Annotated in this window: 54 protein-coding genes, 4 tRNA genes and 1 other annotated feature (1 of these 59 running past the window's edge); of the genes, 45 read left to right on the forward strand and 13 right to left on the reverse strand. The window is 48.4% G+C overall.

Features of this window, described 5'->3' with window-relative positions; all coding sequences use genetic code 11:
* The 18 genes from J5069_RS21875 to J5069_RS21960 all read left to right on the forward strand — a co-directional run.
* On the forward strand, window positions 1-64 hold the final stretch of the coding sequence (locus J5069_RS21875) for an EscU/YscU/HrcU family type III secretion system export apparatus switch protein (protein ID WP_264645820.1). The gene continues 992 nt to the left of window position 1, outside the view; only the last 64 of its 1,056 coding nucleotides appear in the window; its start codon lies off the left edge, out of view; its stop codon occupies window positions 62-64.
* A 100-nt stretch (window positions 65-164) separates the two neighbouring features.
* Window positions 165-683 (forward strand): SycD/LcrH family type III secretion system chaperone, encoded by a 519-nt coding sequence (locus J5069_RS21880; protein ID WP_264645821.1) that lies wholly within the window; start codon window positions 165-167, stop codon window positions 681-683.
* A 19-nt stretch (window positions 684-702) separates the two neighbouring features.
* On the forward strand, window positions 703-2,667 hold the full coding sequence (sctE, locus tag J5069_RS21885; protein ID WP_264645822.1) for a type III secretion system translocon subunit SctE: 1,965 nt from the start codon (window positions 703-705) through the stop codon (window positions 2,665-2,667).
* Between the two features lie 11 nt (window positions 2,668-2,678).
* Complete coding sequence (locus J5069_RS21890) at window positions 2,679-3,797, forward strand: hypothetical protein (RefSeq protein ID WP_264645823.1); 1,119 nt, start codon at window positions 2,679-2,681, stop codon at window positions 3,795-3,797.
* A gap of 64 nt (window positions 3,798-3,861) precedes the next feature.
* On the forward strand, window positions 3,862-4,929 hold the full coding sequence (locus J5069_RS21895) for an IpaD/SipD/SspD family type III secretion system needle tip protein (RefSeq protein WP_264645824.1): 1,068 nt from the start codon (window positions 3,862-3,864) through the stop codon (window positions 4,927-4,929).
* A 13-nt stretch (window positions 4,930-4,942) separates the two neighbouring features.
* Window positions 4,943-7,633 (forward strand): hypothetical protein, encoded by a 2,691-nt coding sequence (locus J5069_RS21900; RefSeq protein WP_264645825.1) that lies wholly within the window; start codon window positions 4,943-4,945, stop codon window positions 7,631-7,633.
* Window positions 7,634-7,734: 101 nt separating this feature from the next.
* Window positions 7,735-7,974 carry a phosphopantetheine-binding protein gene (locus tag J5069_RS21905; RefSeq protein ID WP_264645826.1) on the forward strand — a complete coding sequence of 80 codons (240 nt, stop codon included), beginning with the start codon at window positions 7,735-7,737 and terminating at the stop codon, window positions 7,972-7,974.
* A gap of 306 nt (window positions 7,975-8,280) precedes the next feature.
* A complete protein-coding gene (locus J5069_RS21910; protein WP_264645827.1) occupies window positions 8,281-9,483 on the forward strand; it encodes a PrgH/EprH family type III secretion apparatus protein in 1,203 nt (400 codons plus the stop codon).
* Between the two features lie 13 nt (window positions 9,484-9,496).
* Window positions 9,497-9,763, forward strand: coding sequence for a type III secretion system needle complex protein (locus J5069_RS21915; protein WP_264645828.1), 267 nt, complete (start codon window positions 9,497-9,499; stop codon window positions 9,761-9,763).
* 21 nt (window positions 9,764-9,784) lie between these two features.
* Window positions 9,785-10,087: a type III secretion system inner rod subunit SctI gene (gene sctI, locus J5069_RS21920; RefSeq protein WP_264645829.1), complete on the forward strand. Its 303-nt coding sequence runs from the start codon at window positions 9,785-9,787 to the stop codon at window positions 10,085-10,087.
* Between the two features lie 2 nt (window positions 10,088-10,089).
* Entirely contained in the window at window positions 10,090-10,899 is an 810-nt protein-coding gene (locus J5069_RS21925; RefSeq protein ID WP_264645830.1) for an EscJ/YscJ/HrcJ family type III secretion inner membrane ring protein, read from the forward strand.
* Window positions 10,900-10,916: 17 nt separating this feature from the next.
* Window positions 10,917-11,486, forward strand: coding sequence for a hypothetical protein (locus J5069_RS21930; protein WP_264645831.1), 570 nt, complete (start codon window positions 10,917-10,919; stop codon window positions 11,484-11,486).
* Complete coding sequence (locus J5069_RS21935; RefSeq protein ID WP_264645832.1) at window positions 11,470-12,201, forward strand: hypothetical protein; 732 nt, start codon at window positions 11,470-11,472, stop codon at window positions 12,199-12,201. The genes J5069_RS21930 and J5069_RS21935 overlap by 17 nt, the downstream gene beginning before the upstream one ends.
* Window positions 12,188-12,388, forward strand: coding sequence for a hypothetical protein (locus J5069_RS21940; RefSeq protein ID WP_264645833.1), 201 nt, complete (start codon window positions 12,188-12,190; stop codon window positions 12,386-12,388). The genes J5069_RS21935 and J5069_RS21940 overlap by 14 nt, the downstream gene beginning before the upstream one ends.
* Entirely contained in the window at window positions 12,369-12,956 is a 588-nt protein-coding gene (locus J5069_RS21945; RefSeq protein ID WP_264645834.1) for a hypothetical protein, read from the forward strand. The genes J5069_RS21940 and J5069_RS21945 overlap by 20 nt, the downstream gene beginning before the upstream one ends.
* Window positions 12,957-13,304: 348 nt before the next feature.
* Window positions 13,305-14,891: a winged helix-turn-helix domain-containing protein gene (locus J5069_RS21950; RefSeq protein ID WP_264645835.1), complete on the forward strand. Its 1,587-nt coding sequence runs from the start codon at window positions 13,305-13,307 to the stop codon at window positions 14,889-14,891.
* Window positions 14,892-15,226: 335 nt separating this feature from the next.
* Window positions 15,227-15,487 carry a hypothetical protein gene (locus J5069_RS21955; protein ID WP_264645836.1) on the forward strand — a complete coding sequence of 87 codons (261 nt, stop codon included), beginning with the start codon at window positions 15,227-15,229 and terminating at the stop codon, window positions 15,485-15,487.
* Window positions 15,488-15,766: 279 nt separating this feature from the next.
* Window positions 15,767-17,440: a methyl-accepting chemotaxis protein gene (locus J5069_RS21960; protein ID WP_319801695.1), complete on the forward strand. Its 1,674-nt coding sequence runs from the start codon at window positions 15,767-15,769 to the stop codon at window positions 17,438-17,440.
* A 68-nt stretch (window positions 17,441-17,508) separates the two neighbouring features.
* Here the strand turns inward: J5069_RS21960 and J5069_RS21965 are convergent, their stop codons facing one another.
* The gene (locus tag J5069_RS21965; protein WP_264645837.1) at window positions 17,509-18,762 is read right to left on the reverse strand and encodes an EAL and HDOD domain-containing protein; all 1,254 of its coding nucleotides are present in this window, start codon (window positions 18,760-18,762) and stop codon (window positions 17,509-17,511) included.
* Window positions 18,763-19,087: 325 nt separating this feature from the next.
* Complete coding sequence (locus J5069_RS21970; protein WP_264645838.1) at window positions 19,088-20,716, reverse strand: methyl-accepting chemotaxis protein; 1,629 nt, start codon at window positions 20,714-20,716, stop codon at window positions 19,088-19,090.
* A gap of 544 nt (window positions 20,717-21,260) precedes the next feature.
* On the opposite strand from J5069_RS21970, the gene J5069_RS21975 reads away from it, so the two are divergent.
* Window positions 21,261-22,283, forward strand: coding sequence for a sugar kinase (locus tag J5069_RS21975; protein ID WP_264645839.1), 1,023 nt, complete (start codon window positions 21,261-21,263; stop codon window positions 22,281-22,283).
* A 110-nt stretch (window positions 22,284-22,393) separates the two neighbouring features.
* The gene (locus tag J5069_RS21980; protein ID WP_264628635.1) at window positions 22,394-22,927 is read left to right on the forward strand and encodes an isochorismatase family protein; all 534 of its coding nucleotides are present in this window, start codon (window positions 22,394-22,396) and stop codon (window positions 22,925-22,927) included.
* Window position 22,928: 1 nt separating this feature from the next.
* Here J5069_RS21980 and grxB read toward each other — a convergent pair whose 3' ends face one another.
* The 4 genes from grxB to J5069_RS22000 form a co-directional block, all read right to left on the reverse strand.
* Window positions 22,929-23,564: a glutaredoxin 2 gene (gene grxB, locus J5069_RS21985; protein WP_264645840.1), complete on the reverse strand. Its 636-nt coding sequence runs from the start codon at window positions 23,562-23,564 to the stop codon at window positions 22,929-22,931.
* 266 nt (window positions 23,565-23,830) lie between these two features.
* Window positions 23,831-24,511, reverse strand: a complete 681-nt coding sequence (locus J5069_RS21990; RefSeq protein ID WP_264645841.1) for a MarC family NAAT transporter — start codon at window positions 24,509-24,511, stop codon at window positions 23,831-23,833.
* A 71-nt stretch (window positions 24,512-24,582) separates the two neighbouring features.
* Complete coding sequence (locus J5069_RS21995) at window positions 24,583-25,077, reverse strand: SRPBCC family protein (RefSeq protein ID WP_222157893.1); 495 nt, start codon at window positions 25,075-25,077, stop codon at window positions 24,583-24,585.
* Between the two features lie 105 nt (window positions 25,078-25,182).
* On the reverse strand, window positions 25,183-25,683 hold the full coding sequence (locus J5069_RS22000) for a GNAT family N-acetyltransferase (protein ID WP_264645842.1): 501 nt from the start codon (window positions 25,681-25,683) through the stop codon (window positions 25,183-25,185).
* A 354-nt stretch (window positions 25,684-26,037) separates the two neighbouring features.
* On the opposite strand from J5069_RS22000, the gene J5069_RS22005 reads away from it, so the two are divergent.
* The 14 genes from J5069_RS22005 to luxS all read left to right on the forward strand — a co-directional run bounded on the left by J5069_RS22005 (window position 26,038) and on the right by luxS (window position 36,316).
* Window positions 26,038-26,373: a hypothetical protein gene (locus J5069_RS22005; RefSeq protein WP_264645843.1), complete on the forward strand. Its 336-nt coding sequence runs from the start codon at window positions 26,038-26,040 to the stop codon at window positions 26,371-26,373.
* Between the two features lie 193 nt (window positions 26,374-26,566).
* A complete protein-coding gene (pncC, locus tag J5069_RS22010; protein WP_264645844.1) occupies window positions 26,567-27,058 on the forward strand; it encodes a nicotinamide-nucleotide amidase in 492 nt (163 codons plus the stop codon).
* A gap of 136 nt (window positions 27,059-27,194) precedes the next feature.
* On the forward strand, window positions 27,195-28,274 hold the full coding sequence (recA, locus tag J5069_RS22015; RefSeq protein ID WP_264645845.1) for a recombinase RecA: 1,080 nt from the start codon (window positions 27,195-27,197) through the stop codon (window positions 28,272-28,274).
* Window positions 28,275-28,353: 79 nt separating this feature from the next.
* Window positions 28,354-28,821, forward strand: coding sequence for a regulatory protein RecX (locus J5069_RS22020; RefSeq protein WP_264645846.1), 468 nt, complete (start codon window positions 28,354-28,356; stop codon window positions 28,819-28,821).
* A 138-nt stretch (window positions 28,822-28,959) separates the two neighbouring features.
* A complete protein-coding gene (gene alaS, locus J5069_RS22025; protein WP_264645847.1) occupies window positions 28,960-31,587 on the forward strand; it encodes an alanine--tRNA ligase in 2,628 nt (875 codons plus the stop codon).
* A gap of 324 nt (window positions 31,588-31,911) precedes the next feature.
* Entirely contained in the window at window positions 31,912-32,097 is a 186-nt protein-coding gene (gene csrA, locus J5069_RS22030) for a carbon storage regulator CsrA (RefSeq protein WP_005972168.1), read from the forward strand.
* 301 nt (window positions 32,098-32,398) lie between these two features.
* Window positions 32,399-32,491: transfer RNA gene (locus J5069_RS22035), tRNA-Ser, on the forward strand.
* Window positions 32,492-32,499: 8 nt separating this feature from the next.
* Window positions 32,500-32,576 (forward strand) — tRNA-Arg (locus tag J5069_RS22040).
* 4 nt (window positions 32,577-32,580) lie between these two features.
* A tRNA-Arg gene (locus tag J5069_RS22045) sits at window positions 32,581-32,657 on the forward strand.
* A gap of 66 nt (window positions 32,658-32,723) precedes the next feature.
* A tRNA-Arg gene (locus J5069_RS22050) sits at window positions 32,724-32,800 on the forward strand.
* Between the two features lie 196 nt (window positions 32,801-32,996).
* Entirely contained in the window at window positions 32,997-33,563 is a 567-nt protein-coding gene (yqaB, locus tag J5069_RS22055; protein ID WP_264645848.1) for a fructose-1-phosphate/6-phosphogluconate phosphatase, read from the forward strand.
* Window positions 33,560-33,988, forward strand: a complete 429-nt coding sequence (locus tag J5069_RS22060; protein ID WP_264645849.1) for a YqaA family protein — start codon at window positions 33,560-33,562, stop codon at window positions 33,986-33,988. The genes yqaB and J5069_RS22060 overlap by 4 nt, the downstream gene beginning before the upstream one ends.
* A gap of 79 nt (window positions 33,989-34,067) precedes the next feature.
* Window positions 34,068-35,627, forward strand: coding sequence for a glutamate--cysteine ligase (gshA, locus tag J5069_RS22065; RefSeq protein WP_264645850.1), 1,560 nt, complete (start codon window positions 34,068-34,070; stop codon window positions 35,625-35,627).
* A gap of 173 nt (window positions 35,628-35,800) precedes the next feature.
* Entirely contained in the window at window positions 35,801-36,316 is a 516-nt protein-coding gene (gene luxS, locus J5069_RS22070; protein WP_264645851.1) for an S-ribosylhomocysteine lyase, read from the forward strand.
* A 65-nt stretch (window positions 36,317-36,381) separates the two neighbouring features.
* Here luxS and J5069_RS22075 read toward each other — a convergent pair whose 3' ends face one another.
* Entirely contained in the window at window positions 36,382-37,176 is a 795-nt protein-coding gene (locus tag J5069_RS22075) for an inner membrane protein YpjD (RefSeq protein ID WP_264645874.1), read from the reverse strand.
* A 181-nt stretch (window positions 37,177-37,357) separates the two neighbouring features.
* Here J5069_RS22075 and ffh point away from each other — a divergent pair, with 181 nt between their 5' ends.
* The 6 genes from ffh (at window position 37,358) to J5069_RS22105 (ending at window position 42,126) form a co-directional block, all read left to right on the forward strand.
* Entirely contained in the window at window positions 37,358-38,719 is a 1,362-nt protein-coding gene (ffh, locus tag J5069_RS22080; protein WP_264645852.1) for a signal recognition particle protein, read from the forward strand.
* Window positions 38,720-38,866: 147 nt separating this feature from the next.
* Entirely contained in the window at window positions 38,867-39,115 is a 249-nt protein-coding gene (rpsP, locus tag J5069_RS22085) for a 30S ribosomal protein S16 (protein ID WP_264626132.1), read from the forward strand.
* Between the two features lie 18 nt (window positions 39,116-39,133).
* A complete protein-coding gene (gene rimM / locus J5069_RS22090) occupies window positions 39,134-39,682 on the forward strand; it encodes a ribosome maturation factor RimM (RefSeq protein ID WP_264645853.1) in 549 nt (182 codons plus the stop codon).
* 38 nt (window positions 39,683-39,720) lie between these two features.
* Window positions 39,721-40,476, forward strand: coding sequence for a tRNA (guanosine(37)-N1)-methyltransferase TrmD (trmD, locus tag J5069_RS22095; protein ID WP_264645854.1), 756 nt, complete (start codon window positions 39,721-39,723; stop codon window positions 40,474-40,476).
* Between the two features lie 59 nt (window positions 40,477-40,535).
* Window positions 40,536-40,883 (forward strand): 50S ribosomal protein L19, encoded by a 348-nt coding sequence (gene rplS / locus J5069_RS22100; protein WP_222157879.1) that lies wholly within the window; start codon window positions 40,536-40,538, stop codon window positions 40,881-40,883.
* 208 nt (window positions 40,884-41,091) lie between these two features.
* Complete coding sequence (locus tag J5069_RS22105) at window positions 41,092-42,126, forward strand: hypothetical protein (RefSeq protein ID WP_264645855.1); 1,035 nt, start codon at window positions 41,092-41,094, stop codon at window positions 42,124-42,126.
* Between the two features lie 28 nt (window positions 42,127-42,154).
* Here the strand turns inward: J5069_RS22105 and J5069_RS22110 are convergent, their stop codons facing one another.
* A complete protein-coding gene (locus tag J5069_RS22110) occupies window positions 42,155-42,502 on the reverse strand; it encodes a DUF2799 domain-containing protein (protein ID WP_264645856.1) in 348 nt (115 codons plus the stop codon).
* A 36-nt stretch (window positions 42,503-42,538) separates the two neighbouring features.
* Window positions 42,539-43,255, reverse strand: coding sequence for a two-component system response regulator BtsR (gene btsR / locus J5069_RS22115; RefSeq protein ID WP_264645857.1), 717 nt, complete (start codon window positions 43,253-43,255; stop codon window positions 42,539-42,541).
* A gap of 220 nt (window positions 43,256-43,475) precedes the next feature.
* Between btsR and J5069_RS22120 the strand changes: the two genes are divergently transcribed.
* Together J5069_RS22120 and tyrA are read left to right on the forward strand one after the other, a co-directional pair.
* Window positions 43,476-44,549, forward strand: coding sequence for a 3-deoxy-7-phosphoheptulonate synthase (locus tag J5069_RS22120; RefSeq protein WP_264645858.1), 1,074 nt, complete (start codon window positions 43,476-43,478; stop codon window positions 44,547-44,549).
* Window positions 44,550-44,555: 6 nt separating this feature from the next.
* The gene (gene tyrA, locus J5069_RS22125; RefSeq protein ID WP_264645859.1) at window positions 44,556-45,677 is read left to right on the forward strand and encodes a bifunctional chorismate mutase/prephenate dehydrogenase; all 1,122 of its coding nucleotides are present in this window, start codon (window positions 44,556-44,558) and stop codon (window positions 45,675-45,677) included.
* 45 nt (window positions 45,678-45,722) lie between these two features.
* On the opposite strand, the gene pheA is transcribed toward tyrA, so the two are convergent.
* The 4 genes from pheA to bamD all read right to left on the reverse strand — a co-directional run bounded on the left by pheA (window position 45,723) and on the right by bamD (window position 48,609).
* Window positions 45,723-46,880, reverse strand: coding sequence for a bifunctional chorismate mutase/prephenate dehydratase (gene pheA / locus J5069_RS22130; protein ID WP_264645860.1), 1,158 nt, complete (start codon window positions 46,878-46,880; stop codon window positions 45,723-45,725).
* A gap of 53 nt (window positions 46,881-46,933) precedes the next feature.
* Window positions 46,934-47,057: a sequence feature (Phe leader region), on the reverse strand.
* On the reverse strand, window positions 47,009-47,056 hold the full coding sequence (gene pheL, locus J5069_RS22135; RefSeq protein ID WP_196907589.1) for a pheA operon leader peptide PheL: 48 nt from the start codon (window positions 47,054-47,056) through the stop codon (window positions 47,009-47,011). It overlaps the preceding feature by 48 nt.
* A 160-nt stretch (window positions 47,058-47,217) precedes the next feature.
* Window positions 47,218-47,550 carry a ribosome-associated translation inhibitor RaiA gene (gene raiA / locus J5069_RS22140; RefSeq protein ID WP_264626123.1) on the reverse strand — a complete coding sequence of 111 codons (333 nt, stop codon included), beginning with the start codon at window positions 47,548-47,550 and terminating at the stop codon, window positions 47,218-47,220.
* Between the two features lie 324 nt (window positions 47,551-47,874).
* Entirely contained in the window at window positions 47,875-48,609 is a 735-nt protein-coding gene (gene bamD / locus J5069_RS22145; RefSeq protein WP_264645861.1) for an outer membrane protein assembly factor BamD, read from the reverse strand.
* Window positions 48,610-48,742: 133 nt separating this feature from the next.
* Between bamD and rluD the strand changes: the two genes are divergently transcribed.
* The 3 genes from rluD to clpB all read left to right on the forward strand — a co-directional run bounded on the left by rluD (window position 48,743) and on the right by clpB (window position 53,180).
* A complete protein-coding gene (gene rluD / locus J5069_RS22150; protein ID WP_264645862.1) occupies window positions 48,743-49,720 on the forward strand; it encodes a 23S rRNA pseudouridine(1911/1915/1917) synthase RluD in 978 nt (325 codons plus the stop codon).
* Between the two features lie 10 nt (window positions 49,721-49,730).
* Window positions 49,731-50,465: a purine nucleoside phosphorylase YfiH gene (gene yfiH, locus J5069_RS22155; protein WP_264645863.1), complete on the forward strand. Its 735-nt coding sequence runs from the start codon at window positions 49,731-49,733 to the stop codon at window positions 50,463-50,465.
* Between the two features lie 135 nt (window positions 50,466-50,600).
* Window positions 50,601-53,180, forward strand: a complete 2,580-nt coding sequence (gene clpB / locus J5069_RS22160) for an ATP-dependent chaperone ClpB (RefSeq protein ID WP_264645864.1) — start codon at window positions 50,601-50,603, stop codon at window positions 53,178-53,180.
* The last annotated feature ends 280 nt before the right edge of the window (window positions 53,181-53,460 follow it).

Consider the following 53,460-nt stretch of genomic DNA (forward strand, 5'->3'; position numbering starts at 1 on the left):
TATCCTTGTGTGGTTGCAACAAGTTGAAAATGCTTGGAAAAATGAAGATGCATCACCACCGTAAACACACGGTGAATGAGCGTTCTTTATGTGAATATCAAATAAACGCATGGTTTAATAACGGTCATCAGCAGTAAGCGATGACCCTACTGAGGAGAGTAAAAATGGAACAAAATACCGGTGTTATCACGGAGCAGGAAGCAGCGCTATTAATGACGGCAACATTGGAACATGGGGCGACATTAAAAGAAATTCATGGCATTACTGATGACATGATGGAAAATGTTTATGCGTATGCTTATCAGGCGTATAAAAATGGCCAGTTAGATGAAGCGGAGAATTTGTTCCATTTCCTTTGCCTCTACGATCTTAAAAACCCAGACTACTTTATTGGGCTGGGGGCCGTTAACCAGGTAAAGAAAAATTACAGCAAAGCGTGTGATTTTTATTCACTGGCCTATGTCATGGCTGACAGTGATTTCAATCCTGTCTTTTATTCTGGGCAGTGTCAACTGCTCATGGGGAATGTCGTTAAAGCATTACAGTGCTTTGATATTATTTGCTCACGCTGTGAAGATTCATCTTTAGTTGCCAAAGCTAAAACGTATATGAGTACTATTCGGCAAAACATGGGAGAGGGTGAAGCGTTAAATAATGCTAAGCCCTCTGAGGAAACAGTTTAATTTCATAGGCCTTAAATAAATGGATGTCTCCAAAACAGGTAAAGCGATAAATCTTGCGAATTTGCCATCCACCACTGGAAAAGTAAGCGAAGCAATTTCAACGAAGACACATATTTCTCAGGTAAAGGGAAAGGCTCTTGATCAATTGGCCCAACAGCGTGCCAGAGAAATTATTGCTGACGATGTTTCGGCACAAACTGCATCGTTAACGTCGGAGAGTGTCGAGTTACCCACGATCCGCCAATCGACACCGTTAACCAGCAAAGCACAAATGTTGTTTTTAATGGCGCAATATCAGGAGATCGCCAGCGGGATGGACGCCACCCAGCGTGCCAATGCCCTGGCAGTGTTTTTGACTCAGTCTGAAGCGCGTATGGATAAAGCTCGTGAGCTGTCAGCACATCTGGATGCGTTACATGAGACCTACGATGGTCTTGAGGCGGAGTTTTCCCAGGCGCAACAGGGGGTTGACGGTGCAAGTGATGACGTGGCTCAAGCGCAACGCAAGCTTGATGAGGCGCAGAGCTCACTGGCTGAGTTGCTAGAACAATTAGGGGTGACAGACCCTGATGATCCATCACTGGCAGACAATCCTGACGTAACGCAGGCGAAAAAGGAGGTGGCTGATGCGCAAAAAGCGCTAGGCCTTGCTCAAACAACGTTATCCGATGCGCGCCTGATTGCCGAGCAAAAGCGTGCCGCGATGCAGAGCGTCTTGAATGACATTAATGCCAGCACGGCAGAAATGAATAACAAGTACGGCGATGTAGATATGACGTCTAAAGGTGGCGTCGTATCCAGCAATGCCGTGACGCAATCAGAGAAGGCGCTGACTAAAACGGCTGTCATGATCATGCTGATCACCGAGTTTATTATGCAAATGGAAGAGGCCTCAGCAGAAAAACTGAAAAATGACCTTGAACTGAACCGTATTCAAACCAAAGCACGTCAGGCAGAAATGCAGCGTAAATCTGATGAATACGAAGAGCAGGTCCGAAAAGCGGAAGAAGCGCAAAAAATGGCCAGCTGTATTGGAAAAGTTTTAGGTGGCCTGGCGATCGCATTGGGGGCAATTACAACTGTATTTGGTGGTGGTGGCATTGCGTTGATGGCTGTAGGTATCGGCTTGATGGTCGCTGACCCGATTGTTGCTGCTATAACCGGTAAATCATTAACAGAAATGGTGATGAATCCCCTCATGGAGCATGTTTTTATGCCTCTTATGAATATCCTGGGTGATATTGTCACACAAATTTTTGATAAAACACCACTCGGCTTGCTGCTAAATGCTATCGATAAAGCAACGGGTGCCAACATGATGGATACCATCCATATGGTGGTCACTGCCGCAGTAACTATTGCTGCCATTGTTGCTATTTCTTTGGTGGCTAAAACCGCGGCCAAATTTATGATTGAAAAAATGTCGCAAGCAATGACCTCTGCCATTATGCAGTCAATCAAGCAGGCGATAACGCAGGTCATTAATAAAATCATGCCGCAACTTGTTAATAACTCTATGCGACAGGGGAGTGCGGCATTGAGTCGAAGTATGCAATCTGTAACAAACCAGGTTGGAAGAGTGACACGGGAAATCAATAAAAAACTGGATCACATTTCAGATAAAGTAAATGCCAATGTTATGAAGGTATTGAAATTAAGCGATCCGGAAGATGCGAAACGCTTAGGTAACATTGCATTGAAACGATTGGAAATGTTGCAAAACGGCGTTCATACGGCGATGCCTGTGGTTCAAAGTGGAATGAGCATTAATATTTCAAATATCCGGCTTCAGGCCACCAAGGCCATTGCTGATTTTAATTTGGCCGCAATGGATGTCACCATTTTGCGCGATCTCATCAGTAAAATTCTTGCTAATCATGAAGAAGATAGCAAAGCATCTCAATCGATAAATATGACTTTATCTGACATGTTAAGCAGTAAAGCCAACACTGGGAAGAGTGTTGTAAGAAATATCAGAGCCTAATAGGAGGCGTTATGGCAGTATCTATTTCAAACCCCAATAATACCAGTTTCCAGCCGCGGTCGAGTGCTCTTCCTGATGAGATGCATCGCAAAGGTATGGATAATACCAGTTTCATCGAGAAAGCGAGTTCCAGGCCTTTAGGTGCCACTGACATCAATCAAAATAGAGCGATGTTAGTGCAGCAAGCCTCCAGTCACCTTGTCGGCATTGATATTCGAATTCCTGACATCACCAAGCCGGTTTCTGATACGGATGCTAATTTGTTAAACAAACAAATTGCTTTGTATTCTCAAAATGGCGCTTTGATGCCTGCACAGAATGAAAAAATCGCTGTAATACCGGAGAAAGAAATAGCGAGTGGGCCAGAAAAAATCATGGCTGCGACAAAGTTTCTCGGTGGTTACATTAGTACGCGTTTTGAACCCATCATCGACTTGGCAAAAACGGCAGTATTGTTCAAGCATGCTGAACGTGACATGAAAACCAGTATGTTGGAGAAAAGCCAGAAAAGTCTCGAGCGCTCCGTTGAGCACAGCATGCAGGCTGCTCAAGAGCAGCTTAAAAAAGATCTTACCAGTAGCTTTGTGACCGGTGGTATGGCGTTGACTGGCGGAATCAAGTCTTACAAAGGACAAAGCCAGGCGATTAAAGGGTATGAGATCCAGGGCGCCAAAATTACTCAGCACAAGAACCTGGGTAATAAACTGGATGCTCAAGCAACGCTTTCACGCGGGAAGGATATGAACGATCCGATGTGGGCGCAAGATATGACCCGCTTGAAGCAATCTGCCACTCGTGAACACGTGTTGGCGCAGAAGCAGGAGTTTCAACTCCAATCCACCCTAAGCGCCTCACAGCAACAAGTTGCTATTGGGCAAGGGCTACAGGGCGGAGCAATGGCGATGGGAACCATCGCCTCTTCCCAGATGATATTGAGCCAGGCTGAGCAGAATGGCCTACAGCAATTGCGGCAATTTGATAAAGATGTCTTTATGCAGCAGAGCCAAAGAAACGATGAGAGTGCTCAGGATGCTGAAAAGCTGAAATCTGCATTGTTGGCCACGCTTGAAAATATCGCGAGAGGCATCAGCGACACTGCCAGTGTTGTTGCCAATAATACCAAAATGTAATTGCTAAACATTAATAACGCTATAAAACCGCCTGTTGATACAGGCGGTTTATTCTGAGGTAAATATGGAAATATTATCTACAACACGGCCATCATTTCGGGTTGAAAATTATTCACGCGAACAATCTGCCAATAATAGTTTGGTGCAGGAACCCATTGCTGATGCTATGAGTATATCACCCCGCAGTGATGGTGCGCATCGCATTCTTCTCGGCCCTTTTTCCTTTATCATGGCTGATGGAGGAAAGCTCGAAGGTTTTTTAAAAACGTTAAATACTAGTGGCCTTCTTGATGAAATGAAAACTATCCAGGCTCGGAGAGAGCTTCTCGTTCATGATGTGCAAAAAAGAATGCATGTTCTTGATGATATGTTTTCGCAGAATCCTGAATTGAAGAGTAAGGCCCTATCGCCTGCTGCAAAAGAACTGGTCTACTCGGAGTTGGACAAAAAAAGAAATGCCTATGCAGCCCTGATTTCTAGCTTCTCGAATACTGGTTTGTTCAGCACCTTATCAAGCAAAGAGATTAATGATTTACTCTCTACTGCTATTGGGGAAATGTCTGAAAGTTATTTAGATGTTTTTCAACAAGCTGTTGAGAAAAATGCTCAGTTTTATAAAGATTTTTCTGATTTTATGTCCACGTTGCCACAATTCATTTCCGCGGATGGGGATAAAACTATCCTGGATGGAAAAAAATTCAGAGAAAGTCTTGAAGAATTGATGGGCAAATATCCTGTTCCAGGTATGTCAACGACATTGTTTCCTGTTCAAACGGGGTCTACGGTTCAAGGGGCTAGCTATAAGGAGTGTGAAGACTGGGCAAGAGAGTTTGGGCTCAGCGCTGATGACTGTATTTCTCAGTTACTCGATGGTACTTATATCGTTCATATTGATATTAGTCCATTGGAGAACATTTATAACTCAGTGGAAGATAAAAGTATGTCGTTCAACGCTGCACAATGGTCTGCATGGCAGACAGGCGTTGATATGCAAAAAGATCACATCCAAAATAGCATGCAAACATTAACGCAGAAGTTTGCGAACGCGCATTCAACCTTTGATAATTTGGTTAAAGTATTGAGTAGCACAATTTCAAGTCTTTTGGAGTGCGATAAACAATTCTTTGTTTAACGGGGGCGATATCATGAGTTTTTCAAATAACACGATGATCGGGGCTGGTATATCGAAACCAATTCGCCCAAATACATTTCCAGGCAGCGTTGGCAGTAAGGGCGGGAATAACCCTGTAGCATCATTAAAAACGATAACGCAAGCAAAGGTGCAATTTTTACCTCCACCAGGAAAAGCCTCTGTAGCATCGGGCTCACCAAGGCTGTCAACGCGAACCCAAAACGCTGAGCTTGGTGCAAAAGTCAGAAATGTGAGATCGGGTTCAAATAAAAATGAGGCTAAGAGCGAAAACATTGGTGCGTCACCGTCTAACACGCATGACGCTGTGGCGTTTAATAATGTTTTTGATTCATTGGACAGTAGCCTCACTTTTATTAATCAAAGTGAAAACGATGCAATGGCTTTTTTGCGTAAAGATGGCAGCATTGAAGGTCTTGATAAGTTTTTCACCGTTTTATCTAAAGCCGATAACGACGTTGTCGCAGTGGCTAAAGTTAAGCAAATCGTTGTCATGCTTAAAATGCTAAGCGACTCATCGACGCGTTCTGTTGCCCCTGACACCGCAGAAATTAAAAAAGATATTCAATTCTATGTTGATAACGTTAATAAACATGGGCTAACAGCAAATTCACCCTTTGCGGGTTCATTACTCAAAGGGACCCGTGTGCTTAAGGATGTTGATGCGCGTGTTAATAAAAATGCTGCTCAAGTTATCGCCAAAGGTTTAAATCACAATGCTGTTATTGATCGTTTGGTTGAGAGTAAGATCAATATGATGCAAGATAAAAACCAGAGAGCGACGCTTCTCAGCAAATGGAAAGATATCTCGTTTCGTCAATCGAAGCAGGTTTTTGATCGAATGGAAAGTGCTATCAATGATAGTAGCCACTTTCATCGCCTGGATGCACTGCTCAATCATCAACCCATAAAATTAGATCTGTTCAAGGACTTTCTACAACGCGAGAATGCAGATCAGATTAATGACACTAGAAACACTGGACCCTCAAAACCAGATAATGGGATGAGCAAAGAAACACCCGGCCCAACGTATATTTATAATGACTACAGCACTACGACTAATGATAACAGTGTCCATTTTACTGATAATAGTCGTTTTTCGATGAAGGAAGCTGTTAACCCACCTAACGGACAAGAGGAGAAATCTCCCGCCTCTGCCACTGCATCAGCCACTCAGCATCAGAATGTTACGAATGCGCCGGAGAAGCAATCTGACCGTGATATTGATACCAGGGGACACAGTGATGAACCGCACGGGCCTGAGGCAAAGGCTGGCACGTCAGATACTACGGCTAACATCAACAAGCCTTCCAATGAAACGCAGACTCCTCCAGTAACCGTGGGAGGGAATGCTGGGGTTGATGATATCGATGGACCGGCGTTACCAAGAGAGGCCTCTTTAACGCCAGACATCAATGTCGAACTGAATATGCGCACTTCTGTCCAACGGGCACAGCCTCCGGTAGTGGGTAACCATGGTTCTCCGGTGGCCGCACACCAGACTACTTATATGGGGCCCTTTAGCACGGGACGAACGGGAGCTGCGCAATTTCAGCAATACAAGCAGTCTGCATCGATAACCGCTGATAGCGGGCGGTTTAATAAGACGAATGCGTCTCCCGTTACGCCTTCTAACGATGCCGGCACGGGGGTAAAAAGCGATGGCGATCGTTCACCTGATGAGAATATCAGTAACCGTAATCCTCACGTTAAGGCAGGAGAAAATCCTGCTAGCGATAGAGGAGTGAATCAAGCGCTCAATGCCGCTTCATTCACTCGTCAACGGGCGCAGTTTGCTACGACGTTAACCAAAGCCAAAAGCAATGCAGCGATTGTGCAATCCTCTGAGCCTCAATCACAAGCGGGTGATAAACCTTCGTTTGATGGCTATATCGGGCCAAACAGGACCGGACGAACAGGGGCCGCAGAGTTTAAGCGTTATTGGCAATCAGCAAAAACAACGATGGTTGAAACCAATACACCGGTTGGACGCCGAGAGCCGCTTCCAGGAACAAACGTAACAGAAGCAGAAAAACCTGTCGCGCTTGACGGGAGTAAAGCCAACGAGAAAGCGCAAGACTTGTCTGAGACACCGTCTCAAAAAGCCACTACTGCTACTTTATCAACACAGGCAACGCGTCAACAACCGTCGTTGACGGGGGCGGCGGGTATCAACCAGCAAAAGTCTGATATCTATATCGGACCGCGCAGAACGGGTAGGACCGGCGCTGCTGATTTCAAGAAATATGCATCGGATTCAAACGCAGCCACCGTCAGCCGTGCTCCAACTGTGCAACGTAATACCGGGCGTGATGCTGAACCTTTGAGCAAAGAGGTCTTGAGCAACACCAGTGAAAGACGCGTTGTGAATAACACGGATGCAACCACTCCGGCTGCCAGTGGTGCTGAGCGCGTCGTGAGTGTCACTCAGCAAAAAGTACCTGTTGCACCTGAAACCACTAAGGTTGAAACAGAAGAGGATGTGTTGCTGGCAGATACCGTGCCCAACGCGAGCACGTCTAAAGAGCCCTCTTCGGCGAAGCGCCATGATGTCGGATCGTCTGGAGATAATAATAGGGCTACTGCTGCGGGCAACGCCCCCTACAAAGGTCCTTTTTGGACAGGAAGGCAAGGTGCTACGGCAAAGCAATCTTACCTCAACACTGACAGGGTTACTAAAAAGTAAGCCTTTAAATACTTTTATGATGAGCGGTTGTTGTTTAGCCTTGTAAAAGGGGCCTGACGTAATCTTGATGGCCTCGCTCTGTAGATTTAAAAGGAATTGTAATGAATAAAGACGTTGAGGACCGCATCAATAATGTGGTTTCCTCTATTATAAACTGTTCCTCTGTGGATGTACTGCCGGAGAAACACCTATACTATGATCTATTGGCTGATTCACTTATGATGATGGATCTGATGTTAGTGCTCGAACAGGAGTTTACTATTAATATCAAAGATGATGTGCTAGACGATGTTAACTATGTTAAAGATCTCTACCGTCTGATTCATGAACGGTGCCATTAATGTAAATATGGGTCGAGTTTTAACTCGGCCCATTGCCAAGATTATTGCTCATTCATTTCTTTTCCCTTCTTTTATTTTCTCACTCACGTTCCTTTCTAATGAGAGTTGATTATACTGACGGTGTGTTTTCTTTTCTATGTGAAGATATACATTTCCATTCTATTTCTTGACAGTCATTAGTTTACTGATTGCCAAATCTGATGTGAAATCAATTTTCCATTATTATTGAATCAAGATGTTCGTGGCCCACTGGCGTATCTTGTAAAAAGTGAATGTAATGGTATCGATCCCCTTGAGAATTTAGCAATGTTATTGGATGAAGATAGAAATATCGATAAAGAAAAAAGGATAGTCGTTAGGCTTCTTAACGGCGTTTTACGTGGGTGTGAGTTTGCTTTGCTTGAAGGGAACACACTTTTTCTTTCTACTGATGAAAATACGATTAGCAAGCAATATAATGGCACACAGATGCCTGACAATACTATTTATATTCCTGCTGAACAAACGGATGTAAGTTTCGAGATCATCGTTAAATCGGGTGACTCATGCGACGTTTATATGCGTGAGCTGTCAAACGACAGCTCACCAATGACAGCATTGTTAGAAAATGAAGTTATCACCGTTGGAACACAAAAGTTTGTCTGGCGGAATCAACATTCTGAATTCTCGGACGCCATCTTATCCGGGGAGCACCAGGACACAGCTACGGTTCCATCATCAACGATGCCAGCGACGGTAAAGAATGCTAAAAGTGTGTGGTATAAAACATTGGCAGCGGTTGCTTTATTCAGCGCTGTGTTTGTCGCGGGTTATAGTTATCTGACAGGAACACAGCGCCAGCTTGATAATGTTTCAACATTATTGAATTTTGCTTCTGATGATTATCAGATAGTGTATGCGCGTGATAATTGGATTTATGTTTTTTCGGGCAGTGAAAAAGCGACTGACTGGGCTATTCAAACCATGATCAGAAATCCGCTGCGTCAACAGGTTAATGTTATCAATATTGCCAGTGAAGAAGAGCGAATTTCCCGTTGGGTGGAAACTTACTGGCCTGCATTGAAATTTCATCAGATACGCCTGAGTGACCCTCAACATCCGATTCTTAGAATTAGCGCAGAAAGGAATGAATTGAGTGAAAAATCACGCGGTGATTTCACTGCTGCTCTGAAAGAGAAATTTCCCTATATTGATTCAGTAAGGCTAGACGATCTGGAGGATAAAACAATCAGGAGCATTGCCAATCAAGGATTGAAAAAAATGGCGCTCTCATTTCGTGAAATAGACAATGGCGATACCATCACCTTTGTCATATTGGGCGTCATTGAGGATGGCATGCTCGAAAGTATCAAGAACTTTGTCAATCAATACTATCAACAGTGGGGAGGACGATATGTTCACTTTTCTGTTGAGCTAGAGACTGATTGGTTCAAAGATAAATCTTTTAAATTTGGCGAACAAAGCTATATCAAGCTTGGCGCTGGACATTGGTATTTCCCTAAAACTTAAGGAAGGTTTTTATATGAGTAACACAAACACAAGAAGTACAGATTTTACATGGAATGGTTATTTGTCGAATAAATCATCAACGTTTGATAAAGGTGTGACAGAACTTAACTCAGAATTGGAGCTGGCGCTAGGCGAACTGGCAAAGGATCCCTCCAATCCAGAGCTGTTGGCGATTTATCAATCGCGCTTATCAGAGTATACGCTGTACCGTAATGCGCAATCTAACGTTGTGAAGGTCTACAAAGATGTAGGTTCGGCGATTATCACCAACTTCCGTTAATGTTGTTACCAGGAATAGGCTATGAATCATAACACCAGTATGGTGACACAGCTGTCTGGCAATTGGCATGATATTACCATGCCAGAATCTGCCCATGTGTCATTGGAAGATCGTCTTCTTCGCGCTTATGCGCGGGAATCGGTAAATATGTCTGCGGAACAGCGTGACGTGCTCTCATTGTTGGAGAACACCAATGCTTCAACAGACCCTGAAATGTTGGCAGAACTTCAACAGCGAACTTCTGACTATAACTTACATGTATCACTCATTAGTACATTGACCCGTAAAGGGGTCAGTACTGTTGAAACATTATTACGTTCATAATCATGCATAAATACCTGTTATTTCCCATACTGGCAGTCTTTCTTGTAGGTTGTAAGCAAGATGTTTTGCTGAAAGGGTTAGATCAACAACAGGCTAATGAAGTTATTGCGCTTTTACAGCGCAATAACATCAAGGTTGACAAAAATGAGATCAAAAAAGAGGGATACAGTCTCTCTGTCAGTTCTCAAGATTTTTCGGCTTCTGTTGATTTAATGAATACCTATGGGCTGCCACGTCCACCGGCGATCGATATTGCGCAGATGTTTCCTGCCGATGCGCTGGTTTCTTCTCCGCGTGCTGAAAAGGCGCGTCTCTATTCCGGCATTGAGCAACGACTGGCACATTCATTGTTGTCAATTTCAGGGGTGGCTTCTGCTCGCGTACATGTCAGCTATGATATGAGCTCCAGCGATGGCGATAGGAAAAAGTCGCCCGTTCATCTTTCAACGTTGCTCAATCATGATAACAGCATTACTGATACCACCTTATTGATCAGTGATGTAAAACGCTTTCTCAAGAATAGCTTTGAAGATGTTAATTACGATAATATTTCCGTCGTATTATCCAGGATTAATGATGTTCAGCGGCATGCACCGGTATCCATTCAGGCGACCAAGTCTAACACACCGACATGGTTAATAAGTCTTGGTGTGGTAACCGTTGCCTTGTTAGCTGCTGTACTGTTATTTATTAGTCAAAGCCATCATGCATTTTTAGGTAAGCTGAAGAAGCATATCCCGATTCAGAGTAATAATAAACGCACATCGGATGATCCCACTCCGAGTGTAGATGCTCCTGAAGATAGAAAATAACGGAGTGTTTGAATCTCATGGAAAACGTGACGCATAAAGCGCAACGGGAACACGTTAATGTTCTGAATGTTATATATAATCCGGTATCCTGGATTCATCCAAAACGTTTTTCGCTGCCCCCAGGTTTTTCGACGCCAGGGTGTCAGCGAATTATAAATGATATTTTAATCGAAAATTTTTCCCTTTCGGTTGAACCGCTCGATCTAGATAATGAAAGAGAGCAATATTTAGCTACGCATTGGCATTTGCTGCCCAAAGCGGCTTTTATGGTCGCTTGTCAACGCCATAAGAGCACTCTTTTTCAGTGTGGAATCTGGTGGAAGCTTGAAAAATCTGTCAGGCAGTTTTCGCTGTTGAATTTTCTTGATAATAAGCAGGTGGATGCGTCTGCTTATTCTCTTGAGCAATATGCGTTGTGCGCTAAAAGAGAAATTGATTTATTCTCCTCTTCTGTCTCGACGGTAATAAGAGAACGACTGCCATTATTGTTTCCACCGGACGACGATAGCGGAAATGCGCCACCACTATTAACCGGTGATAATGAATTAGTCATGAGGATGGCCATTCAACATGTTCAAAGAAGTTGATACGTCATATGCTGATATGCTGCAAGAAAATGTGCTGTTAGCAAACAAGAACCGTGTAACGCATAATCTGAAAATCAGCGTAGTTGCTCAGGCCCGAGGGCATGCCAAAAAGATTATCAGCGAGGCGAATCGTGATGCTGAGGCAATACGTCAGCAGGCCTATCGCAATGGTTATGAACACGGAGTCATGACCTCAATTGAAACAGTAACCCGTTTTATTGAGGACAAACAAGGCATTGTGAACGAAATCTACGGGCAGGTTCGCCAACAAGCAAAGCGCTTGCTGAGTGACACGGTCAATAAGGAGAGCGTGATTTGTGCCTTGTTTGAAAGCTGGGCCGATGAGATTGATGGTCGAGATGACAAAACGCCTTTTTATATTCTTCTTCCTGACGACAGACGCCGCTATAAACGTAGATTAATGGCCTATATTGATAGTATGCATCGAGGGGGCGTCATTTTTGAGTATCATCAAGATTTACGATATGTATTTAAGTATCGTGAGCAACTGGTCGAATTTTTACCAGAAACGTTTGTTGATAATCAAATAGATACTTTTTTTGACACACAATCAATGTATGAAAGTTGTGAGCAGCTTTCCCTGCAAACATTGGAAAAGCTTTATGCGCAACTTGAAATGTATTCACCACCGCGTGAGGTGTTGATATCGGAAAATGATGATAATCAAGGAAAAATAAGCAATGACAACGATTAATTCTCTATCAAACTCCACCGTTTATCTTTATGAAACTGATGGGGAAATTAAACAAATCACCGATATAATCAATGAGTTAGATGAGGAGAAAAAAAATGATTGGGGTATGCGGTTTATGTACAACGACTGGATGCAAAAAGTCTTGTTATCAGATGGGCTCGATCCTGATGAAAATCATGACTGGTAAACCTGTTTTTTTCGCCGCCAGCACGTTGTTTCTATCGTTGTTGTTGGTGGGATGTCAGTCTGCAACTCGTTCACTTCCAGATAGCGCTGCTGGCAATAGCGGAAACAGTGCTAGTGCTGGCCTAGAGTTTGCAGGACAAACATGCCGTACCGATCCGCTTTATGCTGCTTCCGGGGGACCCGATGCGCTTTATGCTGAAATGAACGCATGCGTTCGTGCTCAGAAGTTCGATCGAGCGGTATTCCTTTATGCCCTGGCGGGGAGCTACACGTGGTTTGATGCAAGCCGTATTGGTACACAATATGCCAAGATGGCACATGGAAAACGCTTAGGTGAAGCCTTGGCACAGTTGTCCGAAAAGCAGGTCAGCCAATTTTGGGAGCGTATTCGCGCGACAATGCAAGATCCCGGCAAAAAAACCATGATATGTGACAAGGTAAAGCTGGCTGGTATGCCTACACATAGCATAGATTACATGCGTGTTGAGAAATCTTCGGGTGTGGCTGCCAAACCGAGAGAGCAACACCAGTGGGAAATGTCTGTCAATAATTACTTATTATGTAAGTGATATTGCCAACTAACGATACTAAATTTTAATTTAAACTAATTTTTCAGTATTTTATATTGATGAAGGGGTTGTTTTTTTTACTCGGAATTTTTAGTGTTTTAGCCTGGACTTACCAATGAATTCGGTGATTAAAATTATCGATTCTCGTATATTATCTGTGACGTTGGTTCTGCCACTTTTGTTCTGCTGATATGCCTGAAAAACGTTTTAAGCAGCGTTTCATCTGTTTGCTCTAAAAAACCGAAGTAAAGTCATTACCGCTTGTTGGGAATAGCACTGTTAGATGAGTGTATGCGTTATTCCTTTATTGCGCAAAGTTATGCCTCTATTTCGTAAGGAATAGTAAAAATGGAATTTCATCAATTTATATTTGAAGGTTTTTCTTTTCATAATGGTCAATTACTGACAAAAGATAAAGGCGCTATCTATCTAGCGCCTAAAGAGAGTGCTGTATTACTCTTTATGTTACAAAACGCACACGCCGTTATTTCAAAAGATGCAATAATTGAACATGTGTGGAAAGGGGGATTGGTCTCAGATGAGTCATTGACGCGTTGTATTTATGTTCTGCGCCGCACACTGGGTCATTCAGGAAAACAAAGGTTTATCGATAATATCTACGGCAAGGGCTATCGTTTTGTCCCTGACGTTCAAGTCGTCAATCTCCCTGCTAAAACGACTTTGCCTGCCTTGACTGCGGGCCACAGCGACATGGCCGCATTTGATGCTTCAGTTGAAAAGAGAGCATGCAATATTGCATTGTTTATCTTTGAAATGCAGCATCGATACCAGGCCATTTCACTCCACGATCAATTGATTGATTGGTTGCATTGCCTGGATTTGCCCATTAATGTTGTTTCGTCTTGTCTGACGCGTAGCGTTCAAGATTACAGCAGCTACCTGTCGGCAATCGAAAAATCACAGGCAGACTATTATATCTCCGGAATGGAAATCAGGCATGGTGAAAAATCTATCATCCGGCTTGAACTGACGCGGGCAAAGGATCATTCGGTGTTATATCGTGAAGGCGTCCATTTCACGAGCGATCATCACATCAATTACCGGCTGTTATGCCGGGCTATTCTTACGCTTTTGTCTGTGATTGATCCATCGATGGGAATGGATCCGGCGACGGTCAACGTACATCCTTTGAGCTCAAAAGTGGCGCAGCATGATGCATTGCAATTCTCACTATCAGCGCTCGAGAAGTTTATGCCCCAAGCGGTAAACTTAAGACGACATGGCGATACCAGTATCAGTGAACTGTGTCGCATCGCCGGTTCTTACTATGCAGTAGCCAACCTGGGCTTGATGGACTACGAAAGCGTCCGGCATGAAATGATGATCATTGTCGGCAAGATATTAGCGAGTGAGCCGAACAACGTTATTGCCCTCTCTTTACAAGGGTTGTTACTTTGCGCTGAAAATAATAAGGAAGCGGCAAGCAAGTTTCATTTGGCTATGTTATTAGCCCCCACTGTTGCAGAGGTTTATTATTACTATGCTTGCCATCTTGTGAGACAAGGTGATTTAGAAAAAGCAATGCAGATGAATAATATGTGCATGGATCTCAATGATGCGTTTTACTCTCCTAAAATATTGCATGTTATCATCAATTATCTCCTGGGTGATATCCAGGAGGCGGTAAGATATGGAGAGGATACGCTCAGTACTGATTCACCTGGGAATACCATCATGCGGGGATTACTGGCGTTACTCTATGCGCGTCTCGGAGAGTTATGTAAAGCTCTGGCTCTGGTAAAGGATATTGAAAAATATAAATCATCTTGTGATTTCATCGGGTATTGTTATAATGAGGTTGCTGGAGTTGTGCACCCAGGTACAACAAAGCATCCAGCAATAATAGCTGAAAAAATGAGATTCTCGAGAGTCCATGTCGGAAATTCCTTTTCCTTAGCATCCTGGATGATGTAACCGATACGTTGATGATTAATGACGGATTTTTATTATTGATTTTGGTATGTGAATTGAAATCAAATGCCATTTGAGAATATGGGTATCCTCATTCGGTAATGTATCCTTTGTTTGTTATTGTATTTCTGGGTTTGTTTTAGCCTTTTTGAGTAGGTCGGGGATGTTGAGAGGGTATGACCTGAATTTGTTAACTTACCGTCGGGTTTTTTAGAAAGGGAATCTCATATTTCAACGCAAACTAAATGTGTATCACAATAAAATGATTAAGATGCACGGTTTAATGATATTTATGCTATATAGCAATATGAAATTATAAAAATATTGGTGGATATTATATGGATATACATTACATCTGCTCTGCGTTTAAAACAGCCTACCAGATAGAAGATCTTGATTTTCTCGAGTTTGAAAGTAGTTTGGTGTTGTTTTCAAAAGAAAAAAGAATGATCTTTGAATTTCACTGCCAACCTGATAAGGCTGATGTGAAAAAGTGCATAGATGCATGGCTCTATCAGCGAGTTTTTGTGCAAAGGATGCAGAAAAATTCGGAGCATGGGATGGAAGTAAAGGAAATAATTAGGAAGATGACACATTAATTTTTTTTAAGAGTCAGGATCTGGAAGTGTTTTTTTTTACTTAAAATTCATGTTGTTATTTCAATTTTTGACGTTTGTTAATGTGAGTGTTGATTTTTTATAACGTTTCCTCCCACCAAAAAGCGTTTAATATAAGATAATTGTCATGTTTATCATGGTGATGGGCGTCTCTTCATCATTTTTGATATCTGCCGCTGTGTTACGTAAATGTAATCAAGAAAAGCGGTTCATTGACGATATTGCCTCTAGGCATCTATTCCTAGACCAAAGAGGCAAACCATGTTCAAAAACGTTAAAGTCATCACAGGGATTTCGATTGCCTTTGCTGTCTTTATTTTATTGCAGATAATTACCAGCATACTGTTTTACTCCTCGGTAAATAACGATAAACAAAATTTTCAAAAATCTGAGATCCTAAGTTTTCAGCAAGAACAACTTACTGATAGTTTTCAATCGCTTGTAAAAACTCGCGTTGTCGTCACCCGCGTAGCCATCCGTTTTTTGAAAAACCAGAAAGACGAAAAATCGATAGCAGCAATCAATACTCTCCTGGCAACAGCCACCACTACGCTTGATACGGCCGAAAAGCAGTTTACTCGCTATCAGTCTTCCCCCCGACTAGAAGGGCAGAGCGATGCCATTGCTAAAAAAGTGGAGAATGATTATCGCCAACTGCATGATATTTTTAAAATGTCTATCCAATATCTGCAACGTGGCGACTATGACGCTTATGGCAATCTTGATGCTCAACTGGCACAGGACAATTTAGAACAGAGCTATAACACCTGGCGGGAGCAGAATAACATTTTGGTCAGCGCCGGGCAGCGTGAAAACCTCTCCAGCTTTGTGTCGATGCAATGGACGATTGGGAGCATTGCGTTTGCATTGATTTTGGTGGTGGTGAGCGCGTGGGGTGTGCTCCAGCGTATTCTCTTCCAGCCGTTAAGCCGCGTTATCCATCATATTCGCGCGATATCCGGAGGCGATCTTACACAGTCCATACAGGCAGAAAGTAAGAATGAAATTGGTCAGCTCGCATCAAGTTTAAAAGAGATGCAAAGTTCATTAATCACCACGGTGAGCGACGTTCGCACCAGCTCTGACAGTATCTATACCGGGGCCAGCGAAATTTCAGTGGGCAGTAATGACCTTTCATCCAGAACCGAGCAGCAGGCTTCCGCATTGGAAGAAACGGCTGCAAGCATGGAACAGCTGACGGCAACAGTAAAACAGAACACCGATAATGCGCGACAAGCGGCAGCGCTGGCAAAAAATGCATCAGAAACCGCACAGAAAGGTGGGCACGTCGTTAATACCGTTATTACCACCATGAAAGATATCTCTGACAGTTCTACACAGATTGCGCATATTACCAATGTGATTGATGGCATCGCGTTTCAAACCAATATTTTGGCGCTTAATGCGGCGGTTGAGGCGGCTCGAGCCGGTGAGCAGGGGCGCGGGTTTGCGGTGGTGGCCGGAGAGGTGCGCAATTTAGCCCAGAGAAGTGCTCAGGCAGCAAAAGAGATAAAAAGTTTGATCGAGAATTCGGTTAGCCGCGTCAACACGGGCTCTGAGCAAGTCCAGGATGCGGGGGAAACCATGAAAGAGATCGTGACTGCCGTAACGCGCGTCACCGATATCATGGGCGAGATCGCCACCGCCTCAGATGAACAGAGCAGAGGCATTGAGCAGGTCAGTCAGGCTGTCGCGGAAATGGATGGCGTAACACAGCAGAATGCGGCCTTGGTAGAGCAATCTGCGGCAGCGGCGGCGGCGTTGGAAGATCAGGCTAACTACCTGCGCCAGGCCGTGGCGACCTTTAAAATTACGGAGGCAACGCGCGCTCAGGGGGCGGCGCAATCCTCGAAAAGTGCAGTCTTGCCCGCATCGTTACCGGCATCCGCGAAGGTGCAGACCAAATCAGACAATGCCAATTGGGAAACGTTTTAATCCTGATGGAAAACGGATCTGCTTCCCATCGTAGTATCCAATAACAGACTGAATGAGAAGAAGGGGGATTATTCCCCCTTCTTCTCATTCATTTGGCCTATTTGCAGCATTTCATCAGCCCACAGCGTGGCATCTAGCACGATGTGTATCATCTGTTGCTCGGTGATTTTCAGCTCCGAGATAAGCGTATTTACCTCTTGCCAATGCTGTTTTTCATATTCTGTTGCCAGCATGAGGTAACGTGCATAGGTGCCGGTGTTTTCAAGCAGCGCCTGTTTTACCTCATTAGGCAGCGCTATTTCCGACAGTAAAAGTGGCATCGGGCAGTCAAGAATAGCTTCAAGCGGGGAGAACAGACCGCATAAAAAAGCATTGATGGGGTCATCTTGCTTATTCTGATGCAGCGAAATAAGTTCACAGCACTTCGCTCTTAACAAACTCAGCCGATACAGTTCAAAGGATTTATCTTTATCACTTTGGCTGGTTATCGTCACCAGTGAGATAAATCGGCGTAACTCTTTTTGTCCCAGCAGCATGGCGATATAGCGAAAATTAGCCTGGAGCGGCATCAGGCTTAAATTGCTGCGCAGCCTGATATTATTGACATACCGCATTGCTTTGTAAGCGAGTGACAGGTCTTTACTGAGCAGTTTTTCAATCTGCTCGTAATTTAATTCCTGTTTGTTTACCTCGCTAAGTAACTGTAATACATTGTAATTGTTGACTGATAGTCGGCGCGATTGAATGATTTCTGGTTTGCTGAAAAAGTATCCCTGAAACAGAGAAATACCTAATTGCTTTGCCTGAGAAAATTGCTCACGCGTCTCGACTTTTTCCGCGAGAAGGGTGATGTGCCGGTAGGGAAGTTTGTTGATGTAGGTGCCGATGTCTGCAAAGGAAGAAAGCGTCAGATCGAATTTCAGCACATCAATATAAGGAAGAAAACGATCCCATTCGGGAGCCATCAGAAAATCATCCAGGGCGAGCTTAAAGCCTCTCTTTTTCAAACGCTTTACCGAGGCCAGTAAAGTGTCATCAGGCGGTGCGTTTTCCAGAATTTCCAGTACCACCTTTTCTGGCGGTAATGCCTCAACCAGGCCATTGGTGAGCATCTGATGTGGAACGTTGATATAGCTGATGTGATCGTCCACCAGTCGACTTAATGAATTCGTTAAAAACTGTTCCGTTATGATTTGTGCGGTGGCGTATTCTGGGGTGACGTCGGGGAACGCATTGCGAATACCATCTCGGAAGAGCAGCTCATAAGCGACGGGCTGGAGGTTTTTATTCAAAATAGGCTGACGTGCAACAAATGAATACATAGTAACCCTCTAGATAGGCTTAGTGACTATTTTATTATTTTTCAATTGACTAATCTTCTTTCTAGACGTTTAACCTGATTCCTATCTGGCAGTGCCCGACCCTGGACAATTTACCTGTCACTTACCGTATATCGGCCAGAAACCGCTTTAATATTAGTCTTTTCAGGTAAGAATTGCCGTGGCCCTACTTATATTTGACGTTTTTGAGGGGTAGAACGCATCGCGATTCGGCGTGCAGTGGCAAGGGGGGGACAGAAGAAAGGCTGGCAAGAAGGAGGTTGCCCGTCGCCGGTCATGACGGCGATGGCAACCTCCTGTGAAAATATCAGGCAATATTTCTCTTTTGCAGTGCTAAACCGAGTGGCGGTGTCGTGACTGTTGGGTTTCTCCCGGCTGAGGGGCGTGACGCATTTACCTGGAATACGCTCATCAAGGAGACCAGGTGTTGCGCCTGATCGCGTAAACCGTCGGCAACGCTGCTTGATTCTTCCACCAAAACCGTATTTTGTTGGGTGACGAGATCCAATTGGCTGACGGCATCATTGATTTGTCTGACGCCTTGCTCCTGTTCTTGTGTGGTCACGCCAATCTCATTCACGCTCACCGCGACGTGGCGCGATTGTTTTACCAGTTCGTCAATAGTCGCACCGGCTCGACTGACCAACTGTGAACCGTTATTCACGCAGCCGACGCTATCCTGAATGAGCGTTTTAATTTCTTTTGCCGCAGATGCAGAACGTTGCGCCAGAGAGCGAACTTCTCCAGCCACCACGGCAAAACCGCGCCCTTGTTCCCCGGCTCGCGCCGCTTCAACCGCAGCATTGAGCGCCAGGATGTTGGTTTGAAAAGCAATACCATCAATGACGGCAATGATTTCATTGATCTTGTTTGAGCTTTGGCTAATCTCACTCATGGTTTGTACGATATCGGCGATGGCTTCACCGCTTTTGGCGGCAATGTTGCTGGCGGTGTCCGCTTGCTGCGTTGTGGTCCGCACGGTATCTGCATTTTGATGAATGGTTTGGCTGATTTGTTCAATCGATGCGGCGGTTTGTTGTAAATTGGCCGCTTGCTGTTCAGTGCGTTGACTCAAATTGGTACTGCTGGCTGCAATGTCGTTAGCCCCCACGGAGATAGATTCGCTGCTGTCGCGGACTTCCAGCACAATGTTGCGTAAATTATCGCGCATCTCTTGCATGGCGGATAACAGGCTGGTTTGCTGTCCAGCGGGAATCGTAATGTGTGTGGCTAGATTACCTTGCGCTATTTGTTGTACAACCTGCATGGCGTAAGCCGGTTCGCCGCCCAGTTGCCTTTTAATATGGCGCGTCGTCAACCCTGCGATGGTCATGCCCAATAGCGCTGCGATGGCAGCCAATAGCAACTGTATATTGCCAGACAGGCGTGCACCCTGCGTCGATTCGGCCGCCGCTTGAGTGGTGCTATCTTGTTGTTGTTGGATCATGGCTGAAATTTCTTGAAACAGCCTCATTTGTATTGGCTGTAACTTTTCTATCGCCAGAGATTGCGCATCAAGCAGTTGACCATTTTTTGCCAGATTCACGGTTTGCTGAGTGATGGCGATATAGTCAGCGTAGGTTTTGTTAAAATTATCGAGTGTCGCGAGCAAATTTGGCAGCAAGATTGTTTCTTTTAACCGTGTTAGCAGTAGCTTGTTGCCTCCCAGCATTTGTTCGACCACGGCTTCACTTTCTGCCTGACTGTTAATATCATCCTGGAAGGCCATGATTAATGCGGCTTTGGTGGCGCTGTTTAGGTTATCCTTTAAATCCTGCATTGAAATAAGATTGGTTAAATGGTGTTTCTCATAATATTCAATGTGATCGCTGGTTTTACTCAACGCGATCCGTCCAAAGGCGGCAACCAGCAGGCCGATGACAATAATGGTAGAGAAGCCAGCGCTTAGCAGAACACCGAGAGAGATATTTTTCATTGACCGCATATATTCCTCATGATGCTTTTTGATAATTATCGTTTTATGGTGACGATTAGCGTGGTATTACCACTCTTTTCACCTGTTGTTATCATACGCAACGCGCCAGTGTTAGATAATATGAAATAGAAATGGCTCCACGTGCGCCAAATAGCGAACCCGTCATGGATGTTTATGTTGCGTGTCTTTTTCTGTAGTGAGGGTGATTTGTTTCGTTTGTGTAACTGGCTATCGTGCTGCATTTTGACAGCGGTGCTATCAATAATGTCCATGTTATACCCGTCATTCTTCAAGTTGCAGGCGCGTTGACTGCGCTCACTCATTCGAAGCACTTACCTGAGTAAGCTCATCGGGATTCTTTCACTTGTCGCCTTCCTGCAACGCGAATTATTTAGGGTATATATGCGGTGTTGGAATAAATACCGACGTGGTTAGTCCATAACGCTCATTAGTTATTGCCATTTATCGTACCTGTACCGGCCAAATTATGACAAAGTAGAATAATCACGCGTCATGGCGTAATAAACCTAAAGATGGATGAAAAATGAAAGTATTAACGTTTGGGGAAATGATGTTGCGGCTCAAGCCGCAGGGCAATAACCGTATTATGCAGTCCGATGCATTCGAAGCGGTTTACGGTGGCGCAGAGGCTAACGTGGCGGTTTCCCTTGCTCTGTTAGGCAATGATTCTGCTTATCTCACCAAGCTGCCGGAAAATTTGCTGGGCGAAACGGCACTCTCGACGTTGCGTAAATACGGCGTCGATACGCATAAAGTGTTACGCGGCGGCCCCCGTCTGGGGATCTACTTTTTTGAAAAAGGGGCCAGCGTCCGTTCTACCAACGTGGTTTACGATCGCGCAGGCAGCGCATTTGCTACCGCCAATCAAACCGAGTTTGATTGGGAAACACTGCTGCAAGACGTCGATTACTTCTATTTCTCGGGCATCACGCCGGCAATTTCTGCTGAACTAGAGCAGGCCGTGACCACCGCTTGCCTTTACTGCCAACAGCATAATATTCCGGTAGTGTGCGATATGAATTATCGCGGCAAAATGTGGTCTGCGGAAAAAGCGCAGCGTGTCATGTCAAAACTGATGAACTACGTGACGATTTGCATTGCCAACGATGAGGATTTTGAAGCCACGCTGGGTATAAAAGCCTTTGATGGCGACATGTCGCGTGGCATCGAACAGATTGATGCGTTTAAAGAGGGGATGCTGGAGGTCACGCGCCGTTATCCGGGATGTAAAATGGTTGCCAGCGTACTGCGTAATATTCGCTCGGTCGAAGACAGCCAATGGATGGGGCTGCTGTTGCGCGATGGCGTGTTTCACGAAACGACGCGCTATAACCTGCACGTGATGGAAGGCGTTGCGGCGGGTGATGCTTTCGGCGCCGGGTTGATGCACGGTATCCTGCATCAGTTTGACGCTCAGGAGTCCATCGATTTTGCGATTGCGGCCAGCGTTCTGAAATTGACGATTAGCGGTGACTTGAACTTGGTACAGGAATCGGAGATCCGTGGCGTGATGAAAAAAGGCGGGGGCGCAAGCCTCAGTCGTTAAGGGTTTTGCGGCGATTTGCAAACCGCGTAACTTTTTTGCATAAAGCTAATTGTGCATCAAGCCAAGGTTGTGTGACAGCCACACAACCTTGGCTTTTTTACGTTGAGGTGATGATGAAAAATAACGTTTTGGTCGTGGTTGATATGCAAGTCGGGGTTTTTGCGGTGCCTCGTTACGATAAACAGGGCAAGGCTGCATTGATCAATCAGCTGATTGATGCCGCCGACGCTGTTATTTTCATCCAACATGCCGAAGGGGAAATGTGCGTTGACGGTGATTTATGGCAAATCATCCCAGAATTACACCAGCCAGCGCATGCGCACTATGTCACTAAAACCGCCTGTGATGCGTTTTGGCATACGACGCTGGATGATCTTTTACAGCGCCTGGGAACCCGCGCCTTTACCGTGTGCGGTTGTGCGACCGATTATTGCGTAGATACCACGATCAAGGTGGGGGCCAGCAAAGGTTATGCGATCACCGTGGTGGCGGATGCCCACACCACGGCGGATCGTACTTATGCCAGCGCCCAGCAGCTCATCGGTCAGCATAATGAGGTGTGGGCGGGGCTCAGCCTGCCGGGCAATCCCGTCACTGTCATGCCTACCCCGGCTATTCTGAGCGCATGGGGTGTGCCGCAGTGAATTAACGCGCCTGGGCTGTCAGTAAATCAATCTGGGCGGCGGCGGCGACACGATGTAGGTATTCACTCACACGAGGTCCGTAGTGAATGCCTTTTACAATAGTCAGCGATCGCAGGATGGGGAACAGGATAAAGTCCGTGGTTGAGAAGGTCTCGTCCGCAGGGAGTAAGGTTTCCAACTCTGCCAATTTTTGCTCAACGTCGCGAATCAGGGCCGGTGTTTCCGCCAGCAGTGCCTGTAAGTCGCCAAATGCTTTTTCTTCACGCTGCCGGAAAGCCTGACGAGCCGGTTGTGTTGCCAGCTCGGCAAATTCACCTTCAGTGAAACGCGGAACCGCCAGTTTGAACACCACGCCAGAGGCTGATTTGCACCATGCTTCAATGGCACTGTCTACCGGCTGGTCTGCGACTCGCGGTGCTTTCAGACTATCCACATAGTGAACAATATCCATGCTTTCAGGCATGAAACTGCCATCCTCTTTTTGCAGAATAGGGACCACTTTGCGGCCAACCATCCGCGTCGGCGTTTCCACATCCCCCTCCATGATGATCGCCAATTCAAACGGTGTGTTCTTCAGTCCAAAAATCATTCTGGCTCTCACACAGAACGGGCAATGCTCATAGGTAAATAATTTCATTCGTGGTTCCTTGATGATGGTAAACCTGTCTGCCAGACGCCCTAACGCGTTATTGGTCAGACTAATTCCTGAAACAGGCTCCCCTGATGATGCAAATCGTTATGTTTGAAAACCACGCTTTACATCCCTCCGGCTAACCTTACCTCGCACAGACACTTCTATACATTTCATCTGCTATTGTCTCTACATCCCTTGTCAATGTTGTGATTTCCATCCCTGTCAAGAGAGTCACTTTTCCCGCCCTCGAGGCGGGTTTTTTTTATCTGTTATTTGGCCGGCAGGGTCGTCACGATCTCCAGCATGCCATTGATGACAAATTGAACCCCCATACATACCAGCAAGAATCCCATCAAACGCGCGATGGCCTCAATACCGCTTTTGCCCAGCAGACGCACAATGTAGCCAGAGCTGCGTAGGCATACCCAAAGGATCACGCTGGTCATCAGAAAGGTGAGGACGGGGGCAACCGTCACGATCCAGGGGGTAATCGCCACCCCGCTTTTAATTTGCGAGGCGGTACTGATGATGAGCGCGATGGTGCCGGGCCCCGCGGTACTGGGCATGGCCAGTGGCACAAAGGCAATATTAACTCGGTTTGCTGAAGGGCTTCGGTTGATTTCATCCGCTTTGCTGGCGGCCTCAGGTCCGTGTTCTCGCTGGTGGGGTGGGAAGAGCATGCGAAAACCGATGAAGGCCACGATCAGTCCACCGGCGATGCGCAAGCCGGGAATTGATATGCCCAAGGTATTCATGATCAGTTGCCCACCATAAAAGGCCACCATCATGATGATAAACACGTACAGTGAGGTTTGAAATATCTGCCGGTTACGCTCTCCCTCACTCATGTCACTCGCCAGGGCAAGAAATACCGCAATGGTGGTCAACGGGTTGGCCAAGGGCAAAATCAACACCAGGCCCAGCCCCACGGTCTTAATGAGTTCCAGCATAGGGTCTCCAATGCTTATTGGGCACTGCTCTTCTGGCGATAGAGCAAACAGTGGCAGCGTAGTCAGGTGCGTTAAGCTGACGGCAATTGTTGCTCATCGGCCATTTTTTTAAAGCGCTCCAGCGTTTGTTTCAGCATATCGTTTGAAAATAACGTGAACAGCTGGCCTACTTTTCTGCCGATCAGTCCACCTGGCGGTGTAAATCGAATCCACAAGGTGACGTTAACCTCGCCATTGGGCGCCGGCGAGAACGTCAGCCTCCCTTCGTTCGGAACCAATGCGCCAGGGAGTGAACGCCAATGCATGGCTTCTCCCGGTTTCTCTTCCACGATGCGTGCTCGCCACTCCAGCAGCGAGCCGAGCGGCGTGTTGGCTCGCCACAGGGAATCCGTCTGGTTAAGGATAGTGATCGTCGCAAAGTGGCTCATCAGCACCGGCAGCGTTTCCGGCTTGCGCCACAAGGCATACAGTGCATCAGCAGAATGCGCGATAGTGATGCTCCCGCTTAAGGCATCAGGAGCGCGCTTACTGGCAAAACCCAATGATTTAAAGAAAGAAGATGGCACGCAGGATCCTCAGTGATGTGGACATACAGCTTACAACATTGCTGGTTATTTTTGCCGCTTCTTTCCGCTTAGGCAAGGTTTGCCCTGTTTCTGGCAGACGCGTAGCTAACGCAAAGGGAAGAACATCAGGCGTTCACTGTAGTAGATGTCGCCCAGCTTCATGGCATCCGGCTCCTGTCCATATTGGCAAAAACCGGCCTTTTGATACAAGCGATACGCTGCCAGATTGGAGGATGTCACGCTCAGCAATAGTATGTGCGCCCGCGAGCGAGCGTGTGAGATGGTGTGATTGAGCAATTGCAGGGAAATCCCTTTACCCCGGTAGTCTGGTGCCACATACATGCCCCACACAATGCCTTTGTGGGCGGATTTCAGCGTCTGGGGGCGCCTATAGCAGCACAGGCCAATCAGGCGCGCTTCGGGCGTAAAAGCGCCGAAAATGACATTTTGCCTGATACGCGTATTGAACCACGCGTCATTTTTCTGACTCTCTTCTTCCCAGGATGCCTGATAAGCGTCAGGGTGATTAAGCAGGCTTTCGAGTCGTAGCTGTTTGAAGGCAGGGCAGTCTGACGTTCGTAGGCGTCGGATGGAGGGAAACGTCATGAACATTCTCCGCGTCAGGGGAAAAAAGCCCCGAGGCGGGGCAGCATGTCGTTTACGAGCTATCGTCTGTTATTATTATCCGCACACAATAATCGCTCACTGTGACATTTTCATGACGGATATACAGAACGGATAAAAAGAGCCTTGAATACATACCCGTATTCTCTTGTTATTATTATCTGTTTTATTGCGATATATCAATGCTGTTATTTAAATTTGCTTTATTGAGTGGCGAAATATACATATATTTCGCCGAGATAATTAACATTCCCCCTTACTCTTTACGGATTATTTACTTGCCGCCCGTCTCGTGTTAATTTCCCCTCCGCTTTTTTGGGAGAGGGGATTAATAACATGAATAATCCATTCACAGCTGCATGGAGCCGCAATGGTAACCTCCTGTGCCATGGGCACTGGATCATTACCTTTCAGTCCAATGCATTTAGCCTGCCAACGTCCTATCAGGAAAAACATCTGGGAACGCTGGGAATATATTCGATCATCGATCCTGAGGATGAATTATATCGTGACGGATTGGATGAAGATGATTGGATTGTAGAAAATGTAGACTGGTTGGCCGACTGTTTCGAAAATAACCAGGTTCCTATTGAAGAGTGCTATTTCCGCTTTTTTTATCAGGCGATCAATCCGCAGGATTGGCGTTGTACCAGCTGTGCTGGTTGCATGTAATCCCGCAAAACCCCTTTAGCCATTTTACATTCCCTCGCGTCTTAACCCCCCAATGGGTATGCCTCTCCCTCCGCCCCCTTTACTTTTCGCGCCGAATTCTGGAATAAGGCACGCAACAGCGTGGCGGGGGAGGGCGAACCCGTGTGAAAATGATACGCTGTGATGCTATATCCTCAATCAACGTGGAGTGAACATGGAAGCCGAGATTTTGCAGTTAAGCGCCCAGATTGGTGCGCGCCTGACCGCGTTGGGTGCCAAGATGACCTGTGCAGAATCCTGTACCGGAGGCTGGATAGCGAAATCGATTACTGATGTCGCGGGGAGTTCCGGCTGGTTTGACTATGGATTTGTCACTTACAGCAACCAGGCCAAACAGCGCCTCATCGGTGTCAGTGAGCAAACGCTCGCTCAGTACGGCGCGGTGAGTGAACAGACGGTACGGGAAATGGCGCAGGGGGCATTGCGCGTGGCGGGGGCCGATTATTCACTGTCCGTGAGCGGCATTGCAGGCCCTGACGGCGGTTCTGACGAAAAACCCGTTGGCACCGTCTGGTTTGGCTGGTGCGACAAGCACGGTAACCTGCTGGCGCGTGAAATGTTGTTTCTCGGCGACCGGCATGCTGTGCGGCTTCAGGCAGTGCGTTTCGCACTTCAGATACTTTTGGATGGATTTCTGCAAAAATAATCTTGATGCTGTATGCGTATACAGTATAATGCTGTTAATGATTCGGTGACACGCCTGTTTGATTACATACCAGTGTCAGTCACATAAAGCGCGCGGCCGTGTAGCGAGAGCGTTACGCCGCATGACAGGAGTAGAAATGGCTATTGACGAGAACAAACAAAAGGCATTGGCGGCTGCGCTGGGCCAGATCGAAAAGCAATTTGGTAAAGGTTCTATCATGCGTCTGGGCGAAGACCGCTCAATGGACGTTGAAACGATCTCTACCGGCTCCCTGTCACTCGATATTGCCTTGGGGGCGGGTGGGCTGCCAATGGGGCGTATCGTTGAAATTTACGGACCAGAATCGTCAGGTAAAACCACATTAACGCTGCAAGTTATCGCTGCTGCACAGCGTGAAGGTAAAACCTGCGCATTTATCGATGCTGAACATGCGCTCGATCCGATTTATGCCAAAAAACTGGGTGTCGACATCGATAACCTGCTGTGTTCTCAGCCAGATACCGGCGAACAGGCGTTAGAGATTTGCGATGCGTTGACGCGTTCAGGCGCGGTGGATGTGATCATCGTTGACTCCGTGGCGGCACTGACGCCGAAAGCGGAAATCGAAGGTGAAATCGGTGATTCCCACATGGGGCTGGCAGCTCGCATGATGAGCCAGGCGATGCGTAAGCTGGCCGGTAACCTGAAGCAGGCAAATACGCTGCTGATTTTTATCAACCAGATCCGTATGAAAATTGGCGTTATGTTTGGTAACCCGGAAACCACCACCGGGGGTAACGCGCTGAAGTTTTATGCCTCTGTGCGTCTCGATATCCGCCGCATTGGCTCCATCAAAGATGGAGAAGAGGTGGTGGGTAGCGAAACCCGCGTGAAAGTGGTGAAAAACAAAGTGGCTGCGCCTTTTAAACAGGCTGAGTTCCAGATTATGTACGGAGAAGGGATCAACATCCACGGTGAGTTGGTCGATCTTGGCGTGAAACATAAGCTGATTGAGAAAGCGGGCGCCTGGTATAGCTACAACGGCGACAAGATCGGGCAGGGCAAAGCGAATGCGTGCAACTATCTGAAAGAAAACCCGGCTATCGCGGCCGAATTGGACAAAAAGCTGCGTGAAATGCTGCTGCACAACAAAGATCATGTGCCTGCGCCAGCAAGCGAAGCGGGTTTCTATGATGATGCAGAAACCGCGGGTAATGAAAGTAACGGCGAATTTTAAAACGCGTTAAGTCACTTGCAAGGAGCATGACAAGCAGTATCTACCGTTTGTCGTGCTCCCTCACCAACATGTATCTTCAATGACACCATCAACCCCCTCTGTCAACGCACTGACCATTGCCATGCGCCTGTTAGCGGTACGCGATCACAGCGAAGGAGAGTTGCGTCGTAAGTTGACGGCTCGCATTGATCCGGCCTTTGACGCCGCTGATATTGATGCCGCCTTGGCATATTGTCATGAGCACGGTTGGTTGGACGATGCGCGGTTTGCTCTGCGCTACATTCATGGAAGAAGCCGAAAAGGCTATGGCACTCAGCGTATTGTCGCGGAATTACGTCAGAAAGGCCTTTCGCGTTCTGTTATTTCATCCGCATTGCTGGAATGTGAAATTGATTGGTTCGCCTTAGCGCAGCAGGTAGCAACGCGTAAATTTGGTGATGTGCCGCCAATAGACTGGAAAGAAAAAGCAAAACAGCAACGATATTTGTTAACTCGCGGCTTTTCGCATGATGAAATTCAGGACATTTATACGAATTTTTCGCATTGAATGCATCCGGTGTTTTACTTCCCCCCGAAGAAAATTTATCTTATTCCCACTTTTTGTTCGTGAGTTGCACGGGTAGCGTCAGTATGCTGCACTAGCCTTGCCCACGATCTGTTCTTTTAGTTTCATTCCAGGACAATTATGAGCAAGAGCACCGCTGAGATCCGTCAAGCGTTTCTCGATTTTTTCCAGAGTAAAGGGCACCAGATCGTTTCCAGTAGTTCACTGGTACCGAATAACGATCCGACATTACTGTTTACCAACGCGGGAATGAACCAGTTCAAGGATGTTTTCCTGGGGCTGGACAAGCGTAACTATCAGCGTGCCACCACGTCACAGCGCTGCGTGCGTGCGGGCGGTAAGCATAACGATTTAGACAATGTCGGGTACACCGCGCGTCACCACACTTTCTTTGAAATGCTGGGTAATTTCAGCTTCGGTGACTACTTCAAGCGTGATGCCATTCAATATGCATGGGAACTGCTGACCGGTGCGCAATGGTTTAACCTGCCCAAAGAAAAATTGTGGGTAACGGTATATGCCACCGACGATGAGGCCTATGACATCTGGGCAAACGAAGTCGGCGTACCCGCTGAGCGTATTATCCGTATTGGCGACAACAAGGGTGGTCAGTACGCGTCTGACAACTTCTGGCAGATGGGTGATACCGGCCCATGTGGTCCGTGTTCGGAAATTTTTTACGATCACGGCGACCACATTCAGGGCGGCCCTCCGGGAAGCCCGGATGAAGATGGCGATCGCTATATCGAGATCTGGAACCTGGTATTTATGCAGTTCAACCGTCAGGCTGATGGCACCATGGTGCCGTTGCCTAAACCGTCTGTTGATACAGGGATGGGACTGGAACGTGTTACTGCGGTACTGCAACACGTCAATTCCAACTACGAGATCGATGTATTTTCTACATTGATCCAAGAGGCGGCGCGGATTATTGGCACTCAGGATCTGAGCAACAAATCCTTGCGCGTTATCGCTGACCATATCCGTTCCTGCGCATTCCTGATCGCTGACGGGGTTATGCCATCCAACGAAAACCGTGGTTATGTTCTGCGCCGCATTATTCGTCGCGCAGTGCGTCACGGTAATTTCCTCGGGGCCAAAGACGCCTTCTTCTATAAATTGGTTGCGCCACTGATTCAGGTTATGGGATCTGCGGCTGATGAATTGAAACAGCAGCAAGCGGTGGTTGAACAGGCGCTGAAAGCGGAAGAAGAGCAGTTCGCCCGCACGCTGGAACGTGGCCTCAGCCTGCTGGATGAAGAGATTAAAAACCTGAAAGGGAACGTGCTGGACGGTGAGACGGCGTTCCGCCTGTATGACACTTACGGCTTCCCGTTCGATTTAACGGAAGACGTGTGTCGTGAGCACGATCTGACGGTGGATAAGCAAGGTTTTGAGCGTGCGATGGAAGCACAACGCCAGCGCGCGCGTGAAACCAGCGGGTTCGGCATCGATTATAACACCCTGATTCGTGTTGATGCGGCAACGCCGTTTACGGGATACGACAAGACGCAGCAACAGGCCACGGTTATCGCGCTCTATCAAAATGGCCAGGCGGTAGATGTCATCAATGCCGGCGAAGAGGGCGTGGTTATCCTCAATGAAACGCCGTTCTATGGTGAATCCGGTGGTCAGGTCGGCGACACCGGGACGCTGCACAATGCCAACGTGCGTTTTAGCGTAGGGAATACCCAAAAGTTTGGTCAGGCAATCGGCCATCTGGGTGCCCTGACGCAGGGTACGCTGCGCGTCAATGATACGGTCAACGCTGATGTCGATAGCGAACGTCGCGATCGAATTCGTCTTAACCACTCCGCCACTCACTTGCTGCATGCCGCGCTGCGTCAGGTACTGGGCGATCACGTTGCGCAGAAAGGCTCGTTGGTTAACGATAACTACCTGCGCTTTGACTTCTCACAACCGGAAGCGATGACAGCAGCGCAAATCCGCCAGGTGGAAGATATCGTCAACGCGCAGATTCGTCGTAACCACGACGTTGACACTAACGTGATGGCGCTGTCGGATGCGAAAGCCAAAGGCGCAATGGCGCTGTTCGGCGAGAAATATGAAGACCACGTGCGTGTATTAACCATGGGCGATTTCTCCATCGAGCTGTGCGGCGGTACGCACGCCAAACGTACCGGGGACATCGGTTTGTTCCAGATTATCTCTGAATCCGGGACGGCAGCAGGCATTCGACGCATTGAAGCCGTAACCGGCAGTGGGGCACTGGCGGCGCTGCATCGTCAAAGTGACGTATTGCAGGATGTGACCCAACTGGTCAAAGGTGATAGCCATAACGTGGCGGAAAAAGTGCGTTCCCTGCTGGATCGTACTCGTCAGTTGGAAAAAGAGCTGCAACAGTTGAAAGAACAGCAGGCAGCCCAGGAAAGTGCCTCGCTCTCCTCACAAGCGAAAGCGATCAAGGGTGCGAAACTGTTGGTAACACAGTTAGATAACACTGACCCGAAATTATTGCGTACTATGGTGGACGATCTGAAGAACCAGCTCGGTTCAGCCATCATTGTGCTGGCAACCGTCTCAGAGGATAAAGTCAGTTTGATTTCCGGCGTCACGAAGGATTTGACCGATCGTGTTAAAGCGGGTGAATTGATTGGCTTTATCGCTCAACAGGTCGGTGGCAAAGGGGGCGGGCGTCCCGATATGGCACAAGCCGGGGGCAACAACCCTGCCGCTTTACCTTCGGCACTATCTAGCGTTGAAACATGGGTAACGGATAGGCTATAACTATAAATAGTGTGTTATCTCAACGAAACGCCAAAAAATTCTTTTTGGCGTTTCCCCTTAAGCCAGGGAAGTGCACTAGGGGAAATAGCGGTCTGCCGCGCTTGAGTTTGTAAGCCGGGCAGGCCGTAGCTCTTTGTTGTGATAACAAATGTCGTGATAAAACAGCGCAAACGGCTGACATCGACTAAACTAAAAGTAACGATACACTGGAGTAAGATGGCGGAGTGCGTTTCCCCATTCAGGTTTATGTTTTCACGGCGCATGATGGAGAATGGCGGGGAGACAAAGAGACCCGACTCTTTATAATCTTTCAAGGAGCAAAGAATGCTTATTTTGACTCGTCGAGTTGGCGAAACCCTCATGATTGGCGATGAGGTGACGGTTACCGTGCTAGGGGTAAAGGGCAACCAGGTTCGTATTGGTGTTAATGCGCCGAAAGAAGTTTCTGTTCACCGCGAAGAGATTTACCAGCGGATCCAAGCGGAAAAATCGCAACCGACGTCCTACTGATTTACCAAGCGTCTCGCCATTTAGGCGGGACGCGTTCGTTTTAGCTTCCCTGTTTACTCCCCCGTGCCGTTTAAGTCGCTGATGCGCGTATTTTGTCAGAGGCATCAATAGCCGTTAACGCTGTTGATAAAATAGACTTTTCGCTGTGAATCTGCGCGTGTTGGGTGTGATTTGTTCAAACAACCACGAGTTGGGAAAAATTGTTTGACTTATAAGTCCGGGAAAGTAATATGTGCGCCACGCAGTACCGGTGAGCACGATGAAGGAAACATCATCATCGCGGTTCGAAGGTTAGCGTATTGGTGAGGTGGCCGAGAGGCTGAAGGCGCTCCCCTGCTAAGGGAGTATGCGGTCAAAAGCTGCATCGAGGGTTCGAATCCCTCCCTCACCGCCATTTACTGCGCATCCATAGCTCAGCTGGATAGAGTACTCGGCTACGAACCGAGCGGTCGGAGGTTCGAATCCTCCTGGATGCACCATTATGCATCCATAGCTCAGCTGGATAGAGTACTCGGCTACGAACCGAGCGGTCGGAGGTTCGAATCCTCCTGGATGCACCATTCTTCGATGTCAATCCCGGAATAAGTATCTCAGGTTTACATAACTGACGAATTGTTGTTTTCAATGCATCCATAGCTCAGCTGGATAGAGTACTCGGCTACGAACCGAGCGGTCGGAGGTTCGAATCCTCCTGGATGCACCATTCCTCTTGTTGTAAACCTTGATATCTCGCGCTTTCTCCCTGATTTTACCCTCAGCATGACTTACAGACGGCTAACCTATCCTTGCCAGCTGTTGATACACAGATAACCTTGCTTTTTGTGGTTTTATTGAACCAGCGACATCATTTTGACTTTGCGCTAAAGTAACGGCTCTTTTGCGCTATTCACGGAGTCACGATGTACGATCGTTATCAAGGCCTCATTTTTGATATGGATGGCACCATCCTCGATACCGAGCCCACTCACCGCGCTGCCTGGCACATCATTCTGGGTAAGTACGGCATGACCTATGATGCTCAGGAAATGGTGGCGTACAATGGTGCTCCCATTGAGAAAATTGCAGCGGTGATCCTGGCCCGGCATAACGTGGATATGGACCCAAAGGCGCTGGCGACTGAAAAGCTGGCGCTGGTGGAAGAGATGCTGTTTGATACGGTAAAACCGCTGCCCTTGATTGAGGTGGTGAAAGCGTATCAGGGACGTCGGCCGATGACGGTTGGCACCGGTAGCCCACGCCATCTGGCTGACAGGCTGCTGCGCCATCTTGGCTTGCGCGACTGCTTTGTTGGTATTGTCGGCGCGGAGGATGTACTGCATCATAAACCGTTTCCTGACACCTTCCTGCGCTGCGCCCAGCTCATGCAGGTAGAGCCTGAAGCCTGTGTCGTATTCGAAGATGCGGATTTTGGCATTCAGGCAGCACAGCGTGCAAACATGGCTGTTGTCGATGTCCGCACGCTGTGAGTGCCTTTTGGGGACTGGTTTCTCTCTTCTGGAGTAGTTTTCTCAGCGCGACATTATTGCCCGGCAGCTCTGAAGTGCTGCTGGTCTCTTTACTGGTGGCTAAGGTTACCGGCGCGGTGCCGCTGATTGTCGTCGCGACGATAGGCAACACGCTGGGCGGCATGACCAATCTGGTGCTGGGGCGTATTTTGCCACAGCCAAAACCGCGTACTGGCACGTTAACGGCGCTACGCTGGTTGCAGCGTTATGGTCCTGCGGCGCTGTTGTTGAGTTGGGTGCCGGTTATTGGCGATGTGCTGTGCGTTGCTGCGGGATGGCTGCGCATGCCGTGGTTTTACTCCACGCTTTTTATCTGTATCGGTAAAGCGCTGCGTTATATCGTGGTGGCCATTGTGGCATTACAAGGAATGACTTTATGGTCATAACGTGTAGCACTGTATTTTTGTAGAGATGATACGATTTCATTATGCGAACAATCATTACATCTAACAGCGGGAGGTCGATTTGATCCCGGATATATCACAAGCGTTGACCTGGCTTGAACATCACCCTGATGCGGTGAAGGGGATTCAACGCGGTATTGAACGCGAAACGTTGCGCGTACAGCCTAATGGACATTTGGCACAGACAGGGCACCCGGAAAATTTAGGGGCGGCATTAACCCACCCCTGGATTACCACTGATTTTGCAGAAGCATTATTGGAGTTTATTACGCCAGTCGATCAGGATGTCGATCACCTGTTGGCATTCTTGCAGGATATTCACCGTTATGTCGCGCGTAACATGGGATCTGAACGGCTGTGGCCGTTTAGCATGCCGTGCTTTATTCCCGATGAGACGAATATCGAGCTGGCTCAGTACGGCACATCGAACATTGGCCGGTTTAAAACGCTCTATCGTGAAGGGTTGAAAAACCGCTACGGTGCGTTGATGCAGACCATTTCCGGCGTGCATTACAACTTTTCACTGCCGCTGGCATTCTGGCAAGCGCGTGCGGGCGTGACTGACGCGGAAAGTGGCAAACAAGAGATCTCTGCTGGCTATTTTCGTTTGATCCGTAACTACTACCGTTTCGGCTGGGTGATTCCTTATCTGTTTGGCGCATCGCCCGCCATCTGCTCTTCCTTTTTGCAGGGACGAGAAACGGCACTGCCGTTTGAACGTGGCGAAAACGGGCTCTATTATCTTCCTTACGCGACCTCGTTGCGCTTGAGCGATTTGGGCTACACCAATAAATCACAGAGCAACCTGGGCATCACGTTTAACACGCTGGATGGCTACGTGGCAGCGCTGAAGCGCGCGATCAAGACGCCGTCAGCGGAATATGCCGCGATGGGCGTTAAACAAGGCGATCGCTACTTGCAGCTCAATACCAACGTGTTGCAGATTGAAAACGAGCTGTATGCGCCGATCCGCCCTAAACGTGTCACACGCAGTGGCGAGACGCCCTCTGATGCGCTTATGCGCGGCGGCATTGAGTATATTGAAGTACGCTCACTGGATATCAACCCCTTTACGCCGTCGGGTGTCAGCGCTGAGCAGGTGCGTTTCCTCGATCTGTTCCTGATCTGGTGCGCACTGGCCGATGCGCCGGAAATGGACAGTGCTGAACTGCAATGTACCCGTAAAAACTGGAACCGTATTATTCTGGAAGGGCGCAAACCGGGCTTGACCGTCGGCATGGGATGCGAAACGCGACAACAGCCATTGGCCGATGTTGGGCATGCGTTGTTCCGCGATCTGCGCCGTGTGGCAGAAGTGCTGGATAGAGAGCATGAACAGCCCTATTATCAGCAGGTTTGTGATGAACTGAGCATCGGGTTCGATAAACCGGAAAACACGTTCTCTGGCCGCTTATTGCCGCTATTGAAAGCGCAAGGATGCGGTAACCTTGGCTTGACGCTGGCAGACCGTTATCGTGAGCAGCTCAGCCAGGAGCCTTTAGCCGTGTTGACGGAGGCACAGTTTGTTGCCGAGAGTGAACGCGCCTGGCAAAAACAGCGCGCGCTGGAAGCGCAAGATACGCTGTCGTTCGAGGCCTATCTGGCGGCTACTCAGGCTTGAGTGGACAGTAGATAAAGAAAAGGCCACGGTATGAGCCGTGGCCGAAAAACATCTCTGAGAAATAGGGATGATGATAATAAATGCGCGTCTTTCATAGAGTCAGACTCGTTGGGAACCAAAAAGTTTCTTGGAAAGATGAAAAAAGTCATTTTTTTCTGTGAGGAGGTGGCAACATGCCGTTATTAGATAGCTTTACCGTAGACCATACCCGTATGGACGCACCCGCGGTTCGGGTGGCTAAAACCATGACAACCCCTCATGGCGACACCATCACCGTGTTCGATCTGCGTTTCTGTCGCCCGAACAAAGAGGTGATGCCGGAGCGCGGTATCCATACGCTGGAGCACCTGTTTGCCGGTTTCATGCGCAACCATCTCAACGGTGATGGCGTCGAGATTATCGATATTTCTCCGATGGGTTGCCGCACGGGATTTTACATGAGCCTGATTGGCACACCGGCAGAGCAACGCGTGTCCAGTGCCTGGAGCGCAGCGATGGAGGATGTGCTCAAAGTGACCGATCAGCGCAAAATCCCTGAGCTAAACGAGTTCCAGTGCGGCACCTTTGAGATGCACTCTCTGGAAGAGGCGCAGGATATTGCGCGCCATATTCTGGCGCATCCGATTGGTGTCAACCAGAACGACGATCTGGCGTTACCGAAAGATAAACTGGCAGAATTGCATATCTAACAATAAAAAAGGCACCCTTCACCAGGTGCCTTTTTTTGTTCGTCTCTCGTCACGCTCGACGCGTATTACTGTGCAACAAAGTGCTGAATAACACGGCTGCCGAAGTAGGCCAGCGTCAGTAACAGTGCGCCCACCATGCTGAACCACACCACGCGGCGTCCGCGCCACCCTTCGTGGTAATGTCCCCACAGCAGCAGAATATAGTTGAACCAGGCAAACAGAGAGAACAGCGCCTTGTGAAGGTTCTCTTTGTTTTCGATGATGTTCTCCATGTAAAACAACCCGCTACACAACGTCATCGTCAGCAGGATCACGCCAATTTGCGTGACATGAAACATCTTTCGTTCGATGCTCAACAGCGGCGGCATTTCAGACACCATGCTCAGCTTTTTGTTTTTGAGCAGATAATCGATCAGTGCCAATTGCAGCGCATAGAGCGCGGCAATAATCAGGGTAGCGTAAGAGAACAACGCCAGCCCGATATGGAACAGCAGCCCCGGTGTCTTTTCCAGATGCGTGATAAATTCGCCGGGCAAAAAGCTGGCAAAGGCCAGATTGATAAGTGCAAACGCGTAAACGATAGGCAGCAGAAACCAGCCGCGATTGCGCGACGCAACCACCGTCATCACGGTACATATCATCAGGCTGATGGTCGAGCCGATATTCAGCAGGCTAAGGTTTTGCCCGGTTTGCACATCAAAAATACGGTGATAGAGCGTAATCGCGTGGCAGATCAGGGCCACTGTCGCGGAGATCATCGCCAACCGACGGTAGGCACTCTGTTTGCGCAATAGGCCAGGAATAATCAGTCCCAGACTGATTGAATAGGCGACTAACGCTGTAATGGCAAAGAGTGGCATAGTGATCAACGCATTGAGCGGCTGGTGAAGTGATAGGGAGTGCCAGTATAGCGGTTGTCTCGTCACGCACCAACCGGTTATCGTCGTGCTTCACAGCAATCGTTTCGTCTTTCATGGTATAATCAGCCATATTTGTCCAGGGTGTCGCGTATGCGGCCCGCCATTCGTTGAGCACAAGATAATGTTTGATAACTTAACTGACAGACTCTCGCGCACATTGCGCAACATCAGTGGCCGCGGACGGTTGACTGAAGACAACATCAAAGACACCCTGCGCGAAGTGCGCATGGCCTTACTGGAAGCCGATGTGGCGCTCCCTGTGGTGCGTGATTTTATCAATCGGGTCAAGGAAAGTGCCGTCGGGCATGAAGTAAACAAAAGCCTGTCGCCGGGCCAGGAATTCATCAAGATCGTCAAAAACGAACTTGTTGCCGCGATGGGAGAGACCAACGAAGCCCTGAATCTGGCCGCACAACCGCCGGCCGTGGTGCTGATGGCGGGTTTGCAAGGGGCGGGTAAAACCACCAGTGTGGCTAAGCTGGGCAAATTCCTGCGTGAAAAGCACAAGAAAAAAGTGCTGGTGGTTTCTGCGGACGTATACCGCCCTGCGGCGATTAAACAGTTGGAAACGCTGGCACAAACGGTGGAGGTGGATTTCTTCCCCTCCGACGTGCAGGAGAAGCCGCTTGATATCGTCAACCGCGCGCTGCAACACGCCAAGCTGAAGTTTTACGATGTGCTGCTGGTGGATACTGCCGGTCGTCTGCACGTAGACGAAGCGATGATGGACGAAATCAAGCAGGTGCATGCGGCTATCAAGCCAGTCGAAACCCTGTTTGTCGTTGATGCCATGACCGGTCAGGATGCGGCCAATACCGCAAAAGCCTTTAATGAGGCACTGCCGCTCACCGGTGTGATTCTGACTAAAATTGATGGTGATGCGCGCGGTGGTGCGGCGCTGTCAATTCGTCATATTACCGGCAAACCGATCAAGTTCCTCGGCGTCGGCGAAAAGACCGAAGCGTTGGAGCCGTTCCATCCCGAGCGTATTGCATCACGTATTCTCGGTATGGGGGATGTGCTTTCCCTGATCGAAGATATCGAAAGCAAAGTTGACCGCTCTCAGGCGGAAAAATTGGCGAAAAAGCTGAAAAAAGGTGACGGTTTTGATTTAACCGACTTCCTCGATCAGCTTAAGCAGATGCGCAACATGGGCGGCATGGCCAGTATGATGAGCAAGTTGCCGGGCGTGGGACAGTTGCCGGACAACGTAAAATCCCAAATGGATGACAAAGTGCTGGTGCGTATGGAAGCCATCATCAACTCGATGACGCAACAGGAACGCGCCAAACCGGAAATCATCAAAGGGTCACGCAAACGTCGTATCGCCACCGGGTCAGGCATGCAGGTGCAAGACGTCAATCGCTTGTTAAAACAGTTTGACGACATGCAGCGCATGATGAAAAAGATGAAAAATGGCGGTATGGCAAAAATGATGCGTAGCATGAAAGGCATGATGCCACCGGGTTTTCCGGGGCGTTAACAGCGATTTTTTTGCTCTTGGCAGCGCAAGTTGACGCTTTAGATTGCTTTTTGCGCCAAAATGAGTAAAATTTTCGGGCTTTTTATATGACACTTGGGCCCCGTTCCTCGATGGGGCCCAGCTGTTTTATTAACTAAAGAGGATGTTATGGTAACAATTCGTTTGGCACGTGGCGGCGCGAAAAAACGCCCGTTCTATCAAGTCGTCGTGACTGACAGCCGCAATGCACGCGACGGTCGTTTCATCGAGCGCGTCGGTTTCTTCAACCCGATCGCAGCCGGTCAAGCCGAAGCTCTGCGTCTGGATCTGGACCGTATTGCACATTGGGTTGGCCAAGGTGCAACTATCTCTGATCGCGTTTCTGCGCTGATCAAAGATGCTAAAAAAGCTGCGTAATCTGCTGCGGTGGTGACAATGAGCAAGCAACTTAACCCGTCATCCCCTGTTAATCCCATCGTGATGGGAAAAATGGGGTCAACGTATGGTATTCGGGGTTGGCTCAGAGTGTTTTCCTCCACCGAAGAAACCGAAAGCATTTTTGATTATCAGCCTTGGTATATCCAGTCTCAGGGATCCTGGCAGATTGTCGAGATCGAAAGCTGGAAACACCACAATCAGGATCTGATCATCAAAGTAAAAGGTGTTGATGATCGCGATGCGGCAAATTTATTAACGAACGCTGAGATCGTTGTAGATTCTGCCCAGCTTCCTGATTTGGAGGAAGGTGATTATTACTGGAAGGATCTTTTTGGCTGCGAAGTCATCACATCCGCGGGATATCAGCTGGGAAAAGTCATTGATATGATGGAAACCGGTTCTAACGATGTGCTGGTGGTCAAAGCTAACCTGAAAGATGCCTTCGGCGCGAAGGAACGGTTGATTCCGTTTCTAACCGGACAGGTTATCAAGCACGTAGATCTTTCTACGAAAATGATTGAAGTAGATTGGGACCCGAGTTTTTGAGCTCTGAATCAAACGAACGAACTGAGTGGAACGAAAAAATGTGGATTGGGGTGATTAGCCTGTTTCCCGAGATGTTTCGCGCAGTGGTTGATTATGGAGTCACTGGTCGGGCAGTAAAAAATGGCCTGCTGAACGTAACGTGTTGGAATCCTCGTGATTTCACTTACGATCGGCATCGTACCGTGGACGATCGCCCTTATGGTGGCGGCCCCGGTATGCTGATGATGGTGCAACCCTTGCGGGATGCCATTCATGAAGCAAAGGCCGCGGCAGGCGACGGTGTCAGGGTGATTTATTTGTCACCGCAGGGCCGTAAGCTGGATCAACAGGGCGTACGACAGCTCGCAACGCATCAGAAGTTGATTCTGGTGTGTGGCCGGTATGAAGGGATTGACGAGCGCGTAATCAGAACCGAAATTGATGAAGAATGGTCAATCGGGGATTACGTTCTCAGTGGTGGTGAGTTACCCGCAATGGTGCTTATCGACTCGGTATCCCGTTTTATTCCTGGCGTGTTAGGGCATGAATCTTCTGCGGAAGAGGACTCCTTTGCGGATGGGCTGTTGGATTGTCCACACTTCACTCGTCCTGAAGTGCTGGAAGGCGTGGAGGTTCCCCCAGTGTTACTGTCGGGAAACCATGCTGAAATACGTCGCTGGCGATTAAAGCAGTCGCTTGGCCGAACCTGGCTTAGAAGACCTGAACTTCTGAAAAGCCTAGCTCTGACTGACGAGCAAACGGCGTTGCTGACTGAGTTCCAACGGGAACATCAGTCCGGGCAACGAGAGGATTAGGGCGTGGCACTTCGGTGCGCGTACCCATGTATCAGTTTACCTAGGGTAAGAGACATATTATGAGCAACATTATTAAGCAGCTTGAACAAGAGCAGATGAAACAGGACGTACCTGCATTTCGTCCGGGTGATTCCGTTGAAGTGAAGGTATGGGTCGTTGAAGGTAGCAAAAAACGTCTGCAGGCATTCGAGGGCGTGGTTATCGCTATTCGTAACCGCGGTCTGCACTCTGCATTCACTGTTCGCAAAATTTCTAACGGCGAAGGCGTAGAGCGTGTATTCCAGACTCACTCTCCGGTTGTTGACAGCATCACTGTGAAACGTCGTGGTGCAGTACGCCAGGCCAAACTGTACTACCTGCGTGAGCGCACTGGTAAGTCTGCTCGTATCAAAGAGCGTCTTAACTAAGAGTTCGCTAACGCGACATCCAAAAGCTTCTAGTTATCAAGGGTTTAGCCAATGGCTAAGCCCTTTTTTTATTTTTTTAATTATTGTACGTCCTTTCAATGTAATTATATTCGTGTATGTGATGGAAAGTATTGAGGTTAATGCCTCATGGTTAGTATTTTTACTTATGTGCTACTTTTGCTTTTTCATCATCTATAGGAGCATATAAATGGCTAACCAAATATCTTCATTATCGACATATTGTGCATTTTTGAATGAGTACGAGAGTTCGATCTCTTCTGGAGAATGCAGTGTATTAAAGGGGGGGTTAGACTCACCAGAAAATAAAGTCGCACTGAGTGAGGATGCCAGGAAAATATTGAGGATCATAACGCTCGGCTTAAGCCATTATTTAATCCTGTATGTTGAGGGGAATAGAAGAGAATCAGCGTTATTAGATTATGTGAAAATGACAGAAATGCTGTTAGGGGCAATTGATGAAAATATGCAAAAAATTAATATCCCTTTGGGAAATGGGAAAAAAGTTGAGTTTACAGAAGAGGTGACCAGTAAAAATGGTTACTGTACTGTGATGCGTGAGACTCGTCCAGGGGTGGCGCATATTGGTACAAGAGAAGATAAAAAAGTCTATATAAACAAAACGCTATCTCAGATAGCGCGAACGTTGACTGTAGATGTGCTCAACAATAAGCTAGAGCTTTCAGATAAATTTCCAAGTCTAATCGAACGAGCAACATGCATTAAGGCTAAAATGGATGCTGACGCTGAGATAGTGACAGTAGCTGAGAATGTGAAGTTAATTTACCCTCCGACACACCCAATGATCTATAAAGAAGAAACTATTGGTGCTGAGCTGAAAACTATATTTACGCAAGGAATGTATTCATTTGCCTTTATGACAAAGGTGAAGGATTTTCTTGGTATTATTGAACATGGTGAGCATAAAGTGTTAGGTGTCATTACGCCAAGCCAAAAGATGTATGTATTTAGTGCCGCCAGCGGTAAAAATAAGCATGTAGGTAATAATAAAGAGGTTTGCTATATTAAATTAGATCTGGAACATGGTGCGGTGTTCAAAGATATATATGAAGTGTATAAATCCATTATCGAACATTTAAATGATGCTGATTATTCCAGTTCAACTGAATGCATCAATATGATAATTGATAAAATTAATCCTAATTCGGCACTTCCGGAAATTTATAGTGGAATAGGTAAGATTCCTGCATTAAAGGGTCGGTAACAATCGCGGATAATTTAACGTATCTCAGCTAGTGACTTCCCCCACTAAACCAATTTGCTTTTAATTGCTCAGCATTCTCTACGCCATCACAACTGGCGGGAAAGTCTTTACCTGTTTTCCCCCATTCTTTCATTTGATCCGTATGACATAATATTGCCTGTCCATTCTGATAACCGCGTAAATAGGGAATTCGCTCAACGGCCGTATCGCCAGACCATTCCACCAGAGCATCGTTGTCTTTCACCACGTTTCCGGCCATGGCATCATTGAGTCCCATGTTATACCAGACGGAATGGGACTTTTCCGGTGACGGTGTCTGAGAGGTTTGACAACTGGCAAGCAACAATGTCAGGCATAACACGTATCCCAATCTCATCCCATTATCCTTATCAGAGGGCGGCTTCTGTTGGTATCAAGCAATACCCAGCTTCTCTTTCAAGCTTTTTAAATAGCGTCGGCTCACAGGAATATGTTTACCGGTATGGGTAATGACTTCCGCACCACCGTTATCCATCAACTGTATCTCCTGAAGCAGTTCCGTGTTCACCATGTACTGGCGATGACAGCGTACAAAAGGCGTTTTCTCTTCCAGCGTTTTTAGCGATAGCTGGGTATAACCCGACTGATTGAGCCCTACTACATGGACGCCGCTCAGCTCTGAACAGAGGTATTCCACTTCTTCAATCTTAAGAAGAAAAATACGGTTGTGGCCGTGGCACGGGATATGCCTCAGCTGAGGCTCCGCAATAAGTTGTACATTTTTATTTACGGATGTGCCGCGACGAAGGCGATTGAGGGTTTTTGCCAGGCGCTGATTGTCTAGCGGCTTGAGCAAATAATCAAAGGCATGTTCCTCAAAAGCGCGTACCGCGTATTCGTCATAGGCGGTGACAAAAACAACATAAGGCATGCTGTCAGGATCGAGCATGGCAACCAGTTCCAACCCACTGATTTTCGGCATCTGGATATCAAGAAAGATCACATCCGGTTGCAGCCGGTTAATCACCGGTATCGCTTCCAGCGCGTTGCTGCACTGCGCTATCACCTCAATGTCATCTTCTTTATCCAGCAGTAGCAACAACTCTTCACGAGCCAGTTGCTCGTCGTCAATTAGGATGGCTCTCAGCATGCTTTCCCCCTGTTGCATTGATTCTATCACTATTTGCATTGAGATAAGCGAGGAAAGCCGGCGCTAGGCGAGGCAACCGAGAGATACGAGAGGTAGGGGGAATTAGTAATTTTAAATTTACACTGCATGGATTGAAATCTTTACATCTTGTGGTATCTTGGAATCAATGTGGCGGCGGAAAGCGCGCTACGCTACTCAAGAACTGTCCAGGAAAATGAACATGCAAAAAGATTCGCTCAACAACATCAATATCGCCGATGAACAAGTACTGATCACGCCCGATGAGCTTAAAGCAAAATTCCCGCTCAATGTGCAAGAGGAGCAGGCCATTGCCACTGCGCGCCGTACCATTTCCGATATTATCCACGGTCGTGATAACCGTTTATTGGTGGTGTGCGGACCCTGCTCCATTCACGACACGGATGCGGCGTTGGAGTATGCCCGCCGCTTGCACACCCTATCAGATGAATTGAGCGATCGGTTGTATATCGTCATGCGTGTTTACTTTGAAAAACCACGTACTACCGTCGGTTGGAAAGGCCTTATTAACGATCCTTACATGGATGGCTCCTTCGACGTGGAAGCGGGTTTACACATTGCACGTGAGCTGCTGCTGAACCTGGTGAACATGGGTCTGCCTCTGGCGACTGAAGCCTTGGATCCCAACAGCCCGCAATATCTGGGCGATCTGTTCAGTTGGTCAGCGATTGGTGCGCGTACCACTGAATCGCAGACGCACCGCGAAATGGCCTCAGGCCTTTCGATGCCTGTAGGGTTCAAGAACGGCACCGATGGGAGCCTGGGTACGGCGATTAATGCGATGAAGGCAGCGGCAATGCCACACCGTTTTGTGGGTATCAACCAAACCGGCCAGGTGTGCCTGCTGCAAACCCAGGGTAACAGTGACGGCCATGTTATTTTGCGTGGCGGCAAGCAGCCTAACTACAGCGCACAAGACGTAGCGGAGTGTGAAAAACAGATGCAGGCAGCGGGCTTAACACCTTCACTCATGATAGATTGCAGCCATGGCAACTCGAACAAAGATTACCGGCGTCAACCGCAGGTGGTGTCATCGATTGTCGAACAAATTAAAGCCGGTAACCGTTCCATTATTGGCCTGATGCTGGAAAGTCATATTCATGAAGGCAATCAATCATCGGAGCAACCGCGTTCGGCAATGCAATATGGTGTGTCGGTGACGGATGCCTGTATCAATTGGGAAAGTACCGATGCGTTGCTGAGATCGGTGCATCAGGAGCTAGGGGCGGTACGCCGTTCATCGTTAGGAGAATAACAGAACATGGTTGCAGAACTGACCGCGTTGCGGGATCAGATTGACGAGGTAGATAAGGCGCTGCTTGGTTTGTTGGCGCGCAGGCTGGCATTAGTGGCAGAAGTGGGAGAAGTGAAAAGCCGCTATGGTCTCCCTATCTATGCTCCCGATCGCGAGGCTGCGATGCTGCGTTCTCGGCGTGAAGAAGCCGAGGCCCTCAACGTGCCCGCGGATCTTATTGAGGACGTTCTGCGACGGGTGATGCGAGAATCCTACGCCAGTGAAAATGACAAAGGCTTTAAGACCCTGTGTCCGCAACTGCGGCCTGTTGTCATCGTGGGTGGGCGCGGGCAGATGGGACGTATGTTTGAAAAAATGCTGCGTCTGTCCGGCTACGAAGTCAGGCTGCTGGAAAAAGAGGATTGGCCGCAGGCCGAGAGCCTGTTGGCGGATGCCGGCATGGTGATCGTTAGCGTGCCAATTCACGTCACGGAACAGGTGATTGCGCAGTTACCGCGCCTGCCGGAGGATTGCATTCTGGTGGATCTGGCTTCGGTGAAAAATGGGCCATTGCAGGCAATGTTGGCAGCACATTCCGGCCCCGTCGTGGGTTTACACCCGATGTTCGGACCGGACAGCGGCAGCCTTGCCAAGCAAGTGGTGGTGTATTGCGATGGCCGCCAGCCTGAAGCTTACCAATGGTTGCTGGAGCAAATTCAGGTATGGGGTGCCCGACTGCATCGCATCAGCGCGGTTGAACACGATCAAAATATGATGTTTATTCAGGCATTGCGTCACTTTGCCACTTTTGCCTATGGGTTGCATCTGGCGGAAGAGAATGTGCAACTTGAGCAATTGCTGGCGTTATCTTCACCGATTTACCGGTTGGAGTTGGTGATGGTGGGGCGACTGTTCGCGCAAGACCCGCAGCTTTATGCCGATATCATCATGTCATCGGAAAATAACCTGGCCTTGATCAAACGCTATTACGCCCGTTTTGGCGAGGCAATTGCGCTGTTGGAAAGCAAGGACAAAGCGGCGTTTATCGCCAGCTTCAAGAAAGTGGAGCACTGGTTTGGCGATTACGCCCAGCGTTTTCAGGTGGAAAGTCGCGCCTTGCTGAAACAGGCTAACGACAGCCGCATCTAGAGATCAGTAGCGGTGCTCCCAGCCATGGGGCCGGGAGCACTACACTCAGTGCATCTCAACCGGGACGACGTTCTCGCTGGGGTAACAGCCGAGCACTTTCAACGAGCGTGTAATGCCCGACAACTCTTTCAGCGCTTTTTGTAATCCATCTCCGCGCAGGTTAGCCTGCACATCAATATAAAACATCTCTTCCCAGGGGTTGCCGTAAATAGGGCGAGATTCCAGTTTTGTCATAATGATGTTGTGTTCGCGCAGTACCAGCAGGGCTTCCACCAATGCCCCCGATTGCTGACCCGTTGCCATAATCAAGGTGGTTTTGGCTGGCACTTGCTCTGAAACATCAATCGGCTTGCGCGCCAACACGATAAAGCGGGTGGTGTTTTGGGTCTGATTTGCCAGGTTATGTTCTAGCACGCGCAGTTGATAAAGTAATCCACCGGCCTCGCTGCCCAGCGCGGCGGCGTGTGGTGAATTCAATGATGCTACTTTTTCCATTGCCGCCGCGGTGCTTTCACAATACTCGATTTTCCACTGTGGATAGCGCTGGATAAAATGGCTGCACTGTTGGAAGGGCTGTGGATGACTGTAGACGGTGGTGATTTGGCTCAAATCCGTGTCGGTGGCGACCAGCATGCAGTGATCGATAGGGTGGGTGAGTTCGCCCACAATCGACAGACCGGTATGTTGCAGTAGATCGTACACGTCATTGATTGCACCTGACGTGGTGTTCTCAATGGGCAGTACGCCGTAGTCTGCCTGACCGGTTTCCACCATCGTAAAGATATCCTGAAACTTCAGGCAGCCACACTCAACCAACTGCTCAAAGTGGCGTGCGGTGTATTGCCGGGCTGCCAGATGGGAGTAGGAGCCTTTGGGGCCCAGAAAGGCGACGCGCGCCGAGTGAGAGCCGGTAGGGTTAAGATGGTGCTGCAACAGCGCCTGCTGCGTTAGCACCGAGTCTTCAATAATCAGTTGAAACAGGCGCGTAATATAGTGCCCATCAAGATGATAGGGTTTTGCCGCTTCGATAAGCTTATCCAGTAAATCTCTTTCTCGTTCTTTGTCGCGAATTGGGCGATGCGTATGTAACTTCGCGCGTGCCACTTCCAATGCCAACTCTCGCCGTTCGGCAAGCAGTTCAAGCAGTTTTAAATCCAACTCGGTGATGCGCTCGCGTAAGGCCAGTAAAGGGTTGTCTGTCATGGTTGTGTTACCTGTAAACTCATTTTATCCATACGGTGCGTATAAATAAGTGCATAAAAAAAGCCCCCTGTTCAGGAGGCTTTCTGGTTCGTCTTCGTATTCTTTCAATATGACGAATCGCCTCCCAATCATGGGAAGGTAAAAAAGAATACGAAGAAAAACGGTGTGTGGCTCATTGGGTTCCTGTTAAGCGCTGGCGCTTTCATGGGTAAAAGTACCCCTGTAAAGTAACTGCTGGCTTTTCGTTCTGTCAACTAAAAAGCGAAGGGTCTTATCTTCAGAAACAAAAACGCGCCCTGACGGCGCGTTGTTGGCTACGGTAATCTGAAGGTTGCGGTTATGACAACTCAATATCTGCGTCTTTGACACCGGCCGTCGTTGCTCGACGAGCTTCTCCCTTATGCTGCATCTTGTTCAGTTGGCGCTCCAGTTTGGCGAGCAGCTCATTAATGGCAGCGTACATATCCTCATGCTTGGCGCTGGCGACCAAGGGACCATTGGGTGTGCTAATGGTCGCGTCGGCAACAAAACCCACCGGTTCTTTGGATAAAATAATATGTGGGTTAATCAGGTGAGTTTGCCATTTATCCAGCTTGGTTAGACGGTCTTCAACATGCTGACGTATTGCGGGGGTGATTTCCATTTGCTTACTGGTAATGTTGATCGTCATATAACATACCTCTCTGCTTTTGCCGTCTCACTTAGATAGCTTCAGCATAGCCGTAAATGGGATAAAAATCGTGATCTACATCACTTTTATTTGGCTGGTCGGATCACCGCGTTGCAATTTGTGAAGCACATAGAGGAAGCGTGACACAAGGCTTGAGACCTGATGCAACTGGTGGCATTATCAATGGGATCGATAGCGTCCAGACAAGGGCAGTGGCGGGGTTATGCTCGGGTACTGTTCCCGCGTTGGAATAAAAAAACGGCAAATCAAGGTTGCCGTTTTTTTATGTTTGCGCGTGTGGGTGGGGGCCGTATTGCTTTCCCGTTAAGCGGGATTGGCCTCGGCAATTTTCGCGACTTTATCCGCCTGACCCAGCAGTCGGAGTTCTCGATAAGCATTTTCCATCAACGGAAGCGCTCTTTTCGTCGCTTGCGTGTCCGGGAAATCACGCATCATTTGTTCTACACGATTAACAACGGCGACGTAGGCACCGCGTTTGGTGTAGTATTCCGCCACTGAAAGTTCGTATTTGGCTAAACGCTCTTTCAGGAATACCAGACGTTTGCCCGCATCCGTGGCAAACTGGCTGCGAGGATACGCTTGCAGCAACTGGCGGAAGTCACGAAAAGCCGCGCGTGCATATTGCGGATCGCGGTCAGAGCGGTCAACGCCGAAGAATCCCTGAAGTGCGCTATCATCCTGAGCCATGTTGGTTAAACCACGCATGTACAGCACATAGTCCACGCTCGGGTGAGTCGGGTTAAGGCGCAGGAAACGGTCAATGGAGGCTTGCGCCATCGCCAGTTCTGCGGATTTGTAGTAAGCATAAATCAGGTCAAGCTGCACTTGCTGAGAATAAGGCCCGAAAGGATATCGGTTATCCAATGCTTCCAACTGCGTGATTGCTGCTTTAAAGTTACCGTCCTGCAATTTTTGTTGAGCGGTAGCATAAATTTCAGAAGGCGGACTGTCTGGAACCGTATCCTTGGAGCTGCCGGAGCAACCCGCCAGCGCCAGGCTCAACGTGGCTGCAGCCACCAGATATTTCATACGCATCATAACGTTTTGATTATCCTCAGAGTGTTATGCCGGGAGACTGGCCGTTACGCTCCCGGGTAAGACTAGCTACAATAGTACATTATTTTAAACGGCATCGCCGCGAAAACCCAACGTTAACGAAGAAGCTGCAACTATGGCACAACAAGTACAACTCACCGCAACGGTGGCTGAGTCTCAACTCGGTCAACGGTTAGATCAGGCTTTGGCCGAATTGTTCCCTGATTATTCACGTTCTCGCATAAAAGAATGGATCCTGGACGATCGGGTACAGATTAACGGCAATGTGATAAATAAGCCAAAAGAGAAAGTGTTAGGCGGTGAAGCCATTACGATTGATGCCTTGATCGATGAAGAGGTTCGCTGGGAAGCACAAGATATCGCACTGGATATCGTTTATGAAGATCAAGACATTCTGGTGATCAATAAACCGCGCGATCTGGTGGTTCACCCGGGGGCGGGCAACCCGGATGGCACGGTGCTGAATGCGCTGCTGCACTATTTCCCGGCGATTGGTGACGTACCGCGTGCGGGCATCGTGCACCGCCTGGATAAAGACACCACGGGATTGATGGTGGTGGCGAAAACCGTGCCTGCGCAAACGCGGCTGGTAGAATCGCTTCAGGCGCGTGAAATCACGCGTGAGTATGAGGCCGTTGCGATTGGCCGTATGACGGCGGGAGGCACGGTCAATGAACCAATGAGCCGCCATCCCACCAAACGCACCCATATGTCGGTGCATCCCATGGGAAAACCGGCCGTCACCCATTACCGCATTATGGAGCATTTTCGCAACCATACGCGCCTACGCCTGCGTCTTGAAACGGGTCGCACGCACCAGATTCGTGTTCACATGGCGCACATCAATCACCCGCTGGTGGGCGATCAACTTTATGGCGGCCGTCCTCGCCTGCCCAAAGGGGCATCAGAGGAACTGGTGACAGCACTGCGCACGTTCGATCGCCAGGCGTTACACGCGACCATGCTGCGCCTGTATCATCCCATCAGTGGGATAGAAATGGAGTGGCATGCACCCATCCCACAAGATATGGTTGATTTGATTGAGGTATTAAAAGCGGACGCCGAAGCGTTCAAAGATCAATATGACTGGTGATGAGAGGCTGATGACGAGCGAACTGATACTGCCTGACTGGCCTGCGCCGCAATCTGTGCGCGCCTGTAGTACCACGAGAAGGGGAGGCGTGAGCCAAACGCCCTATGATTCGTTGAATCTTGGTGCGCACGTAGGCGATCGGCCAGAGGCGGTGTTAGCTAATCGCCAGCGGCTGGTCACGCTGGCTGATTTGCCGGCCATGCCGCAGTGGCTAAATCAGGTGCATGGAACACAGGTGGTTTCATTGTCGTCTTCGACGTCAGGCGTGTTAACCGCTGATGCCGCCTATACCAACCAACCCGGTCTGGTGTGTGCGGTGATGACGGCAGACTGTTTGCCCGTGCTATTTTGCTCGGATAGCGGTGATGAAGTGGCCGCTGCGCACGCGGGCTGGCGTGGCTTGTGTTCTGGTGTGCTGGAGGCGACATTGCATCACTTTCGCGCCCCCACATCGTCCGTGATGGCATGGCTTGGGCCGGCGATCGGGCCGCAGGCGTTTGAGGTTGGCCCAGAGGTGCGTGATGCGTTCATTGAACAGCACCCTGCTGCGGCAGACGCTTTTATCGCTAAGGATAACAAGTTTATTGCCGATATCTACCAACTGGCTCGTTTACGCTTGCAGGCTCAGGGCGTGACGAAAATTTTTGGTGGCGATGCCTGTACTGTGACTCAGGCCGACAAATTTTTCTCGTATCGCCGCGATGGAACCACGGGTCGTATGGCAAGTTTAATCTGGCTGATATAACCTACTGAATTAAGACGATCCATGGCAAGTAACTGCAGTCTTCTCATTATTACTGGCAAAATAATCTTGAAATTTTGAGGGATGACCTCATTTAATCTCCAGTAGCAATTTTGACCAGTATGTATGGGAGGAGTTATGCGTCTGGATCGTCTTACCAATAAATTCCAGCTTGCCCTTGCGGATGCGCAATCTCTGGCGCTCGGCAAGGATCATCAATTTATCGACCCGTTACACGTCATGAGTGCGCTGTTGCAGCAGGAGGGCGGTACGGTCAGCCCGCTGTTAACCACGGCAGGTGTAAACGCTGTTCGTCTGAAAACTGACATTGAACAGGCCATCACGCGTTTACCTCAGGTGCAGGGCGTTGATGGCGATGTGCAACCCTCCAATGAACTCGTCCGTACTCTCAATCTGTGCGACAAGATTGCACAGAAGCGCGGCGATGCATTTATCTCTTCTGAACTGTTTCTGCTGGCGGCGCTCGATACTCGCGGCACGTTGAGCGATCTTCTGGCGCGTGCAGGGGCAACCAAAGAAGCCGTCTCGAAAGCCATTGATCAGGTACGTGGTGGTGAACAGGTGAACGACCAAAACGCGGAAGATCAGCGACAAGCGCTTAAAAAATTCACCATCGATTTAACCGAACGCGCTGAACAGGGCAAATTGGACCCGGTTATTGGTCGTGATGAAGAGATTCGCAGAACCATTCAGGTACTGCAACGCCGTACCAAAAATAACCCGGTGCTGATCGGTGAACCTGGCGTCGGGAAAACGGCAATCGTAGAAGGATTAGCGCAGCGTATCGTCAACGGCGAAGTGCCTGAAGGGCTTAAACACAAGCGCGTGCTGTCGTTAGATATGGGGGCACTGATTGCGGGTGCTAAATACCGTGGTGAATTCGAAGAGCGCCTGAAAGGTGTGCTGAACGATCTGGCAAAACAGGAAGGCAGCGTCATCCTGTTTATCGATGAGTTGCATACCATGGTTGGCGCGGGCAAAGCGGACGGCGCAATGGATGCGGGTAACATGCTGAAGCCCGCATTGGCGCGCGGCGAGTTGCATTGCGTTGGCGCGACCACGCTGGACGAATACCGGCAATACATTGAGAAAGACGCTGCGCTGGAACGCCGATTCCAAAAGGTGTTTGTGGCGGAACCCAATGTTGAAGACACGATTGCGATTCTGCGTGGGCTTAAAGAACGTTATGAATTGCACCACCACGTGCAGATCACTGACCCGGCGATTGTGGCGGCGGCCATGCTGTCGCACCGCTACATTGCTGACAGGCAACTGCCGGATAAAGCCATTGACCTGATTGATGAAGCGGCATCAAGCATTCGTATGCAGATGGATTCGAAACCGGAATCTCTGGATCGTCTGGACCGGCGTATCATTCAGTTAAAACTGGAACAGCAGGCGCTGAAAAAAGAGTCCGATGAGGCCAGTCAAAAGCGGTTGTCTCTGCTGAACGAAGAGCTTGAACAGAAAGAGCGCGACTACTCCAAACTTGAAGAAGAGTGGAAAGCAGAGAAAGCGTCTCTCAGCGGTACGCAAAATATCAAGGCCGCATTGGAACAAGCGAAAATCGAGCTGGAGCAGGCGCGCCGTCAGGGCGATCTCGCGCGTATGTCCGAGTTGCAGTATGGGCGCTTGCCCGAGCTTGAAAAACAGCTAGCGGCGGCGACGCAGGCGGAAGGTAAAACCATGCACCTGTTACGCAACAAAGTGACCGACGCCGAAATTGCCGAAGTGCTAGCAAGATGGACGGGAATCCCCGTCGCGCGCATGCTGGAAAGTGAACGAGACAAGCTGCTGCGTATGGAGCAACAGCTTCATCAGCGCGTTATCGGGCAAGATGAGGCTGTCACTGCCGTGGCGAACTCGATTCGTCGCAGTCGCGCAGGGCTCTCCGATCCTAACCGACCCATCGGATCGTTCCTGTTCCTGGGGCCGACCGGGGTGGGGAAAACCGAGCTGTGTAAAACGCTGGCGGCCTTCTTGTTCGATAGCGATGACGCCATGGTGCGCATCGATATGTCTGAATTTATGGAAAAGCACTCAGTGTCTCGTTTGGTCGGTGCACCTCCGGGATACGTGGGGTATGAAGAAGGGGGATACCTCACCGAAGCGGTTCGGCGGCGCCCTTATTCCGTGATCCTGCTCGATGAAGTTGAAAAAGCCCATCCTGATGTATTCAACATCCTGTTGCAGGTACTCGACGATGGGCGTTTGACGGACGGGCAAGGCAGAACGGTGGATTTCCGTAATACGGTTATCGTGATGACATCCAACCTTGGTTCCGATCTCATTCAGGAACATTTCGGTGAAATGGATTATGTTGGCATGCGTGACATGGTTCTTGATGTGGTGAGCCATCGTTTCCGGCCGGAATTTATCAACCGTATCGATGAGGTCGTGGTCTTCCACCCATTGGGCCAGGCGCACATCATGTCCATCGCACGTATTCAGTTGCAGCGGTTGTACAAACGACTGGAAGAGCGTGGTTATCAGGTCACGATGACCGAGGCTGCATTGGAGCAATTGGGGCTGAGTGGTTTTGACCCGGTTTACGGTGCCCGACCCCTTAAACGCGCTATCCAGCAGCAGATTGAAAATCCATTGGCCCAGGAAATCCTGTCGGGCAAATTGATTCCGGGGAAACCGGTCACCTTGGATATTGATGGCAACGAAAAGCACATTGTTGCCAGGCAGTAATTAATGCATTGTTATATATGGCTAAAATACCAGGCGGCACAGTTGTGCCGCTTTTTTTATACTGACTGGTTGTGTTAAAAATGAGCGCTTGGAATTTTTTTTGCATTTAGCGCTTGTCAGGGCGAAAGAAATCCCTATACTGCGCCTCCACTGACACGGCAACAGCGACACGCGGTTGTGGTAACGGTAAGAAGTAAAACAGGAAAGCCGAACGCGAAATTGAAAAATTAACGTTGACTTTTCAGCGGTGCAGCGTAATATACGCCTCCCGCGCCACGGT

Source organism: Candidatus Symbiopectobacterium sp. NZEC127, assembly GCF_025962675.1.
In the GTDB taxonomy this organism is placed as follows: domain Bacteria; phylum Pseudomonadota; class Gammaproteobacteria; order Enterobacterales; family Enterobacteriaceae; genus Symbiopectobacterium.

What these genes read in the sequence shown, in the direction of transcription:
- J5069_RS22000 (WP_264645842.1), bottom strand. Translation starts at nt 25,683, where the DNA reads ATGACGTTTCCCTCCATCCGACGCCTACGAACGTCAGACTGCCCTGCC.
- J5069_RS21945 (WP_264645834.1), top strand. Translation starts at nt 12,369, where the DNA reads ATGAAAATCATGACTGGTAAACCTGTTTTTTTCGCCGCCAGCACGTTG.
- J5069_RS21930 (WP_264645831.1), top strand. Translation starts at nt 10,917, where the DNA reads ATGGAAAACGTGACGCATAAAGCGCAACGGGAACACGTTAATGTTCTG.
- yfiH (WP_264645863.1), top strand. Translation starts at nt 49,731, where the DNA reads ATGACGAGCGAACTGATACTGCCTGACTGGCCTGCGCCGCAATCTGTG.
- btsR (WP_264645857.1), bottom strand. Translation starts at nt 43,255, where the DNA reads ATGCTGAGAGCCATCCTAATTGACGACGAGCAACTGGCTCGTGAAGAG.
- rplS (WP_222157879.1), top strand. Translation starts at nt 40,536, where the DNA reads ATGAGCAACATTATTAAGCAGCTTGAACAAGAGCAGATGAAACAGGAC.
- J5069_RS21925 (WP_264645830.1), top strand. Translation starts at nt 10,090, where the DNA reads ATGCATAAATACCTGTTATTTCCCATACTGGCAGTCTTTCTTGTAGGT.
- pncC (WP_264645844.1), top strand. Translation starts at nt 26,567, where the DNA reads ATGGAAGCCGAGATTTTGCAGTTAAGCGCCCAGATTGGTGCGCGCCTG.
- J5069_RS21980 (WP_264628635.1), top strand. Translation starts at nt 22,394, where the DNA reads ATGATGAAAAATAACGTTTTGGTCGTGGTTGATATGCAAGTCGGGGTT.
- J5069_RS21905 (WP_264645826.1), top strand. Translation starts at nt 7,735, where the DNA reads ATGAATAAAGACGTTGAGGACCGCATCAATAATGTGGTTTCCTCTATT.
- J5069_RS21965 (WP_264645837.1), bottom strand. Translation starts at nt 18,762, where the DNA reads ATGTATTCATTTGTTGCACGTCAGCCTATTTTGAATAAAAACCTCCAG.
- tyrA (WP_264645859.1), top strand. Translation starts at nt 44,556, where the DNA reads ATGGTTGCAGAACTGACCGCGTTGCGGGATCAGATTGACGAGGTAGAT.
- J5069_RS21880 (WP_264645821.1), top strand. Translation starts at nt 165, where the DNA reads ATGGAACAAAATACCGGTGTTATCACGGAGCAGGAAGCAGCGCTATTA.
- alaS (WP_264645847.1), top strand. Translation starts at nt 28,960, where the DNA reads ATGAGCAAGAGCACCGCTGAGATCCGTCAAGCGTTTCTCGATTTTTTC.
- J5069_RS21950 (WP_264645835.1), top strand. Translation starts at nt 13,305, where the DNA reads ATGGAATTTCATCAATTTATATTTGAAGGTTTTTCTTTTCATAATGGT.
- clpB (WP_264645864.1), top strand. Translation starts at nt 50,601, where the DNA reads ATGCGTCTGGATCGTCTTACCAATAAATTCCAGCTTGCCCTTGCGGAT.
- rpsP (WP_264626132.1), top strand. Translation starts at nt 38,867, where the DNA reads ATGGTAACAATTCGTTTGGCACGTGGCGGCGCGAAAAAACGCCCGTTC.
- recA (WP_264645845.1), top strand. Translation starts at nt 27,195, where the DNA reads ATGGCTATTGACGAGAACAAACAAAAGGCATTGGCGGCTGCGCTGGGC.
- luxS (WP_264645851.1), top strand. Translation starts at nt 35,801, where the DNA reads ATGCCGTTATTAGATAGCTTTACCGTAGACCATACCCGTATGGACGCA.
- J5069_RS21935 (WP_264645832.1), top strand. Translation starts at nt 11,470, where the DNA reads ATGTTCAAAGAAGTTGATACGTCATATGCTGATATGCTGCAAGAAAAT.
- J5069_RS22005 (WP_264645843.1), top strand. Translation starts at nt 26,038, where the DNA reads ATGAATAATCCATTCACAGCTGCATGGAGCCGCAATGGTAACCTCCTG.
- yqaB (WP_264645848.1), top strand. Translation starts at nt 32,997, where the DNA reads ATGTACGATCGTTATCAAGGCCTCATTTTTGATATGGATGGCACCATC.
- J5069_RS21960 (WP_319801695.1), top strand. Translation starts at nt 15,767, where the DNA reads ATGTTCAAAAACGTTAAAGTCATCACAGGGATTTCGATTGCCTTTGCT.
- J5069_RS22075 (WP_264645874.1), bottom strand. Translation starts at nt 37,176, where the DNA reads ATGCCACTCTTTGCCATTACAGCGTTAGTCGCCTATTCAATCAGTCTG.
- raiA (WP_264626123.1), bottom strand. Translation starts at nt 47,550, where the DNA reads ATGACGATCAACATTACCAGTAAGCAAATGGAAATCACCCCCGCAATA.
- J5069_RS21970 (WP_264645838.1), bottom strand. Translation starts at nt 20,716, where the DNA reads ATGAAAAATATCTCTCTCGGTGTTCTGCTAAGCGCTGGCTTCTCTACC.
- J5069_RS21975 (WP_264645839.1), top strand. Translation starts at nt 21,261, where the DNA reads ATGAAAGTATTAACGTTTGGGGAAATGATGTTGCGGCTCAAGCCGCAG.
- sctE (WP_264645822.1), top strand. Translation starts at nt 703, where the DNA reads ATGGATGTCTCCAAAACAGGTAAAGCGATAAATCTTGCGAATTTGCCA.
- J5069_RS21940 (WP_264645833.1), top strand. Translation starts at nt 12,188, where the DNA reads ATGACAACGATTAATTCTCTATCAAACTCCACCGTTTATCTTTATGAA.
- grxB (WP_264645840.1), bottom strand. Translation starts at nt 23,564, where the DNA reads ATGAAATTATTTACCTATGAGCATTGCCCGTTCTGTGTGAGAGCCAGA.
- pheA (WP_264645860.1), bottom strand. Translation starts at nt 46,880, where the DNA reads ATGACAGACAACCCTTTACTGGCCTTACGCGAGCGCATCACCGAGTTG.
- sctI (WP_264645829.1), top strand. Translation starts at nt 9,785, where the DNA reads ATGAATCATAACACCAGTATGGTGACACAGCTGTCTGGCAATTGGCAT.
- J5069_RS21910 (WP_264645827.1), top strand. Translation starts at nt 8,281, where the DNA reads ATGTTATTGGATGAAGATAGAAATATCGATAAAGAAAAAAGGATAGTC.
- J5069_RS22110 (WP_264645856.1), bottom strand. Translation starts at nt 42,502, where the DNA reads ATGAGATTGGGATACGTGTTATGCCTGACATTGTTGCTTGCCAGTTGT.
- J5069_RS21895 (WP_264645824.1), top strand. Translation starts at nt 3,862, where the DNA reads ATGGAAATATTATCTACAACACGGCCATCATTTCGGGTTGAAAATTAT.
- J5069_RS21915 (WP_264645828.1), top strand. Translation starts at nt 9,497, where the DNA reads ATGAGTAACACAAACACAAGAAGTACAGATTTTACATGGAATGGTTAT.
- bamD (WP_264645861.1), bottom strand. Translation starts at nt 48,609, where the DNA reads ATGATGCGTATGAAATATCTGGTGGCTGCAGCCACGTTGAGCCTGGCG.
- J5069_RS22120 (WP_264645858.1), top strand. Translation starts at nt 43,476, where the DNA reads ATGCAAAAAGATTCGCTCAACAACATCAATATCGCCGATGAACAAGTA.
- trmD (WP_264645854.1), top strand. Translation starts at nt 39,721, where the DNA reads ATGTGGATTGGGGTGATTAGCCTGTTTCCCGAGATGTTTCGCGCAGTG.
- csrA (WP_005972168.1), top strand. Translation starts at nt 31,912, where the DNA reads ATGCTTATTTTGACTCGTCGAGTTGGCGAAACCCTCATGATTGGCGAT.
- J5069_RS21990 (WP_264645841.1), bottom strand. Translation starts at nt 24,511, where the DNA reads ATGCTGGAACTCATTAAGACCGTGGGGCTGGGCCTGGTGTTGATTTTG.
- J5069_RS21955 (WP_264645836.1), top strand. Translation starts at nt 15,227, where the DNA reads ATGGATATACATTACATCTGCTCTGCGTTTAAAACAGCCTACCAGATA.
- J5069_RS22105 (WP_264645855.1), top strand. Translation starts at nt 41,092, where the DNA reads ATGGCTAACCAAATATCTTCATTATCGACATATTGTGCATTTTTGAAT.
- J5069_RS21890 (WP_264645823.1), top strand. Translation starts at nt 2,679, where the DNA reads ATGGCAGTATCTATTTCAAACCCCAATAATACCAGTTTCCAGCCGCGG.
- rluD (WP_264645862.1), top strand. Translation starts at nt 48,743, where the DNA reads ATGGCACAACAAGTACAACTCACCGCAACGGTGGCTGAGTCTCAACTC.
- rimM (WP_264645853.1), top strand. Translation starts at nt 39,134, where the DNA reads ATGAGCAAGCAACTTAACCCGTCATCCCCTGTTAATCCCATCGTGATG.
- ffh (WP_264645852.1), top strand. Translation starts at nt 37,358, where the DNA reads ATGTTTGATAACTTAACTGACAGACTCTCGCGCACATTGCGCAACATC.
- J5069_RS22020 (WP_264645846.1), top strand. Translation starts at nt 28,354, where the DNA reads ATGACACCATCAACCCCCTCTGTCAACGCACTGACCATTGCCATGCGC.
- J5069_RS21900 (WP_264645825.1), top strand. Translation starts at nt 4,943, where the DNA reads ATGAGTTTTTCAAATAACACGATGATCGGGGCTGGTATATCGAAACCA.